General features: G+C 39.5%; 39 protein-coding genes and 2 pseudogenes. 16 read left to right on the top strand and 25 right to left on the bottom strand.

Annotated features, from left to right (window positions below):
- The coding region (lpxD, locus tag F6K40_RS14750) for a UDP-3-O-(3-hydroxymyristoyl)glucosamine N-acyltransferase (RefSeq protein WP_293137058.1) at window positions 1-831 on the top strand (831 nt) is incomplete at its 5' end.
- A gap of 360 nt (window positions 832-1,191) precedes the next feature.
- On the opposite strand, the gene F6K40_RS14745 is transcribed toward lpxD, so the two are convergent.
- The 5 genes from F6K40_RS14745 to F6K40_RS14725 all read right to left on the bottom strand — a co-directional run bounded on the left by F6K40_RS14745 (window position 1,192) and on the right by F6K40_RS14725 (window position 3,171).
- On the bottom strand, window positions 1,192-1,527 hold the full coding sequence (locus F6K40_RS14745) for a XisI protein (protein WP_293137056.1): 336 nt from the start codon (window positions 1,525-1,527) through the stop codon (window positions 1,192-1,194).
- Window positions 1,515-1,931 carry a XisH family protein gene (locus F6K40_RS14740; protein WP_293137054.1) on the bottom strand — a complete coding sequence of 139 codons (417 nt, stop codon included), beginning with the start codon at window positions 1,929-1,931 and terminating at the stop codon, window positions 1,515-1,517. The genes F6K40_RS14745 and F6K40_RS14740 overlap by 13 nt, the downstream gene beginning before the upstream one ends.
- A gap of 29 nt (window positions 1,932-1,960) precedes the next feature.
- Window positions 1,961-2,092: a hypothetical protein gene (locus F6K40_RS14735; RefSeq protein ID WP_293137052.1), complete on the bottom strand. Its 132-nt coding sequence runs from the start codon at window positions 2,090-2,092 to the stop codon at window positions 1,961-1,963.
- A 219-nt stretch (window positions 2,093-2,311) separates the two neighbouring features.
- Window positions 2,312-2,440 carry a type II toxin-antitoxin system HicB family antitoxin gene (locus F6K40_RS14730; protein ID WP_293137050.1) on the bottom strand — a complete coding sequence of 43 codons (129 nt, stop codon included), beginning with the start codon at window positions 2,438-2,440 and terminating at the stop codon, window positions 2,312-2,314.
- Between the two features lie 227 nt (window positions 2,441-2,667).
- On the bottom strand, window positions 2,668-3,171 hold the full coding sequence (locus F6K40_RS14725; protein WP_293137048.1) for a helix-turn-helix transcriptional regulator: 504 nt from the start codon (window positions 3,169-3,171) through the stop codon (window positions 2,668-2,670).
- A gap of 127 nt (window positions 3,172-3,298) precedes the next feature.
- Between F6K40_RS14725 and F6K40_RS14720 the strand changes: the two genes are divergently transcribed.
- The 3 genes from F6K40_RS14720 to F6K40_RS14710 all read left to right on the top strand — a co-directional run bounded on the left by F6K40_RS14720 (window position 3,299) and on the right by F6K40_RS14710 (window position 9,955).
- Window positions 3,299-5,947 carry a VWA domain-containing protein gene (locus F6K40_RS14720; protein ID WP_293137046.1) on the top strand — a complete coding sequence of 883 codons (2,649 nt, stop codon included), beginning with the start codon at window positions 3,299-3,301 and terminating at the stop codon, window positions 5,945-5,947.
- Window positions 5,948-6,800: 853 nt separating this feature from the next.
- Window positions 6,801-8,900, top strand: a complete 2,100-nt coding sequence (locus F6K40_RS14715; RefSeq protein ID WP_293137044.1) for a LodA/GoxA family CTQ-dependent oxidase — start codon at window positions 6,801-6,803, stop codon at window positions 8,898-8,900.
- Entirely contained in the window at window positions 8,900-9,955 is a 1,056-nt protein-coding gene (locus tag F6K40_RS14710) for an NAD(P)/FAD-dependent oxidoreductase (protein ID WP_293137060.1), read from the top strand. The genes F6K40_RS14715 and F6K40_RS14710 overlap by 1 nt, the downstream gene beginning before the upstream one ends.
- A gap of 222 nt (window positions 9,956-10,177) precedes the next feature.
- Here F6K40_RS14710 and F6K40_RS14705 read toward each other — a convergent pair whose 3' ends face one another.
- The 6 genes from F6K40_RS14705 to F6K40_RS14680 form a co-directional block, all read right to left on the bottom strand.
- Window positions 10,178-10,774 (bottom strand): hypothetical protein, encoded by a 597-nt coding sequence (locus tag F6K40_RS14705; RefSeq protein WP_293137042.1) that lies wholly within the window; start codon window positions 10,772-10,774, stop codon window positions 10,178-10,180.
- Window positions 10,775-11,745: 971 nt separating this feature from the next.
- Complete coding sequence (locus tag F6K40_RS14700) at window positions 11,746-14,646, bottom strand: ATP-binding protein (protein ID WP_293137040.1); 2,901 nt, start codon at window positions 14,644-14,646, stop codon at window positions 11,746-11,748.
- An 81-nt stretch (window positions 14,647-14,727) separates the two neighbouring features.
- The gene (locus tag F6K40_RS14695) at window positions 14,728-14,919 is read right to left on the bottom strand and encodes a hypothetical protein (RefSeq protein WP_293137038.1); all 192 of its coding nucleotides are present in this window, start codon (window positions 14,917-14,919) and stop codon (window positions 14,728-14,730) included.
- 410 nt (window positions 14,920-15,329) lie between these two features.
- The gene (locus tag F6K40_RS14690; protein ID WP_293137036.1) at window positions 15,330-15,548 is read right to left on the bottom strand and encodes a hypothetical protein; all 219 of its coding nucleotides are present in this window, start codon (window positions 15,546-15,548) and stop codon (window positions 15,330-15,332) included.
- 292 nt (window positions 15,549-15,840) lie between these two features.
- Window positions 15,841-15,963 (bottom strand): hypothetical protein, encoded by a 123-nt coding sequence (locus tag F6K40_RS14685; protein ID WP_293137034.1) that lies wholly within the window; start codon window positions 15,961-15,963, stop codon window positions 15,841-15,843.
- A gap of 847 nt (window positions 15,964-16,810) precedes the next feature.
- Entirely contained in the window at window positions 16,811-17,095 is a 285-nt protein-coding gene (locus F6K40_RS14680; RefSeq protein ID WP_293137032.1) for a hypothetical protein, read from the bottom strand.
- Between the two features lie 315 nt (window positions 17,096-17,410).
- On the opposite strand from F6K40_RS14680, the gene F6K40_RS14675 reads away from it, so the two are divergent.
- The 5 genes from F6K40_RS14675 (at window position 17,411) to F6K40_RS14655 (ending at window position 23,188) form a co-directional block, all read left to right on the top strand.
- Entirely contained in the window at window positions 17,411-19,150 is a 1,740-nt protein-coding gene (locus F6K40_RS14675) for a helicase HerA domain-containing protein (RefSeq protein ID WP_293137030.1), read from the top strand.
- A 221-nt stretch (window positions 19,151-19,371) separates the two neighbouring features.
- Entirely contained in the window at window positions 19,372-20,058 is a 687-nt protein-coding gene (locus F6K40_RS14670; RefSeq protein WP_293137028.1) for a hypothetical protein, read from the top strand.
- The gene (locus tag F6K40_RS14665) at window positions 20,034-20,816 is read left to right on the top strand and encodes a hypothetical protein (protein ID WP_293137026.1); all 783 of its coding nucleotides are present in this window, start codon (window positions 20,034-20,036) and stop codon (window positions 20,814-20,816) included. The genes F6K40_RS14670 and F6K40_RS14665 overlap by 25 nt, the downstream gene beginning before the upstream one ends.
- A gap of 180 nt (window positions 20,817-20,996) precedes the next feature.
- On the top strand, window positions 20,997-22,448 hold the full coding sequence (locus tag F6K40_RS14660; RefSeq protein ID WP_293137024.1) for a hypothetical protein: 1,452 nt from the start codon (window positions 20,997-20,999) through the stop codon (window positions 22,446-22,448).
- Window positions 22,433-23,188 carry a hypothetical protein gene (locus F6K40_RS14655; RefSeq protein WP_293137022.1) on the top strand — a complete coding sequence of 252 codons (756 nt, stop codon included), beginning with the start codon at window positions 22,433-22,435 and terminating at the stop codon, window positions 23,186-23,188. The genes F6K40_RS14660 and F6K40_RS14655 overlap by 16 nt, the downstream gene beginning before the upstream one ends.
- A 245-nt stretch (window positions 23,189-23,433) precedes the next feature.
- Here the strand turns inward: F6K40_RS14655 and F6K40_RS14650 are convergent, their stop codons facing one another.
- Complete coding sequence (locus F6K40_RS14650; protein WP_293137021.1) at window positions 23,434-24,660, bottom strand: hypothetical protein; 1,227 nt, start codon at window positions 24,658-24,660, stop codon at window positions 23,434-23,436.
- A gap of 170 nt (window positions 24,661-24,830) precedes the next feature.
- Between F6K40_RS14650 and F6K40_RS14645 the strand changes: the two genes are divergently transcribed.
- Window positions 24,831-24,992, top strand: coding sequence for a helix-turn-helix domain-containing protein (locus tag F6K40_RS14645; protein ID WP_293137020.1), 162 nt, complete (start codon window positions 24,831-24,833; stop codon window positions 24,990-24,992).
- Window positions 24,993-25,398: 406 nt separating this feature from the next.
- Window positions 25,399-26,397 (top strand): globin family protein, encoded by a 999-nt coding sequence (locus F6K40_RS14640; protein ID WP_293137019.1) that lies wholly within the window; start codon window positions 25,399-25,401, stop codon window positions 26,395-26,397.
- A 337-nt stretch (window positions 26,398-26,734) separates the two neighbouring features.
- Here F6K40_RS14640 and F6K40_RS14635 read toward each other — a convergent pair whose 3' ends face one another.
- The 5 genes from F6K40_RS14635 to F6K40_RS14615 form a co-directional block, all read right to left on the bottom strand.
- Window positions 26,735-27,040 (bottom strand): type II toxin-antitoxin system RelE/ParE family toxin, encoded by a 306-nt coding sequence (locus tag F6K40_RS14635; RefSeq protein WP_293137018.1) that lies wholly within the window; start codon window positions 27,038-27,040, stop codon window positions 26,735-26,737.
- Window positions 27,024-27,299: a type II toxin-antitoxin system Phd/YefM family antitoxin gene (locus F6K40_RS14630; protein WP_293137017.1), complete on the bottom strand. Its 276-nt coding sequence runs from the start codon at window positions 27,297-27,299 to the stop codon at window positions 27,024-27,026. The genes F6K40_RS14635 and F6K40_RS14630 overlap by 17 nt, the downstream gene beginning before the upstream one ends.
- 575 nt (window positions 27,300-27,874) lie before the next feature.
- Window positions 27,875-28,363, bottom strand: a complete 489-nt coding sequence (locus F6K40_RS14625; protein ID WP_293137016.1) for a hypothetical protein — start codon at window positions 28,361-28,363, stop codon at window positions 27,875-27,877.
- Window positions 28,364-28,477: 114 nt separating this feature from the next.
- Window positions 28,478-28,738 (bottom strand): photosystem I reaction center subunit PsaK, encoded by a 261-nt coding sequence (gene psaK, locus F6K40_RS14620; RefSeq protein ID WP_293137015.1) that lies wholly within the window; start codon window positions 28,736-28,738, stop codon window positions 28,478-28,480.
- Window positions 28,739-29,784: 1,046 nt separating this feature from the next.
- On the bottom strand, window positions 29,785-31,296 hold the full coding sequence (locus F6K40_RS14615) for a hydroxysqualene dehydroxylase (protein WP_293137013.1): 1,512 nt from the start codon (window positions 31,294-31,296) through the stop codon (window positions 29,785-29,787).
- A 563-nt stretch (window positions 31,297-31,859) separates the two neighbouring features.
- Here F6K40_RS14615 and F6K40_RS14610 point away from each other — a divergent pair.
- Window positions 31,860-34,583, top strand: a complete 2,724-nt coding sequence (locus F6K40_RS14610; protein WP_293137011.1) for a DEAD/DEAH box helicase — start codon at window positions 31,860-31,862, stop codon at window positions 34,581-34,583.
- Between the two features lie 713 nt (window positions 34,584-35,296).
- Window positions 35,297-36,342: pseudogene (locus F6K40_RS14605) on the top strand (IS701 family transposase).
- A gap of 603 nt (window positions 36,343-36,945) precedes the next feature.
- Here the strand turns inward: F6K40_RS14605 and nadB are convergent.
- Window positions 36,946-38,649, bottom strand: a complete 1,704-nt coding sequence (gene nadB / locus F6K40_RS14600; protein WP_293137009.1) for an L-aspartate oxidase — start codon at window positions 38,647-38,649, stop codon at window positions 36,946-36,948.
- A 334-nt stretch (window positions 38,650-38,983) separates the two neighbouring features.
- Window positions 38,984-39,145: a hypothetical protein gene (locus F6K40_RS14595; RefSeq protein ID WP_293137007.1), complete on the bottom strand. Its 162-nt coding sequence runs from the start codon at window positions 39,143-39,145 to the stop codon at window positions 38,984-38,986.
- Between the two features lie 16 nt (window positions 39,146-39,161).
- Here F6K40_RS14595 and F6K40_RS14590 point away from each other — a divergent pair, with 16 nt between their 5' ends.
- Both F6K40_RS14590 and F6K40_RS14585 read left to right on the top strand, forming a co-directional pair.
- Window positions 39,162-39,389: a hypothetical protein gene (locus F6K40_RS14590; RefSeq protein ID WP_293137005.1), complete on the top strand. Its 228-nt coding sequence runs from the start codon at window positions 39,162-39,164 to the stop codon at window positions 39,387-39,389.
- A 598-nt stretch (window positions 39,390-39,987) separates the two neighbouring features.
- A pseudogene (locus F6K40_RS14585) lies at window positions 39,988-40,439 on the top strand (RNA-guided endonuclease InsQ/TnpB family protein); the annotation flags it as partial.
- 124 nt (window positions 40,440-40,563) lie between these two features.
- Here the strand turns inward: F6K40_RS14585 and F6K40_RS14580 are convergent.
- The 5 genes from F6K40_RS14580 to F6K40_RS14560 form a co-directional block, all read right to left on the bottom strand.
- Window positions 40,564-41,307, bottom strand: coding sequence for an isochorismatase family protein (locus F6K40_RS14580; protein WP_293137003.1), 744 nt, complete (start codon window positions 41,305-41,307; stop codon window positions 40,564-40,566).
- 43 nt (window positions 41,308-41,350) lie between these two features.
- Window positions 41,351-42,163: a competence/damage-inducible protein A gene (locus tag F6K40_RS14575; RefSeq protein ID WP_293137001.1), complete on the bottom strand. Its 813-nt coding sequence runs from the start codon at window positions 42,161-42,163 to the stop codon at window positions 41,351-41,353.
- Window positions 42,164-42,208: 45 nt separating this feature from the next.
- Window positions 42,209-42,808: a flavodoxin family protein gene (locus F6K40_RS14570; protein WP_293136999.1), complete on the bottom strand. Its 600-nt coding sequence runs from the start codon at window positions 42,806-42,808 to the stop codon at window positions 42,209-42,211.
- Window positions 42,809-42,833: 25 nt separating this feature from the next.
- Window positions 42,834-43,319 carry a riboflavin biosynthesis intermediates N-glycosidase gene (locus F6K40_RS14565; RefSeq protein WP_293136997.1) on the bottom strand — a complete coding sequence of 162 codons (486 nt, stop codon included), beginning with the start codon at window positions 43,317-43,319 and terminating at the stop codon, window positions 42,834-42,836.
- Between the two features lie 311 nt (window positions 43,320-43,630).
- Entirely contained in the window at window positions 43,631-43,804 is a 174-nt protein-coding gene (locus F6K40_RS14560) for a hypothetical protein (protein WP_293136995.1), read from the bottom strand.
- Between the two features lie 2 nt (window positions 43,805-43,806).
- On the opposite strand from F6K40_RS14560, the gene F6K40_RS14555 reads away from it, so the two are divergent.
- Window positions 43,807-43,935 carry a hypothetical protein gene (locus F6K40_RS14555; RefSeq protein WP_293136993.1) on the top strand — a complete coding sequence of 43 codons (129 nt, stop codon included), beginning with the start codon at window positions 43,807-43,809 and terminating at the stop codon, window positions 43,933-43,935.
- Window positions 43,936-44,492: 557 nt separating this feature from the next.
- Here the strand turns inward: F6K40_RS14555 and F6K40_RS14550 are convergent.
- Window positions 44,493-45,434, bottom strand: a complete 942-nt coding sequence (locus F6K40_RS14550) for a DMT family transporter (protein WP_293136991.1) — start codon at window positions 45,432-45,434, stop codon at window positions 44,493-44,495.
- Window positions 45,435-45,749 lie beyond the last annotated feature (315 nt).

Below are 45,749 nucleotides of genomic sequence, written 5' to 3'. Positions count from 1 at the left end.
TATTTGGCAAGTAACCGTGGTATTGGGTGGTTGTCTAGCAAAGAACCGAGATTATTATTTGCCAAAGCGATCGCTCTTTTTTATCAACCTTTTCAAGCTACTGCTGAAATTCATCCTACTTCTGTAGTTCACCCGACGGCAAAATTAGGTAAAAATGTTTATCTTGGCGCTCATGTTGTGGTTGAAGCAGGGGTAAAAATTGCCGATAATGTTTGTATTTATCCGAATGTCGTAATTTATCCAGATGTGGAAATTGGAGAAAATACTGTTTTACACGCTAACTGTTCGATTCACGAGAGGAGTCAGATAGGTAAGGATTGTGTAATTCATAGTGGAGCAGTTATTGGAGGAGAGGGTTTTGGTTTTGTGCCGACTCCCCAAGGTTGGTTTAAGATGCAACAGTCTGGCAAAGTTGTTTTAGAAGATGGGGTAGAAGTTGGAAGTAATACTACTATCGATCGCCCAGCGGTAGGAGAAACGAGAATTGGTAAGAATACAAAGTTAGATAATTTAGTGCATATCGCTCATGGTTGTCAAATTGGTAAAAATTGCGCTTTAGCTGCTCAAGTTGGTTTAGCAGGTGGAGTCAAGCTTGGAGATAATGTGATTTTAGCAGGTCAAGTAGGAGTTGCTAACCAGGCAAAAATCGGAAATGGAGCGATCGCTACTGCTCAAGCCGGTGTTCATAATGATGTTGCTCCGGGAGAGATTGTTTCTAGTAGTCCAGCGGTTCCTAATAAAATTTATTTGAAAGCTTCTGCGATTTATAAGCGTTTGCCAGAAATTTATCAATCTATCAAGCAGATGAAAAGAAAATTTAATCTGGAATAGTAGGGAAGTTAAAGAAACCGGGTTTCTGGAAACAATCGTTATTTTTATAATAGATAATAAAGATAGTACAAAAAATTCATAAATTCGCAGACAAATGATTGTAGGGGTTTGGTTTCCAAACCCTTACCATAAATTTGAAATTACAGCATTTTTTAGGATGGTGAGGTACAGTTAAAAACTAATCTCTGTTTCATATTTACTAAAGTGATAAAACTCTGTACCTCACTAACTCCGAAACTGCTGTAATAACAGGAGATAAAGACTTGCTAGTTTTGGAAAATTATCATTACACAGAAATTATTAATCCGGCAGACTTTATCAGTAAAACTTTTTAGTTGATTAGGAAAAAACTTTGAAAAATTAATTGACTGCAAACCCTGTATGAGGACGAATTTCTGGTGGATGAAAACCCAATACAATTTTACTTTTAGGAATACCTGCATTGAGTAAATCTAAAGCTATTCCATCTTCTAATCCATCTTCGTAAATCCAAATTTTATCGTTAATAATTTCTAAGTGAACTACACAACCATGTACTCTTTTTCCCTTTAAATATCCCACAGTTAATAATAAATAATTTTTGTGGTCTTCACTAATGATAAATTTTCGTTCTAAGTTGCCGTGAGCATAGGGTAATTTAGCATATTCCCCTAGAATTTCAGTTATAATTTGATGATAATTATTCATGGTATCCATTGACAAATAATCTCCTGTTTAGCATCAAAAATAATTAAACTAAACCGTTTATTTTTCAATAAAACTTGACCAATCGGTTCTGCAAAAATTTCTTCAAAAACACTTTCTATAATTGCTAAATATAATAAACGATCCGGTTCTACTTCCTGGATAATATCATAATATAGGATATATTGACCTAACGCTTTTTCCAGATCATTAACTCGCGATAAACTGGTAAAACTTTTAACTTCCACAGCAATTTTTTGGTTTCCCTTTTCAGCAGAAATTAATTTCTCAGCTCCTAAATCAACAAACAAATCTCTTTTCCCAATTGCCAAAATATAGGGATCGTCGGTAATATTCCAACCATCCTTAATTAAGGCATTTTTTACTGTGTTGTGATACAAGTCTTTAGCTGGCATTTGAGTATTTTTGGCTTAATTTTTCACGGTTATATTGATACTTTTGTTGATAAATTATGGGGAGCGATCGCTACTAAATTTAGAGGATATAAAATCCGGTATATCGTTATAAAAAAAGCACCAGAAACCGGGTTTGTTTTAAATGCTTCGCTATATAACATCTACCTCCCACAAACCCGGTTTCTTATAACACCAAGCGGGTTTGATATTAATTGTAGTTTCTGAAGCTTGGTTCTTTAATTGATAATTAGATAATGAACAATGGATAATTACCTCTAGTTAAAACCGTAAGGGAATTGAATATAATGAAATCTCCTAGCACTTTTTTTATCCTTAAAAGGAGAGGCTTTAAACCTAATGGATTAATTATCAATTATCAATTATCCATTATCCATTGGTAATGGTTTTCCCATTTCCTCATAAGCAGATACTAAATCTTCTAAAATTTCTTTGGCATTCTCCAGTGCTTTTTCATAAGTTTTACTATCAGTTTGAGAATATTTTCCCACTCAGGCAAACTAGCAATATATATTTTCTTTTCTTCAGAACATTGAATTAAAATACTATATTTCATTAGAGACTTTGACTCCAAATAATAGTCCTACAAGTCAAACAGATTAAGTATATTTTAGATACCTCTTAAAAAGAGGTGGGAGTTTTCAAAGTCCCCCTTTTTAAGGGGGATTTAGGGGGATCGTAAATGTAGCTCATAACTGTAGGAATTGCTATAACTTGATTAATTATTATGATTATTTTGATTTTCATCCAGATGCTCGTCAACCTTCAAATCTTGTTGTGATAATTCAGGCACTTCTGATGTGGGAATTGTGAGATTAAATTGAAAGACAATTTTATCTTGTTCCAGATTAATATTAGTGATATTTACAATACTTTGTTCCGGTAATAAACTCTTAACTGGCACTTGTTCTAATTTAGATTTATAACCCGATTCATCCAGCCATTCATAAATCTTTCGCCAATTTTCTACTTTTTCAACCTTCTCTAAAAGACATTTAACGTATTTGTAAACCGTTGCACATAAATCCGATTCTACACCTCTAGGAATTTTACCTAAATGTTCGGCAATTTCCGAAGGACTAAAGCCACATAATAAACCTCTTAAATGAGCCTTTTCAATAGGGGTGAGATGTTTTCCTTTTGCAGAAGCTAAATCGGCATAAAGACTTTCTAAGTCCCATTCTTGGCCAGCTTGGCTGAAGATTTTGTCAATTTGAGCCATTTTTTTGGATGTTAGAGTTTACTAACATAACTCTAACATTATTTCTAACGCCACTCAGTAGATGATTAGAAGTTAGTTAACTTATTATTGTCTTAACTAATCAAACAAAAAAGAATATTTTATAGTCATGGATACAGAAAATGCTAATCTCTTCTCATTACAGACAACTGGAGGGGCAACTGCTTTTGACCCTGTTGAAATTACTAGGCTCTTTGTATTTGGAACAAATACACCATCACCAGACAACTATAACGAACACATTAGACCCTTTAATGCCACTCAACCTTCCATAACCTATGATATGGCCACATACATGAATAGCGGTGGTGGACGTTTCGCCTATCCATCGAGGTTTGGTGCTGTGGAAAAATTTTTTAGTGCGACACTTGAAGATAGGGAGTACACCTACAGCGAGATAGCTGATCGTCTGGAATTTTCCGAGGACGACCTTGAAACAAATATCTCTCAGTACGAAACAGACGTAGGTAGTTCTGATTATCCTCTGCGTACATATATATTTGGCACGGGTCGTTTTCTACTCGACACTACTGACATAATTTTCCGTGTTAATAATGGTGTCAAAACGATCGGGGGTTTAAAGGTATTTGCTGATAGCGACAATTTCGACTTCCAAGCCGCACCAGGTACTCCTCAGCAAAGGGCTAACGAAGAAATACTTCAACCACTTTTGGATCCTTACAATTTAGGTCGTCAGCCAGTAACCATAAATTTCCAGGGTTCAGGAAAGACTTATGAGACTTACAGTCAGACCGACTTTGATCGGGATCAGAGAGAAGAGGAGAGGGTAAATTTAAATATAAATTTTGATACTATCAGGAATACATTTACTACGGGTCTTGGTCTTACACCGGCGATTCCTGGTGTTGTGGTAACAGGCTTTAATCTCACCACCGCTCCATTCCTATCCTATCGACGAGGTAACTTACAAGTAATCTATGGTACTCCCGGAAATGACAATCTTAGTATATCTTCTGCAAATATATCTTCTGTTTCAATATTGGATGCTTTTCTCATAGTAGGTGGTAGTGGTAACGATACCTTGAGAGGAAGCTTAAATGACGATGAGCTTGACGGAGGTGAGGGGTTTGATACAGCAGTTTATGAGGGCAAGGAGGAGGATTATAACATAGAGAATTTGCCCGATGGCTCTCGACGAATTACTAGGCGAGCTACTGAGGAGAACCCATTTCCTCCTGGTGGTTCTGATATCCTCAAAAATATAGAGGAAATAGTCTTTGAGGGGTCATCACCATTCCTAGCACAAGATGTAGCCTTTGTCATTGATACTACCTCAAGTATGTCTGACGACATCGATCAAGTCAAAGCCCGTGCTAGTGATATTATCAACGCAGTATTAGGTAATGAAGATGAATCTATTGAGGCAGTAGAAGGTGATGAAAGTGATTCTCGTGGTTCTCGAATTGCTGTAGTTGGGTACAACGATCCAGGAACAGATGTCTTTCTTCCCTTTACCGATCAACCTGACATTGAACAGAGAAAAACTGCAGCTATTAATGCAATAAATAGTATTTCAGTCAGTGGTGGTGGTGATTTTCCCGAAGTAGTAAACGCTGGTTTAATCACTGCTCTGTCTGGTGGTGCTGGAGAGTGGCGTCCAGAAGCGGATTCGAGACGTATTATCCTCTTTGGTGATGCTCCACCTAAAGATACTGAACTTCGCGGACAGGTACTCGAACTAGCATCTAACCTAAACGCTCCTACCTCTGGTAGCAGTCTCTCCTCATTATCAATAGCGGGGGACATTGAAACAACTAACATAGCAGATAATTTAGCTGTCACCCGCTTTGCTCTCCAAACCGATCCTGCCACTACAACTCCAACCGATGCTCCTACTACAACTCCAGTAGAAATTTTTACGATTCTAATTGGCAATGACTCAGAAACTGCCGCTGATTTTCAAAGCCTTGCGACTGCAACTGGGGGTCAATCTTTCAATGCTTTAGATGCTTCTGAAATCGTTGACGTAATAATTTCAGCTATTCAAGCATCACCAGATGACAACAACACACCATTCGACGGTATTTCCATCACCACACCCATACCTAACAACCTTGGCAGACCCCAAAATACCTTTAACAATGGGTTCTATCATTTGACAGAACTCGATGATACTGGCATACCTGCCGAGTTTGCCGAAACTCCTATTCTTGCTTTAGCTGGCAACGACAACCTCACAGGTACAGAAGGAAGAAATTATATTAGTGGCGACGAGGGAAGCGATACTCTCAGTGGACTAGGTGGTAACGACTCTTTATTTGGCGGACAAGCGTCCGATCTAATAGACGGTGGAACTGGCGACGACCTAATATGGGGCAGTTCAGATAATGATCGCCTCAATGGTGGAGATGGTAACGACTCCATGCGAGGTGGTAGGGATAACGACGTTCTAACAGGCGACCTTGGTAACGACACTCTCTGGGGTGACTCTGGCCAAGATGCTCTAATTGGTGGTCCAGGCAACGATATATTTGTCATTGCCACTGAGCCTAATGTGACAACCCCCATCCAACAAGCGGATGTTATCACCGACTTTGAAGTGGGGGTAGATATAATTGGTTTGGCCAACAATCTATTATTGGAGCAGCTTACCTTTGAACCTGTTAATCTACAACTGGATGCAGGATTGGCCACACCTTCTACTGCTATTAGACTAGATAGTGATTATTTAGCGATCGTTCAAGGAGTAGTAGATGTAAATGTATTAGCCACTAATTCTAATTTTGCAACGGTTTAGGAAGCTATCAGCTTTTTTCGTAGAGTAATCTACAAACTAGGTATTAAATAAAATGTGGGGGTTTAACCTCCCCCATGCTTTTTAACAGATTTCTGGAATGTCAAATACTCGTAATATCAAATCCGTTTAATTGAACATAAAAAAAATTTCCTATCTTCATAACTACGCTCATCTTTATAATTCTTTCTCCTCCTGACTCCTGACTCCTGTCTCCTCCTGAGTTAAGCAATCTATAACTGTTTAACCGGATTTGATATAACACTTGACTTCATTGCTCAAAACCAAAAATATCTTCCAGAGCTTTCGTTTCACTCGCGACTATTTCTTGACGCACCATTTCAGCCAAAATATTCCACTGTTCATCCTTAGTCGCTCCAAATTTATCTTGTCATAACCTCTCATCTTCTAATTCAGTTAAAAGACGAGAGGTGATATAAACTCCAAAACTGCTGTAAGCACATCAATTTCCTATGGAATGTCTGTAGTTTTTTTGATAAAGAATGCACATCCATATTGACTATCCACGACTAGAATAGCTCGCTCCTCTAGACCAGAAAAAAACTTTTCTTAAACCATTGACTTAACTTAACTAATGGCAGTACCATTATTCTAGATTGTTTAGTTAAAAAAGAGTAATACCAATTTGATAAATGTTTGCTACAAATACCTAGTTTTTTAAGGAGTCAGAAGTCAGGAGTCAGGATGCATAATAAATAGCTTATTAGCCATTCTTAGTTCATAATTTATTGAATTCGTCAAAGAGACATCTCCTGTAAAGTCTTTTTATCACCCTTATTATTTGTAACATTATTTTTTTGAATTGGTATAATACCCAACTGCTGTTAATTTACATATGAATGAAAATCCTAAGTTTAGAATTTATCCCTCGATAGGGATTGCACGCCTTGGAAATGGTCCTGCTGAAAAGGACCAGGTCGTCTTCAGCCCGGAAATCCCATGGGCAAATCTGTTTGAAACAGAAAATGAATATTTGACCGATAAAGGGGAGATCAAGAAACAGGCCCAGCGGTTTTACATTTATCAATGTGATGACGCTGGCAACCCAATCAAAAAGATTGACCCAGCGGAATATGAGATTGAGTGGACTGCAGAAGTAGCCAATAAGAAACCTTTTTGGTACAATTTCAACAACAGTCTAGACCTTTCTGTTCAGTTGGAAAACCACCAAAACCTCAGTCCTAATTTTTACGATGAACGCATTGCTCCCGCCATCAGCACCACATACCGCAACCCCAATGTCCTGAATGAAGGTCTGCGCAAATCAGGAGGAGAAAATTTCCGGCAGGAGTTGGTCAACAGTCCTCCCTCGGTTACAGTTTCTTCATCTTCTACCCGGAAGGAAATTTGCGGAATGTTCCCTTATCCACAAGGCGATAAACTCAGTAGAATAGCTTCAAAAATGAAGAAGTCTTCTGTGAATGTGAAATTGGGTACAGTTGAATACGATGAAGGCACCCTGATTTTTTATGGAGCAGACGGCACTTCTGCTTCTTTGAATCCTTCCGATCTGAATACTGATTTTGCCGATAATTCCAATTGGTACGATGATATTTGTGATGGCATCATTACGGCGAAAATCACCCACAAAAAGACGGGAGAAAGTTATGATTTGACTGATGCAAAATCTGCTGCCTGGATTGCAACCACTCCGCCAGATTACGCTCCCCAAATCCAGCCCCTTTCTACCCTTTTCGACCTGATCGTAGGGGCAGCAGACGAGACATTTACTCCTGAACTGAGCCTGGTATTCCCTTTGCTATATCGGCTCTACCGCATGCAATGGGTCAATGCAAGTGATTTCCTTGCCCCTTCTTTCCGGGAAGTGATAGATAAACTCTATGCTGAGAACAAATTTCATTGCATTTATTCCAACAGCCCAGAATGTAAGGCGGTTCGCGAAAAAATTTTTAAGCTGTTTCGGAATCCTATCTACGATTACGACAATGAACCGGTGATTCCTAGCAACCAAAAGACAGACCTCACGCAGTTGGGTACTGGAACAGAAAAACTGCAATACCCAAGTTATCCTGGGGACGGAATTAATTATCCAGGCAGTCCAGCCCAGTGGTTTGCCATACCTCCTTTTCTCTACGAACAATTGAAACAATGGAAAGACGGCAACTTTACCACTCCACCTGATTTCAATTTTAAGGACATGGATGAAATGGGTCGTTTTTACCAACGTCAATTTCTGGAAGCAGCTCAAGATCCTGCTAAGAGTGCCTTACTGATGACCAGGGCTGTCCTGGAGACTCTGTATGGAGGAGGTTTCCACCCTGGGGTAGAGCTTACCTGGCCTATGCGCCATAATCAGATGTATACTGAAAACCGTCCCGTCTATGAATTTGTCAACCAGGACAAAGGCTACAACTATGGATTTTATGGTTTATGGGAAGTTCGCATCAATGCCGCCAGCCCAGAACGCAAAAAAGAGATTTTCTACAATGATTTTGGATATGAAATGGTTCCCGTAGACATCCAAGAATCTCTCGAACCATCCAATCCCAAGCATTGGCTCTGGGAAGCAACTCCTGGAGACTTGACTAAATGGATGGGAATTCCTTGGCAATCGGATGCAGGAAGTTGCCAGACTGTATTCATCGATATGCAGTATCCAGTACCCGCTTGGTGGGCAGCCAATTTGCCTGTCACCATATTGACTGCTGAAAGCCTCAAAAAAGTTCAGGATCAAAGTCTCATTCCGGAAACGCGCCGATATATTTACGCTAACCGCTTGCCCTGGCTTCATAGCGCCGATACTGGATTTGTAGGTTACCACGCTGAAGCTGGCTACCAGAATGGGTTGATTGCTATGGTATATAAATGGAAAAGCGTTGGTATGGTTACAGGCCGAAAGTCTGGCGTGGAGCCAGAGATGGAAATTCCTGATATTGTCTATGTAGCCTACGATGGAAAAGGTGGTATTCATTGATGGGTTCGATCCATAGTGATGTCGTTATCATTGGCAGAGGGATCGCCGGCTTGTGTCTTTCTGTGCTTTTGCAAAGAAAGGGAATTGAACATTTCCTTGTAGCAAGAGAAATGCAGCAGAAAGTCATAGCGCTGGCGGAAACTCTGCCACCTTCGGCACTGGCAATGATACAGCAACTTGGGCTGCGGGAGGTTTTTGAGGAAAATGCCCTGGAAAAAACTTTAGGATATCATTCCTTATGGGGAAGCTCTAAGGTTCAGGACGTCAACTTTTATTTTCACCACCCCTATAATTATGGTTTGAAACTAGACAAACAGTTATTGCTGGAAAAATTGGAGGGCTGCTTGGATAGCCACAGGTGTCTACAGTGCAAGGATTGGTTTTGGGAGGAAGAGGAACGATGTATTCGGGTAAATTCAGCAGAAAAGGTGTTTGATCTATACGGGCAGATTTTTGTGGATGCAACGGGAAGGAAAAAAGCCCTATTGAGGAAATTGGGAATTGGTAGCACGGTGCATGACAAACAGATCGCTTTCAGTTGTCATCTTCCTCGTATCCGACACCCTAAAATCAAGCACGGAGTATTTACTGAGGCATTTAAAGGTGGATGGGGAATTGTATCCAGTTTGGATCAAAAGACTAATGTGATGACACTTTATGCTGAAAAAGGTAGCCCTCAAGGTTTGAAAATGCGCGAGTACCATCATTGGCAAACCTTGCTTTCTGAAACACAGATATTGCAAGCATTCCTGGCTAATGAAGTTTTGTCTCCGGTTCTTGTATCGGCTGCCAATTCGATTTGCAGTAATGAAATTGCTGGTTCGGACTGGTTGGCTTTGGGCGATGCAGCGATCGCTTTTGACCCCTTGTCTTCACATGGGATAGCCAATGCGGTATATACTGCTTGGCAAGCAGCGGAGGCTATTGAAGAGCGATTGAGCAGCGATTCGGATTTTGCATTGGGAGTCTATTCTGAAAAGTTGCGGAAAATTTTTGGGGCTTACCTGGCGACACGACAGAAGTTTCAGAATGTGGTATGGAAATCAATGAACTGACTCAGGTTTTTTCCCGTAACCTGCAAGGAACTGCCATCCAGCGAGTATTGAGGAAATTTGCAATGAAAATTTCCTCAGTTGCTTGTAGTCTCACCCCCGGAAATATGCCTCCGGAGGGCGAGACTTGGGTGTTGATGTTAGCGTCAGTTCAATAAAAACCGAGCTTTTTAGTCTGCTAGCAGAAAAATCAGGGTTTTAGCATCTATCGAACTGACGTTGATGTTAGCTTCCTTGGGATATCAATTTACTCCAAGGAAAATCATTATCAGGAATACCACAACCTCCCTGAGATGGAGCGCTAGTATCTGCAGTTTCGTGAGAAACAGCTTCCTCTGCAGTATCTGCGTCGTAAACCTGTTGACAATACCAGAGAGCGTTATCAGAATACGTCCAGTTAAACTGGCTAAATTTTTCCGGGAAGTAAGGATTGTCAGCGCCGTTTTCTGCGATAATTATTTTCGAGCTATTGCCTACATATGTATAGGTAAAAATCGAGTCTGAATTTTCTCCCATTAGCCAATTTTTGCAATTAATTATATGTTGACCTCCATAATTATCAACATACATCCCAGCAATTGAAGGACAAACAATCCAAGGAATTCTGGGACTATCGGCTGTTATAGCCCATTTATAACAACCGCCACCGGATTCCCCTAGTCCGCCGTCACAACTATCAAGGGCATAGCACTGTTCCTTGTCAACATTGCCTTGAGGTGCATCAACCCAGGTGTATTTGCCTGTATAATTTTCCATCCAATAGCATCGGGGTGAGTCTGCTAAACTGATATCTGTCGATCCTAAGAAGGATATAACTACCATAAGACATGATAGCGCAAATACCAGAGCAGATTTTGTCATGTTCTTCATTAGAATCTCCTAAATTAAACTTTTTCTCTGTTTGCAAACTTGAGATTGGTACAAACGACTTAAGCTTGCAGCAAGCATAACGATGGAGTTGAGATATAGCGAAGCCAACTTCGAGGACTAACTTAACTTCAGTTGAAAAAAATGGTTTTTATCAAGCTGACGTTGTAATTACAGCAGTTTTCAGGTCAATGAACCATATTAAAAAAATAACAACCCCGTAGGGACGTTGCATAACAAAAATGCGAACGTCCCTACTTTCTGGTCTACTGAAATGAAAAGCGCTGTAAGGCATCATGTCAAAATAAGTTGTACAAATTTTATCTGAATATAGATTGTGAAATCTAGCTTCCCGAAAAAAACTGTTCAAGTTATTCTTACACGGCTCCTAAGACAATTTCAAAACATAATTCCTGGCAATTTGACATACTCCCGACGTTGCGCTTGCAAGGGCATCGCGGGATTCTTCAGCCAGAGAAACTCTGACCGCTGTTTTAAAATCACCTAATTAAGAATACTAAATTACTTTATCAGCTCATGTCAACCCCCCTGACAAAACAATTTAGCACAGCACATAAACATATTTACTTCAACAGTACCTAATGGTTTTTTCTAAGAAACACAAGCTAATTGCTTGACATACTCCCGACGTTGCGCTTACGCGACAACGCGGGATTATTCAGTCAGAGAAACTCTGACCGCTGTTTTAAATATTATGCGTATTAGACCCAAAAAGACTGACTTGGTTAAAGATGTCCATAGTATGACTGAAAAATACTTAAGTAAAAGTACATATATTTTGATAACCCAAGAGGCTCTAATATCTAATTATCTAGGGTTTAAAGTTGGGCTAAAAAATTACTCCCCTACTCCCCTACTCCCCTACTCCCCTACTCCTTGAAAAAGACTTTTTCACCAAACCCTACTTAACTCCTAACTGGAATTTCCATAACAAAAGCTGCACCTTGCTCAACATTCAAAAAATACAACTTTCCCCCATGATTTTCCACGACAATTTGATAACTAATTGAAAGCCCTAATCCCATTCCTTTACCAACATCTTTAGTAGTAAAAAAGGCATCAAATAATTTGGGTTGGATATGTTCGGGAATACCAGAACCATTATCTGCTATTTCAATTCGCACCCATTTAGAATCAAGCAAGCAAGTTTTGATAGTAATCTTAGGAGAATAATTTGTAGACTTGCAGTTTCTACAGAAATCATCCAAGGCATCGATCGCATTAATCAGCAAATTTAGAAACACTTGATTAATTTCTACTGCATAACACTCAACTAAGGGTAAATCGCCGTAAAGTTTCAATATCTCAATTTCTGACCGTTCTGAATTAGCTTTCAAACGGCTCCCTAAAATCACCAAAGTGCTATCCAAACCTTGATGCAAGTCTACTTCCTTGATATCCGATTCATCTAAGCGGGAAAAAACTCGCAACGACAAAACAATCTGAGTAATTCTATCTGTTCCTACCCGCATCGACTCTAGCAATTTAGGATAATCAGCTCTAATAAAATCTACGTCAATTTCATCAAACAATTCAGCTACCATAGGCGGAGTTTCAGGAATTTCCTGTTGATAGGTGTCGATAAAAGTCAGTAAGTCCTCTATATAAGTTTTAGCGTATTGGAGATTACCATGAATAAAACTGACAGGATTGTTAATTTCATGGGCAATTCCAGCTACTAACTGACTTAAACTAGAAAGTTTTTCTTTAATCAGTTGGGTTTGAGCTTGGCGTAAGTTTTGCAATGCTTCTGATAATTCAGCGGTCCGTTGTTCTACCCGAATTTCTAATTCCTGGGCAAGTTCTTGGAGAGCAATTTCTGCACGTTTGCGTTCAGCAATTTCCTGTTGCAATTGTATATTTTGTTTATCTAGTTCTGCCTCAGCTCGTTCACGACTTTCTTCACTTAAGATAAACCACGAAATCCCTATAGCAATAGGTAAGAGTAGGGAAAAGAAAACTACTTCAATGACACTCGCTACAACTTGCTTGGTGTAACTTGAGATTTCTGATGACTGTTCTATCTGTAGATAATAAAGTAATCCCAAAAATGCAGCTAGAATGCCTGCAATAGACAGAAAGATTCCCAAAAATTTGATAATTCTTTGACCTAATAGAGGTGAAATTTTGCTCCTAATTAGTTTCTGGCTAAAGCTACTTTTCTCCTCAGCAATTTCAGGTGTTTCTTTCTTACATTGATCGTCACAGCGAGCATCCAAACTACAGCATAGTGAGCAAATATATCCGTCATAAACAGGACAAAATGCCATATCTTGGGCTTCATAGCTTTCAGTACAAATAGAGCAGGTGAGTAAAGAGTCGCTGAGGTTAAGAGTCCGGACGGTGTTTTGTCGGGCAATGTAATATTTGCCTTTGGTAACTAAGGCGATGATTGGAGATAGACAGAATGCAACAGTGAGAGCGATAAAAGGCGAATAAGCTTGTAGCAATGGGCCAAAGAACCCAACAAATGCCATAATGGCAACAACCGAAGCGATCGCCATTGCACCAAAGCCTACGGGATTAATGTTATAGAGGTAAGCTCTTTTAAATTCAATGTAGGAGGGACTGAGTTTGAGGGGTTTATTGACGACTAGATCGGCGACTATCGCTCCTATCCAGGCAATGGCAACATTAGAATAGAGACCCAAAATAGATTCTAAGGTTTCAAATATTCCCAGTTCCATTAATAGTAGAGCGATCGCTACATTGAAAATTAACCAAACTACTCTCCCAGGGTGAGAATGGGTGAGGCGAGAGAAAAAGTTAGACCAAGCGAGAGATCCTGCGTAAGCATTAGTGACGTTAATTTTGATTTGGGAAATTATGACAAATAGAGTGGCGACGAATAAGACAACTTCAGGTTGGGAAAACATATCTGCGAATCCTGCTAGATACATCTGGATGGGTTCTTTGGCTTGAGCGATCGTGTTGCCGTGGGCGATCGCTAATGTTGCTAAAAATGCTCCCCCTAACTGTTTGGCACCACCTAAAATAACCCACCCTGGTCCTGCTACTAGCATTGCTATCCACCATTTCCTGGAATTATTTTGGTTTTTTGGAGGTAAAAACCGCAAGTAATCAACCTGTTCCCCAAGTTGAGCAATTAAAGAAAAGGAAACTTTTGCTGCCATACCAAATAAAATCGGATCGAATTGAGTTCCTGTTGGAGAATTTCCAGTAAAGTTAAACCAATAATTTAGAGCTTCTGGTTCTTTATGAAGCACAAATAAATAGGGAGAAACCATCAAAAACAACCAAATAGGTTGAGTCCACAATTGCAATTTATTGATTAAGGTAACTCCATAAAAAACTATGGGAATAATAATGATTGAAGAAATCAGATAACCCCAGGCTAAGGGAATGTGAAAATATAGTTCTAGAGCTTGAGCCATTATTGCTGCTTCGATGGCAAAGAAAATAAATGTGAAAGAAGCATAAATTAAGGAAGTAATGGTTGAACCAATATATCCAAATCCTGCACCTCTAGTTAGTAAATCTATATCAATATTGTATTTAGAGGCGTAGTAAGCAATAGGAAAACCTGCTAAAAAAATAATTAGACTAACTACAATAATTGCCCAAAAAGAGTTAGTAAAGCCATAGTTGATGACTAAAGAGCCTCCTATTGCTTCTAATGCTAAGAAGGAAATGCCCCCTATTGCAGTATTTGCTACGAGAAATTCTGACCATTTCCGAAATGATTTTGGAGCGTAACGAAGAGAATAATCTTCTAGGGTTTCTGTGGCAACCCAACTGTTGTAATCTCGACGTTCTTTAACTATTTTCGGATCTGTGTTTGTCATTGACTTTAAAAGTTAAGGAGCATTTGGCTAAATTTTACTATTATACCAATGTTTTTTTCTTCTTCCGGCTTCAATTAACTTTTAATCTTTAGATTTAATGATTAATTCATCCTCACAATCAAAAGTAATTAAAGCTTTTTTTATCCTTTCAAATTTTCCTTTATTGTCTAGATTTGCTTCTATAAAATAAGTCTCATTGATAGCAACAGGTTGTCTACATTCGCTTATCCAAAATGCTAATTTTTTGAGCTGTTTAGACCGAAAAGCTGACACTTTTTCCGACCAAAAAATGCTGAAATTTTTATTGGTAAATAGTTTTAGATTTGATCGGTAGAGCAATAGCTATTGGACAATAAATATAGCGCTACGCGAAGCGTGAATAGGGAATAGGGAACAGGGAATAGAGAACAGGGAACAGGGAACAGGTAACAGGTAACAGGTAACAGGTAACAGTAGACTCTCAAAGAGTTTCAGGATGGAGAAATTTCCGGCCTTGGTAATTTGAGGTATGATACCTTGTCCGCATAAGAGCGCGATAGAACTAAGAGTCTGTTTACATGACCAAAAAACTTTCTCCTTCTATTCCTCTTTCTTCCCTCATTTCTCCTGACTCGGTCCTCCTGACTCCTAAGTAATTAAGATTAATATCATACACGCGCTTTACCAACGCCAAATTTCCTAACCTATTTGCGTAGTGCTATAAATAGAACATCAAAAGATAGCGATCGCTTTCTCAGCAGAGCAATAACTATTGGACAATAGATAAATAGAACATCAAAAGATAGCGATCGCTTTCTCAGCAGAGCAATAACTATTGGACAATAGATAAATAGAACATTACAGCGCTTTTCTTTCTTGATGAACCACACCAGCACAACCAAAACCTTGTAGGAACGTTCCATGGAACGTCCCTACTGTGGTCTACCGTGCAGGAAAACTGCTGTAATCTATAAAAAGATAGCGATCGCTTTCTCAACAGAGCAATCACTATTGGACAATAGATAAATAGAACATCAAAATATAGCGATCGCTTTCTCAACAGAGCAATAACTATTGGACAATAAATAGAACATCAAAATATAGCGATCGCTTTCTCAGCAGAGCAATAACTATTGGACAATAAATAGAACATCAAAATATAGCGATCGCTTTCTCAGCAGAGCAATAACTATTGGACAATAGATAAATAGAACATCAAAATATAGCGATCGCTTTCTCAGCAGAGCAATAACTATTGGACAATAAATAGAACATTACAGCGCTTTTCAGATTGATGAACCACACCAGCACAACCAAAACCTTGTAGGAACGTTCCATGGAACGTCCCTACTGTGGTCTACCGTGCAGGAAAACTGCTGTAATCTATAAAAAGATAGCGATCGCTTTCTCAACAGAGCAATAACTATTGGACAATAGATAAATAGAACATCAAAAGATAGCGATCGCTTTGTCAGCAGAGCAATAACTATTGGACAATAGATAAATAGAACATCAAAAGATAGCGATCGCTTTGTCAGCAGAGCAATAACTATTGGACAATAGATAAATTGTTACGAGGATCGGAGTTACGAGGATCGGAGTCAGTATCATTGTGGTTTATTCATATGAAAACCGCTGTAAAATATCTAATGTCAAATATCAAAAATTTAGAGAATCTGGCGTTGGTAATTTGAGGTATGATACCTTGTCCGGATAAGAGCGCGATAGAACTATCTGTTTACATGACCAAAAAACTTTCTCCTTCTATTCCTCTTTCTTCCCTCATTTCTCCTGACTCGGTCCTCCTGACTCCTCAGTAATTAAGATTAATATCATACACGCGCTTTACCAACGCCGAGAATATTTATTGCATGGCTAGTTCTTTCGGCGAAGCAACCTCAAAAGTTTTCTCCTTTCCTCCCAGTACCAACTCAATCCGTTTTCCTGCACGGTAGACCACAGTAGGGACGTTGCTTGAGCATTAATGCGTTTTCCGTTCCGGAATGCTCCTATTCCATGTCACTGAGCGTTAACGGTGTTGTGCTTTAGCTAAACGTCCCTACAATGTTTTGGTTATGGCGGTGTGGTTCATCAAGAAAGAAAAGCGCTGTAAAAGTTAGGGAGTATTTAGCTCAACTCTACTATTATAGCAATATTGTTTCCTTATTCCTGCTTCAATTAAGTTTTAATCTTTATATTTAATGATTAATTCATCCTCACAATCAAAAGTAGTTATTGATAGATATAGCAATCCTAAATTGCTTCTGACAAGTTTTATAATATAGGGTTTTAAAATGATTTCATTTCTCAAAACAAAAAAAAAATTCAGAGTTTCCGTTTCACCCGCAACTATTTCTTGGCGCACCATTTCAGCCAAAATATTCCACTGTTCATCCTTAGTAGCTTCAAATTTTTCCTGCCACAATTTTTCATCTTTTAATTCAGCTAAAAAACGAGAGGCGATCGCCAAAATGTTCTGCTTCTGGCAATTTCTCCAAAGCGGAAATTACACGTCGAAGTAATTCTGTCATATTTCAATATTTATTCACTATAAGGTAATTATAATGGATAATGAGATAGTTTTCATTAGATATCTGGTGAAAATCAAAAACAAAATCAATTCTTATCAGTAAATTATCAATTACTTCCCCTTGTCTCCTATTCCCTATTATCTCACGATCCATTATTAATTATTAATTATTCATTATCCATTAATAAACTTCTTCCTTATTGAATAAAAATGGTATAACCTAATATAAGATCTCAAAATAATTAAGAAATTTATATGGATTTTGAAAGACCATTAGGCTCAGTAATTCAAGGCTCTCTCAGTCAAGGATTAGAAGTACGACTCCACCCAGACATATTAGTAGAAGATATGCGAGTTGGCAAATTTTTAGTCGTACAAGGAGTACGCGCCCATTTTTTCTGTATGCTAACCGATGTTTTATTAGGAACATCTAGCGAACGAATAATGATTAACCCTCCCCTACCCACAGATGATTTTTTGCAATCTGTTTTAGCTGGAGGTAGCACCTACGGAACTATCGAACTTGCTCCAATGTTAATGTTAATTATTGCTCCAGAAGAATTACCAGAATCTTTCAATTTCAACAACAAAAATGATAATCAAAAAAAATTAAAATCGACCGAAAATTTAGCATCCTTTGAAGCTCAAACCAGTGCCGAAATTAAATTAATGCCTGTGAAAACTATTCCTAGTCATTTTTCCCAAGTATTTGAAGCAAGTGTGAGAGATTTTAGTCTAGTTTTTGGTAGGGAAGACGACCCGACTCGGCGGAATTTTGCTGTGGGTAAACCTATTGATATGGATGTACCTGTTTGTTTAGATTTAGATAGATTTGTAGAACGAAGTAATGGAATTTTTGGTAAGTCGGGAACTGGTAAATCTTTTCTGACTCGTCTGCTTTTATCTGGCATTATTCGGAAAGGTGCTGCGGTAAATTTAATTTTTGATATGCACTCGGAATATGGTTGGGAAGCAATGGCAGAAGGAAAACAAATTAATACTGTAAAAGGTTTACGACAATTATTTCCCGATCGAGTCGAACTTTGGACGCTCGATCCAGAATCTACTAAACGTAGAGGGGTGCATGATGCACGAGAATTGTATCTTAGCTATAACCAAATTGAGGTTGAAGATATTGGGTTGGTGCAGCGGGAGTTGAATTTGTCTGAGGCAAGTATTGATAGTGCAAATATTCTCAGAAGTGAATTTGGTAAGTCTTGGATTACTCAATTATTGGCAATGACTAATGAAGATATTCAAACATTTTGTGATGAAAAAAGAGGTCATAAAGGTTCAATTATGTCGTTGCAAAGAAAGTTGTTACGACTCGATAATCTGAAATATATGCAGACAAAAAATACGAATAATTATATAGAAGAAATATTAGAATCTTTAGATGCAGGAAAACACGTTATTATTGAATTTGGTTCCCAGTCAAATATGCTTTCCTATATGTTGGCAGCTAATATGATTACTCGCCGAATTCATAACAGTTATGTGCGGAAAGCAGATAAATTTTTAAGTTCTAAAAATCCGAGCGATCGCCCTCAACCATTAGTTATAACTATTGAGGAAGCTCACCGTTTTCTCGACCCTGCCATAGTACGTTCAACTATTTTTGGTACGATCGCTAGGGAGATGCGGAAGTATTTTGTGACTTTATTGGTGGTAGATCAACGACCTTCCGGAATAGATGCAGAAGTTATGTCTCAAATAGGTACGAGAATTACCGCTCTGTTGAATGATGATAAAGATATTGATTCTATTTTTACGGGAGTTTCTGGCGGTCATAGTTTGCGGTCTGTTTTGGCAAAATTGGATTCTAAACAGCAAGCGTTGGTATTAGGTCATGCAGTACCGATGCCTGTGGTAATTCAGACTCGTGCTTACGATCAGACTTTTTATCAGGAAATTGGAGATACAGATTGGCGGTATGTTTCTGATGATGAATTGTTTGAAGCAGCTCAGGTGGCTTTAGATGATATTGGGTTTTAGTTGAGGAGGGAGGTTATTTTTCGGTTGTTAGTAGTGGGGGAGTGTCGGGAGTCTTGGGAGTGTCAGAAGTTTCAGGAGTGTCGGGAGTGTCGGGAGTCTTGGGAGTGTCAGAAGTTTCAGGAGTGTCGGGAGTTTCAGGAGTGTCATAAATTTCGGGAGTGTCGGGAGTGTCATAAATTTCGGGAGTGTCGGGAGTGTCATAAATTTCGGGAGTCTTGGGAGTGTCGGGAGTGTTGGTAGTGTCAGAAGTTTCGGAACTCTCAGAAGTTTCGGAACTCTCAGAAATTTCGGAAGCGTCAGAAGTTTCGGGAGTGTTGGGAGTTTCGGGAGTGTCGAAAGCGTCAGAAGTGTTAGGAGTGTTGGGAGTTTCGGGAGTGTTGGGAGTTTCGGGAGTGTTGGGAGTTTCGGGAGTTTCGGGAGTTTCGGGAGTGTTGGGAGTTTCGGGAGTGTTGGGAGTGTTGGGAGTTTCGGGAGTGTTGGGAGTGTCGAAAGCGTCAGAAGTGTTAGGAGTGTTAGGAGTGTTGGGAGTTTCGGTAGTTTCGGTAGTTTCGGGAGTTTCGGGAGTTTCGGGAGTGTTGGGAGTTTCGGAATTCTCGGAACTCTCAGAAGTTTCGGAACTCTCAGAAGTTTCGGAACTCTCAGAAGTTTCGGAACTCTCAGAACTCTCGGAAGTGTCGGAACCGTCGGAAGTGTCGGAACCGTCGGAAGTCTCAGAACTCTCAGAAGTGTCGGAACCGTCGGGAGTGTCGGAACTCTCGGAAGTCTCAGAACTCTCCGAACCGTCGGGAGTGTCGGGAGTGTCGGAACTCTCCGAACTCTCACAAGTGTCGGAACTATCGGAAGTGTCGGAACTCTCACATCGGAACTCTCGGGAGTATCAGAAGTGTCGGGAGTGTCAGAACCGTTAGAAGTGTCGGGAGTATCAGAAGTGTCGGAAGTCTCAGAAGTGTCGGAAGTGTCGGGAGCATCGGGAGTGTCAGGAGTCTCAGAAGTGTCGGGAGTGTCGGGAGTGTCGGAAGTGTCGGGAGTGTCGGGAGTGTTGGAGGTGTCAGAACTGTCGGAAGTGTTGGAGGTGTCGGGAGTGTCGGAAGTGTCGGGAGTATCAGAAGTGTCGGAAGTCTCAGAAGTGTCGGAAGTCTCAGAAGTGTCAGAACCGTTAGAAGTGTCGGAAGTTTCAGAAGTGTCGGGAGTATCAGAAGTTTCGGGAGTGTCAGAACCGTTAGAAGTCTCAGAAGTGTCGGGAGTGTCAGGAGTCTCAGAAGTGTTGGAGGTGTCAGAACTGTCGGGAGTGTCGGAAGTTTCGGGAGTGTCGGGAGTGTTGGAGGTGTCAGAACTGTCGGAAGTGTTGGAGGTGTCGGGAGTGTCGGAAGTGTCGGGAGTGTTGGGAGTGTCGAAAGCTTCAGAAGTGTTAGGAGTGTTGGGAGTGTCAGAAGCGTCGGGAGTGTCAGAAGCGTCGGGAGTGTCAGAAGCGTCGGGAGTGTTGGGAGTGTCGAAAGCTTCAGAAGTGTTAGGAGTGTTGGGAGTGTCAGAAGCGTCGGGAGTGTTGGGAGTGTCGAAAGCGTCAGAAGTGTTAGGAGTGTTGGGAGTTTCGGGAGTTTCGGGAGTTTCGGGAGTTTCGGGAGTTTCGGGAGTTTCGGGAGTGTTGGGAGTTTCGGGAGTGTCATAAATTTCGGAACTCTCGGAACTCTCAGAAGTTTCGGAACTCTCGGAACTCTCAGAAGTTTCGGAACTCTCGGAACTCTCAGAACTCTCGGAAGTCTCAGAACTCTCGGAAGTCTCAGAACTCTCGGAAGTCTCAGAACTCTCGGAAGTCTCAGAACTCTCGGAAGTCTCAGAACTCTCGGAAGTGTTGGAACCGTCGGGAGTGTCGGAACTCTCGGAAGTGTCAGAACTCTCCGAACCGTCGGGAGTGTCGGGAGTGTCGGAACTCTCCGAACTCTCACAAGTGTCCGAACTCTCACAAGTGTCGGAACTCTCACAAGTGTCGGAGGTGTCGGAGGTGTCGGAACTCTCACAAGTGTCGGAGGTGTCGGAGGTGTCGGAAGTTCCGGAAGTCTCAGAAGTCTCAGAACCGTTAGAAGTGTCGGAAGTGTTGGAAGTGTCAGAATTCTCAGAACTCTCGGAAGTCTCAGAACCGTTAGAAGTGTCGGGAGTGTCGGAACTATCGGAACTCTCGGGAGTGTCGGAAGTGTCGGAACTATCGGAACTCTCGGAAGTGTCGGAACTATCGGAACTCTCGGGAGTATCAGAAGTGTCGGGAGTGTCAGAACCGTTAGAAGTGTCGGGAGTATCAGAAGTGTCGGGAGTGTCGGAAGTTTCAGAAGTGTCGGGAGCATCGGGAGTGTCAGGAGTCTCAGAAGTGTCGGAAGTTTCGGGAGTGTCGGGAGTGTCGGAAGTTTCGGGAGTGTCGGAGGTGTCAGAACTGTCGGAAGTGTTGGAGGTGTCGGGAGTGTCGGAAGTGTCGGGAGTATCAGAAGTGTCGGGAGTGTCAGAACCGTTAGAAGTGTCGGGAGTATCAGAAGTGTCGGGAGTGTCAGAACCGTTAGAAGTGTCGGGAGCATCGGGAGTGTCAGGAGTCTCAGAAGTTTCGGAAGTGTCGGGAGTGTCGGGAGTGTCGGAAGTTTCGGGAGTGTCGGGAGTGTTGGAGGTGTCAGAACTGTCGGAAGTGTTGGAGGTGTCGGGAGTGTCGGAAGTGTCGGGAGTATCAGAAGTTTCGGAAGCGTCAGAAGTTTCGGGAGTGTTGGGAGTGTCGAAAGCGTCAGAAGCGTCGGGAGTGTTGGGAGTGTCGAAAGCGTCAGAAGTGTTAGGAGTGTTGGGAGTGTCAGAAGCGTCGGGAGTGTTGGGAGTGTCGAAAGCGTCAGAAGTGTTAGGAGTGTTGGGAGTGTCAGAAGCGTCGGGAGTGTTGGGAGTTTCGGGAGTTTCGGGAGTGTTGGGAGTTTCGGGAGTTTCGGGAGTGTTGGGAGTTTCGGAACTCTCAGAAGTTTCGGAACTCTCGGAACTCTCAGAAGTTTCGGAACTCTCGGAACTCTCAGAAGTTTCGGAACTCTCAGAACTCTCAGAAGTGTCGGAACTCTCGGAACTCTCAGAAGTGTCGGAAGTCTCAGAAGTGTCGGAAGTCTCAGAAGTGTCGGAAGTCTCAGAACTCTCGGAAGTGTCGGGAGTGTCGGAAGTGTCAGAACTCTCCGAACCGTCGGGAGTGTCGGGAGTGTCGGAACTCTCCGAACTCTCACAAGTGTCGGAACTATCGGAAGTGTCGGAACTCTCAAATCGGAACTCTCGGGAGTGTCAGAACCGTTAGAAGTGTCGGGAGTCTCAGAAGTGTCGGAAGTCTCAGAAGTGTCGGGAGTGTCAGGAGTCTCAGAAGTGTCGGAACTGTCGGGAGTGTCGGGAGTGTCGGAAGTTTCGGGAGTGTCGGGAGTGTTGGAGGTGTCAGAACTGTCGGAAGTGTTGGAGGTGTCGGGAGTGTCGGAAGTGTCGGGAGTCTCAGAAGTGTCGGAAGTCTCAGAACCGTTAGAAGTGTCGGGAGTGTCGGGAGTGTCGGAACTATCGGAAGTGTCGGAAGTGTCGGAACTATCGGAAGTGTCGGAAGTGTCGGAACTATCGGAACTCTCGGGAGTCTCAGAAGTGTCGGGAGTGTCAGAACCGTTAGAAGTGTCGGGAGCATCGGGAGTGTCAGGAGTCTCAGAAGTGTCGGAACTGTCGGGAGTGTTGGAGGTGTCAGAACTGTCGGAAGTGTTGGAGGTGTCGGGAGTGTCGGAAGTGTCGGAAGTGTTGGAGGTGTCGGGAGTGTCGGAAGTGTCGGGAGTATCAGAAGTGTCGGGAGTATCAGAAGTGTCGGGAGTATCAGAAGTGTCGGGAGTGTCGGAAGTTTCAGAAGTGTCGGAAGTCTCAGAAGTGTCGGGAGTGTCGGAAGTTTCAGAAGTGTCGGAAGTCTCAGAAGTGTCGGAAGTTTCAGAAGTGTCGGAAGTCTCAGAAGTCTCAGAAGTTTCGATTGTAGGGGCGAATGGCTATTCGCCCCTACTGGCGCGTCAAGCGTGAAATAGTGTTTGAGAAAAATTCTCCAAACCTTGTCATAGCAAGAATTATACTCAAAATACATCTCCGAAAATTAAAAATCAAATCAATTCTCATCCATAAATTATCTATTCTTTCTTCCTGTTCCCTGTTCCCTGTTCCCTGTTCCCTGTTCCCTGTTCCCTCTTTTCCGGAGATGTCTAAAAATTTAATACACCATTTTCAGCTTGACGCGCCCCTACCCATTGTACGACGATCGCTATTACCGATTATTCCAAGACAAAATCAGACGCACTAATTCTAGGCGCACCTTCTAATGTGGCAATTTTTCCGCCACCTCCAAAACCAGCTAATGAACCATTGGCATTGTAATATAAATCTCCGGTAGAGCGATCGTATACGATATCTGCTCTGGAGTTGGCAACGGCATTTTTTCTGTTAACTGCTTGAAACTCTCGCCTAATACTGAACCCTTCTCCTAATTCACTTTTGAGAGTCGTAAATGTGTCAGTATCAAGAATTATATCGTCAATATTGCGTTGAAAGTCTTTAATGATGTCTATGCCTACATCTTTTTTCTTGTAAACTTTGCCACTACCTAAAATAAAGTCATCTGCACCGCCACCACCTGTTAAGACATCGTTGCCTGATCCGCCAGTTAAGGTGTCTCTACCGCCACCACCTGTTAATGTGTCATTCCCTCCTCTACCAGTTAAGACATCGTTGCCACCTTTACCATTAATGCGTTCGCCTTTATTTGTTCCTTGGAGTCGGTTGTTTCTATTATTACCGTTGATGTTTTTACCGAGTTTGCTTGTATTGCTGTCAGATGTAGAGAATTCCCATGTGAGGACGTCGTGGATGTTGTTGTCAACACCCATAAAGCTACCATCTGTTGCTGCACTGAATCCGACATGAACGGTTGTTTCACCTCCTATAATATTAGTAAATGTAGAAAAAGCAGGTTTTTTCGGTTTTTTTGAGGTTTCAGATACAAATACATTCAGCTGATCATTGTTGCCATTATAATCAATCCAGGCATTAATAATATTTCCACTATTTAAGTCTAAATCTGGGGTACTTGTCACTTTAGACTCAATAGATCCACCAGAATTTAAACCAATATGATTGTCATTAGGATCGAAAGAGTTGTCTTGGTCAGTATCAAACTCTATAGCAATGCTTGAAGAAATACCTCTGTAGCCTAACCCACTGCGATTGGAACCTAGAGATTGAGCCGCTTTACTGTCTTTATGCAGCATAAAAACAAAACCTTCACGTCCTGATTCGGAACCATTACTATTATGAAGTTGAAACTGAAAGTGGGTATTGAAAGAGGTCTTGTCTTTCATAGGAATAGGCTTAGAATAAAAAGCACTACCTGCTTCCCAACCACCACCGTTGGTAAGACGCAACACATCATTGGTGAGGCGAGCATCCCCATTCAAGCTTACCTTTAATGGATTACTGAAATTCTTAAAACTGAATTTAGTCATTATTCTCTATGTTTATGTTGTTAGTAAATTGCTGAGTAAGTCTTAATAACCTGTAAATCGAGCCAGTTCAAATGGGTCTGACAAATGTTGCCTGCTTGTCATTGCCAGGGGAATACTTAACAATTAGTAGATATAATAGCACTATATAAATATAATATGTCTACAGATTTATGAATATTCAAGAAATCTTAAAGTTAGCTGAAGAGCTAATTTATGACCATACTGGGGAAAATTTAGACTACCTGCAAAAAACGATATTGCAACGCACTTTAGAAAATCAGACTTACAAAAAAATTGCTGAGGAAACTTACGAAGCGCGAAACTCATGTTAAGTATATCGGTTCTAAATTATAGAAAACTTTATCGGAAATACTCGGTGAAAATATTACCAAAGCAAATTTTAGAACAATATTAGAAAATGCAAATATTTACAATTTTGCGCCAGTTTTTTGTAAGGATAAGGTCACAAGTAATATCAATATTTGTCCGTCAAACCCTGGCGTTTCCCCAACAAAAACCAACTCTCAACAAAAACCAACTCAAAATATTATCGACCTAGACAAAGCACGAGAAATTATCAACTTTTATGGTCGTACAAACGAACTTTCCACCTTATCAAAATGGATAGTAAGCGATCGCCTCCGTGTCATCTCCCTTTTAGGAATAAGTGGTATTGGCAAAACAAGTCTTTCTCTAAAATTAATTCAGGAAATAAATGGGTTGAGAGAAAATGGGTTTGTGGGAAACCAAGATAGGTTTGGAGACCAAACCCCTACGAATTTTACCGAGGAAATAAATGGGTTTGGAGACCAAACCCCTACGAATTTGACTGAGGAAATAAATGGGTTTGGAGACCAAACCCCTACGAATTTTACCGAGGAAATAAATGGATTTAGAGACCAAACCCCTACGTTTAATTACATCATTTATCGAACCCTTCGCTTTTCTCCCACTCTCACCCAAACTATTACTAACCTCTTGCAAATTTTTGCACCAGAAACAGAAACTTCCGACAATATCGAAACCCTATTATCAAAACTCCAAAAATATCTAGAAAAATATCGTTGCTGCATCATATTTGATGACGTACAAAAATTATTTGCTCCTGGAAAACTTGCAGGTCAATATAAATCTGGTTACGAAGATTATCAAGATTTTTTTCAACTACTTGTCACAGTCTCCCATCAGAGTTCTTTACTGTTAATAAGTAGAGAAAAAATCCCAGAAATTATCAAATTAGAAACAGAAAATTATCCAGTACGAACCTTAATTTTAGGAAGTTTAGGAATTGCTGCTCAAAAAATCTGCCAAAAACACCAATTAGCAGATCGAGAATTCTGGGAAAAATTGATTAATAATTATCAAGGAAATCCCCGATGGTTAGATATGACAGCAACAACAATTCAAGAATTATTTAGCGGTCAAGTAGCAGAATTTATAGAATATGAAACCCTAATTTTACCAGAAGCATTACAAGCAGAATTAGAACAACAATTGCAACGTTTATCTCCTGTGGAAATCAGAATTATGGAACAAGTTGCTAACCAAGATCAACCTATTTCAATAGGAGAAATAATTAGCAAATTACAACTATCCATTCAGGAATCTGTCAACTTAATTCAATCCCTGAAAAACCGATTATTATTAGATAGACAATTAGAGAATAATTTGACAGTATTTACTCTTAATTCTGTCTGGAAACAATACTTAATAAACTGTTTGCAAAATAAGTCTTAAGAGAGTTATTGAGTGACTAAAATCTAAAAGTAAAAGGTACTTCAAGAGATTAAAATTTGGTAGATTGATTAGGTGGAAAGGTATATCTATTCCCTTTATTTTAACTCTTTAATACTTGTCTTGATTTCTTTCTCCCTATTCCCTATTCCCTATTCCCTATTCCCTATTCCCTATTCCCTGTTCCCAGTTAAGTGTTCCCAGTTAAGTGTTCCCTGTTCCCTATCTCCTTTTTATATTTCCTGATACATTCAGTCTCTAAAAAATCAACTTGAAAAATTGGAAAGTATCAACAAATTGTAGGGGCTATTTGCCCCCCTACTGGTTTAGCAAATTGGTATTATAAGTCATCGATTGAAATAGAATCCTGTGCAGTATGTCTGACTCTTAAGACTTGTACAACCTGCTCTTTGACTACAAACAAAATCCGGTGTTTATTGTAAATCAATTGCCTAATTTCTCTACCAACATCAGCACTCTCAGGAGCAATCGTACATCTGTTCGGGAAAGTTTCTAGAGACAAAATTGCATCTACGAAACCATTATACCATTCCGAAGCTTTTTGAAGATTTTGTTGTTGAATCCACAAAAAGACATTTTCTGCATCAGATAAAGCAGATGGAGAAATTTCAACTTGAAATATCATGTTTTTTTCTTAATTCTGCTAATGCAAAACGGGCAGGTTTTCCCTTACCTTGTTCAAATTCTGTTATTCCTTGGCGAATTGCCGCTACTGATTCAGCATAATCTAATCTTTCCACTAATTTTTGATAGGCAATTGCATCTTGAATCACTAGCTCTGCTTTACCATTAACTGTCAAGACTATAGGTTTTTGTGTTTCTTTAATTTGTTCTACAAAATACTTCGGGTTATCCTGGAAATCTGTGAGTGAATGGTCGGTCATATCATTTTTTAAATTAAACATTAACGTAAGCATTCACCTATTAGCTAACGGCTGAATGCTTACTATCCATTATAAATCAATACAGTTCAGTTGAGGATTTTTTTGGCAGTTTTGTAGTCTGAAAAGCCTATCTAATGGTTCTATATCTTATGAGTTTTCGTCTTAACTGTTTGCTCCGCATGACCTAGAAAACCGTATTTCGCTATAATAGACATCTCCGAAAATTAAAAATAGAATCAATTCTTATCCAGAAATTATCAATTACTTCTTCCTGTTCCCAGTTAAGTGTTCCCTCTTTTCCGGAGAGGTCTAATATTGTTACCAGAAAATAAGGTCTTAAGCCTTCTCTTGACTTCGCCACGAGCTGTCGCTCTACAAGGAGATGAAAAAAATCAACTTTAATATTTCCAGCCTCCTACTGAAGTAAGAGGTACTGATAACTGATAACTGATAACTGATAACTGAAATGACGATTTCCCACAACCAAACAGCACAAATTAACTGAAGTTATCGTCAGTCAAGCTTAAGTGCGAATAAATATTCTTTTGTGATGATCTACTGCCTATAGAAACAAACTATACATATATAAAAAGTTGTTTGCTAGGTTGTCTTGCAGGATCTGATGAAAATTCATTATGTATAAATTCCACTGGCTCATAAGTATTAATCCACAAATGAGCGCCACATTTGGCGGGTTTGTAAGGTTCATAGACGATTTGGCAAGGACCTGGAATATATAACTCATAACCATAATCGTTTCGATCGCCGTCCTTAACAGAAAGCACAGGTTCCAATTCCTCTGGAGGCTTACCCTTATTACCTTTAATCTTGCTTTGATTAACATGAATCATTTTAGGTTCCTTGGGTTTTTCCTTGTGCCAGATACCTTGAGGACCGCGCCGAGCCGGAATGATTACAGGCATTCCATTCTCAGAAACTGGGATTTCCCAGAATCTACCATTTTTCTCAGCATCTTGGACTCTTCCTTGAGCCAATAAAACAAGCAGACGTTGACGAGAGATACCTAATAACATAGACGCTTCTCTAGTACCCATAGTACCCATGATTTTTCCCTCAACTGTTGGACAATAGTCAGTATATAATAAAAAGGTAACTTTGACAAAGTTACCTAAAAATAATTGTAAATGAAATTATTGATGAGTGTTAACCTAAATTATTTAGAGGCTGCCCAAATTTGCCAAACCAAGAATCACACCAGCACCTAAAATATGACCAAAGCTTGTAGTTGCCAAAACACCAGCTACTCCAAAACCACCAAAAAAGTTGGAACCAGGCATCGCTGGACCGACACTAGGATATTTAACTGTTAACTTGGCAAAAGCGATCGCTACGATATTGCAGATAATCATTATTAGGGCAATTTTTGGACTCCAGCTAAAAGTATTGGGGCCAAGTGTTAATAAGGTTGAGTAAAGCATTTTTTCTTGTCCTATGTTATGTGTACATTGAAAACCTCAGTTGCATCTTTATATCAGAAAATTGTTCTTTTTTTTCTCCTGGTGAGACTTAGCAATAATTCTTTACAAATTTAGAAGGAAGAGGGAAGAAGGAAGAAAATTGATTATTAATATTTTCTTACTTGAAGTATTCGCTGAATAAATATATTAATTATGACTGTTATAAAACACAATATTAGTCGAGTAAACAAACATAAATAAATTGGCAAACTTAAAAATTTGCCAATTTTTTCTTCCTAGAGATATCAGATTTTTTATTTTAAATTTACTAATTACTAGAATCTATAGGATATACGATCTAGCCAGGGAAAAAATTAAAACAATCCACAAAAATAAATGTATTCCCAGACAAAAGGAAAAATTCAATTGTCTTGATTGCGAGAAAATCTTTCGATTCAGAAATTCCCAATATTTTTGATCCCCAAACAGCAGAGAACAGAGGATTTAGCATTCTAAGCATTCAGCTATTAGCTATTAACTCTCAACAATAAAACTTTACTATTAAGGACAGTATTTAAATGAATATAGACTCAAGGTCAAGGGAGCTGACTTTAGTAGTAAGATTTAATTCTGCCACAATTAATAAAGCTTTTATCTCAGACTAAAAGTAATAGCTATTTTACTACCGTACAACTTCGTTTTGCTAGCGCAAAGCTCCGCTAACGGCTGTAGTCGACATGACAAACGCTACGCGACATGAAAAACGCAGTTACCGAAGAAATAAGGTTTAAAGCCTCTCGTTTCAAAGAGAAAAAATTCCTTTTAACTAATCCTCTTCTTTTTAAGAAGAGGTAATTATTAATTATTAATTATTAATTATTAATTATTAATTATTGAAGACCTAAGAGGCTAGCTGACGGCTGAATTTTTACTTAACATTTATGATCCAATAAATAAGGTTTTAAGTCTAATCTTTTAAGAGAATAAACAAATAAAATTCCGTATTTCAAGTCTCCTACTAATTTCAAGATGTACTGATAACTCTTAACTGATAACTAATAATTGAATTAAGGCAACCAAATATTAGGAAATATCGACTTCCCGACTTCTCGCATTGACTGGTTAATCGTCCTGAAAAATTTAATATGCTCCTCATCTTCTTCCACAGGAATAATATTAGCTTTCTCCCCTAACTTAAACTTATCCACTACTAAATTTGCAGCCTCCAAACCAGTCACATAAGCTTTTTCCTGAGACCAGGAACCATGACGATTAACAATCCAATCCCCACTCATAAATACATTGTCAAAACTTGTCTTTGCTGAAAGTAAATATTGATAGCTACCAGGGAAAAAATGAGTCACCCCTTCCCTCACTCTTACAACACTCTGGTCAATAATTTCTGCTGCTCTAAATTCAGGAATACAAGTTGCTAAATATCCCTGCACAATTTTAATTATCTCCTCATCACTCAAAGGTAAAAATTGATTAGCATGATAAAAATCTACTTCTAAAACCGTTCCTGCTTCATCTCGAAATTCGTCATGTAAAGCATTCAAATCAAAAAACGTCCAACCAGTAGTTTTATCAAATCCAAAACAAGCATTAGAAGCACGAGGAATCAGAATTTTTCTATCAAACCATAACCTAATTCCTAATACATCAACACCACCCAGATTATTAATATTCCTAAATTCTTGACGACTTTGTAAAGCTTCACTTCCCGCCAAAATCTTTTTCATTCCACTAATACCAACAGCAAAAATTACAGCATCCGCCTCAAATATTTGCTCTTCACAAACGACTCCTGTTGCTTTGCCATTATCATCAACAATTAAGTCAGTAACTCGCTGTTTTGTCAGAACTTTTCCACCTAAATTTTCAATATTTTCCACCCAAGGTTTAAATATCATTTCCCCCACAGTTCCCCGACACCAAACCACATCAAAATTAGGTTGATGACCCAGAATAAAATAATACAACATACCCAAAGCAGCAGCAGCCGAGCATTGTTCTCCCGGAGCAAATAAACCAACTAATAACATGGCATTAAAAGCATCATCATATAATCTTTTAGTCACACCATATTGTTTGAATAATTCTCTAGCCGTTACTGAATCATATCGTTGCCAAGCTTCATCCGAATTATCAAAATCTATCAGGGAATAAAGTAGTGGCAGAGCAGAAAGGCGATCGCTCAAAGGCAATCGTTTAAATTGAGTATAAATAAAAGTACCAAGAGGCGTTGGTAGAGGTGGTAAATCTTGAAAAATTGGTGATTCTACTTCTAATCCAGCAGGAGAATATTGAGCCGAACGAGTCCAAGGAGTAAAAGGATTAAGGTTTAATTCCTTGACTAGAGAGAATATGTTATGGTAGGGATACCAAAAACCATGTATGCCCACTTCCACTGAACGGCCACCAGAAGTTTTCCAACCAGCCACTAAACCACCAGGATAAGGGCCAGCTTCTAGAAGTGTAACATCATAGCCGTTTTTGGCCAAGTGATGAGTGGCTCCTAAACCAGCCCAACCAGCACCTACTACTACTATTTTTGGAGTTTGAGTTTCTGTTTTCATAATATTTTCAATTTCAAGTCAAAAATTACTGGATTTTTGTGGATTTTCTACAGCCTGTTTTCAGTTTGTTTCTCAATTTGATTAACTTTATGAATCTATGTTAAAGCTATACAGTTAAACTAAAGATGTAGAGGTAATTTCAAAATATTATTTCAGACATATAGGATTTATATTTGAGTTATGTAGGAAGTATTTGGAAATTGAGGGATTAGAAGTAATATTTTCCGATTTTTTATATATTTATGTTTTTTAACAAATTAAATTACTTAAGGATGCTATATCTTAATATTTTTTATCTAAAATAACAAAATATTTTGACTGCCTTGACTATTTTTGTAACTAAATCAAAAGTTTTTTCATGTTTTTAGATATCCAAATTTTTTCAAATAAAAAGTCAATTTTACTAACCCCTTGAAAACTTTAGATCTAATGCTTTCTAACTTCAAACCTATCAACTCTACTTTGAAAGAAGTAGTTAAAATCAAAATATAAAGTCTATATTTACTGGTAAAACAGAATAGACATTATCACAAAACCTTTATAAAGTCAAGAAAAAAATATTAGTGTCATACTCAACCCAGAACAGCCAAGAGCTGGATCTGAAGACCTTATTTCCATTTGAACTAGACAACTTCCAGAAACAGGCGATCGCTGCCCTGAACGCTGTAAAATCAGTAGTTGTTTGTGCCCCCACAGGCTCAGGCAAAACCTTAATCGGAGAATATGCCATCTACCGCGCCCTAAGTCGTGGACAACGAGTATTCTACACCACACCCCTAAAAGCCCTATCAAACCAAAAATTGCGGGACTTCCGTAACCTATTTGGACCCGAAATGGTAGGACTTGTCACAGGAGATACCTCTGTCAACCGGGAAGCACCAGTCCTAGTAATGACCACAGAAATCTTCCGCAATATGCTGTACGGTACTCCCATTGGAGAAATAGGCACATCCCTGGAAAAAGTAGAAGCAGTAGTTCTAGATGAATGCCACTACATGAACGATCGCCAACGAGGCACAGTCTGGGAAGAATCAATAATTTACTGTCCGCCAGAAATCCAACTATTGGCCCTCTCCGCCACAGTAGCCAACAGTGACCAACTCACAGACTGGATTCTCAAAGTCCATGGACCAACCGAACTGATCTACTCTGATTTCCGACCAGTCCCCCTAGAATTTAATTTCTCCAACAATAAAGGCTTATTTCCTCTACTCAACAACAATCAAAAAAGAATCAATCCCCAACTCAAGCCTAAAAGTAGACACACAGGAAGAGATAAAAGAGACAGACAACAAGAACCAACCTTATCAACAGTCTTATCTCAGCTCAAAGAGCGAGATATGTTACCAGCCATCTACTTCATATTCAGCCGTAGAGGATGCGCTCGTGCAGTAACAGAAATAGCAGTCAGCAATCTTACCTTGGTCAATGAAGCAGAAGCAACCAAACTAAAAAAGCTAATTCAGGAATTTCTCAATCGCAACCCAGAGCTAGCCAGGTCTCAACAGTTAGAACCTCTCACCAGAGGAATAGCAGCTCACCATGCCGGAATGTTACCAGTCTGGAAAGGATTAGTTGAAGAATTATTTCAGCAAGGCTTAATCAAAGTAGTATTTGCCACAGAAACCTTAGCGGCAGGAATTAATATGCCAGCCCGAACAACCGTTATTTCTAGTCTTTCCAAGCGTACAGATGATGGACACCGACTTCTAAAACCATCAGAATTTCTGCAAATGGCAGGTAGGGCAGGACGGCGAGGAATGGATCATCAAGGTTATGTTCTAACTGTGCAAACCAGGTTTGAGGGTGCTAAGGAGGCAGCTTATTTAGCAACTTCAGGAGCTGACCCCTTGGTTAGTCAGTTTACTCCTAGCTACGGTATGGTACTGAATTTACTACAAACTCATACGTTGGAGGAGGCAAAAGATTTAGTAGAACGTAGTTTTGGTCAGTATTTGTCTACCTTATCTCTGTTGCCAGAGCGAAAAGAGATTGAACAAAAGTTAGAGGAATTGACCTCTGTCGAGAATAAACTAGGAATTTATGAAGAGAATGATTGGGTTAATCTCGAACAACTACTGGCAAGTTATGAAAAGTTACGGGAAAAAGCCAAAGAGGAAAAACGACTGCTGAAGATTTTACAAAAGCAGGCAGAGGAAACTCGGATTAGAGAGATGTCTTTATCTTTGTCTTTTGCAGTATTGGGAACTGTGGTTAGTTTAAAAGGAAAGCACGTTCCTACTGCCAAGAAATCGACTTCCGAACCGATTCCAGCAGTATTAGTGGCAAAAGTTCGTGGTTCTGGTCAGTCTCCTTACTCCTTGTGTTTAGGTAGAGATAATCGGTGGTATGTAGTAGGAGCAATGGATGTAGTGGCTTTACACGCAGAGTTGCCTCGGTTGGTTGCTGTAGACTACATGGAATTGCCTGAAGAGATGGAATCTCGTTTGGGGCAATGTCGCAAAGGAGATGAAACAACTCTTGCTTTAGCTCAACAAATTCCAGTAGTACCAGTGCCAGTAGATGCTCCAGAGGTTTTAGCACAAATGCAAAAAGTAGCAATGGTGGAAGCACAAGCCGAGGAACATCCTGTGAAAGAATGGGGGAACCCTCGTACTTTGTTAAAGGGTTGGCGACGGATGGAAATGTTGAGGGAAGAAATAGAGGATCGCCAAAATGATTTGGAGGATCGGTTGGCACATCACTGGCAAGAGTTTCTTAATCTAATTGAAATTTTACAGTATTTTGGCTGTCTGCATGGAGTCAAGCCTACAGATATTGGTCAAGCTTGTGCAGCAATTCGGGGTGATAATGAATTGTGGCTTGGTTTAGTGCTGATGTCTGGAGCTTTTGACGGACTTGACCCCCATCATTTAGCTGCTGCTTGTGCTGCTCTGGTCACGGAGATTAGTAGACCTGATAGTTGGACTCGTTATGAGTTGTCTGCTGAAGTGAAGGAGGCTTTGGCTAGTTTGCGTAGTTTAAAACAGCAGTTAATTAAGGTTCAACATCGGTATGGGGTAGCTTTACCTGTTTGGTTGGATTGGTTGAAACTGGATTTAATTGGTTTGGTGGAACAGTGGGCTTTGAGAGTGGAATGGCAGGAGTTAGTGGAAAATACAAGTCTGGATGAGGGGGATGTTGTTCGGATTTTACGTCGGACTTTGGATTTTTTGTCTCAGATTCCTCATGTGCCTTATTTATCTGATGTTTTGAAACGGAATGCTTATCGGGCTATGCAGTTGATTGATCGTTTCCCTGTGAATGAGGAAATTGACTCTGTATGAATGCAAAGTCAATCTCTAAAATGATTACTGAATAAGGATCGTGGTTATTTTAAGGCAAAACATATATAGAGAGATAGAGTTTTGACTTAATCACAGAATAACGATATAATACGTTAAAAAGCATACCATTAGATAGGCTGTACTTATCAATATATGAAATCAATTCATACCAAGCTCAAACTCGCGGAACAAGTAGAAAACCATAATGGCTCAACACCCCGGTTATAGCAGATGGTGTTATAATTGGGGTAAAAGGTTTATGGAATGCTGCTTATAGAGATGGTTATAAGCCAAATATTCGTAAGCTCAGAGAGGTTTTTACCAATCACACAAAGACCTCTTTACCCTTGGATGAAAAACTTGTCGTAAGCGAGTCTATCAATATGCTTGTCCTAACTTGGGTGAAGCATTTCAGAGATTCTTTCAAGGACCTTTGAAAACACCCAAGGTTTAAGAAGAAAGGTAGGATAATAATGAATAATTAATAATGAATAATTAATAATTATTGTTCATTATTAATTGTTCAGGACTTACGCAAAGACACTATATATAGTGTTTGTCATTAAAGGTTGGTTTATTTAGCGATATAGCTGCCGCTAGGCTCCGCCAACGTTTGAACAACAAAATATAAAAACCTTAAAAATTTGCTTTACGCAAAATTACTTGGTAGACTAGATTAGTATGAAAATAATTATTTATCAATGCCAATATTTATGAACTTTAATTATATAAAATATTGTGAGTATTTAATAAGTAGTCATAAAAATTATACTCTAACAAATCTGGCCGAGCATCTGGAAAAAATTAGCCACGATCAAATTAATCGTCCTACAAAAAAATGTTGATTTAGGAACAGAAACTTTGTGGGAAAATGTAAGGGGAGAAATTGTCACTTCTGAAGATGGTTATTTAATTTTTGATGATACAGTATATTAATAAAAAATATTCCCATAAAATTGATAGCGAAGCTCCTCTGAAAGAGGCACTTTTCCGGCGTCAATGAGCGTGGTAATGAACATGGAGTAGTGAATGGAATAGGAATAGTTAATTGCTTATATTTTAATCCTGATATAGAGCAATGCAAGGATAATAGATTATCGTATCTATAATCCAGAAAGTGATGAAAAGAGTAAAATAGATCATGTTCAATAAATGATGGTTGATGTAGTAAAAAAGAAGAAAATACCAGTAAAAATAGTATTGATGGATAGTTGGTATGCAACGATTAAGACTAATGGCGCTAATAGATAATTTAGGTAAAATTTACTATTGCCAATTAAAAATTAATCGTTTAGTAGACAAGGGGTGGGGGTGTAAAAAAATATCAAAAACTGGAATAATTAAAATGGAATGAGTTAGAATTAGTATCAGGAAAGATTATTAAGATTAAAGGTTTTCCTAGAGATAAAAAAGTCAAATTATTCTGGGCTACTGTTTCTACAAACAGAACAGAATATATTGCAATATCATGACCTCAGTTCCCAAAGTACAGATGACGTTGAGTTTGAAATTCAAACTAGATGGAAAATTGAGGAATTCCACAGATAAATTAAACAACTAACAGGGCTTGAGTTTTGCCAATGTCGTCGGGCAAAAATTCAAAAAAACACAAAAGCTTGTGCTATGTTGGTGTGGAATCATTTGAAAAAAATGGCAAATTTTCGTTGGAATTACTATTGATCAACTGAAACATCAATTGTCATCTAAATATCTGGTCTCTGAACTAAAATATCCGACAATTAAAATGAGAGTTATTTAAGTTTTTATAGATTGTTTAGAATCAGCAAAGCTGGGGGATTGCTATAATTTTTTAGGCGTTGGTGGAGCCTAGCGGCAGCTATATCGCTCTATGCAAGCATACGCTATATATAGTGTCTTTGCGTAAGTCCTGTTGGTATTACGCAAATTCTTAGATAATACACTATCGGTAGGGGGCGAATGCCATTCGCCCCTACTAGATATGCCTGCTCTGCGTAAGTCCTATTATAGTAAGTCTGGGTTTAACTTTCCTGGCGGGAAGTCCCGCGCTCTCCATCCCCCCTAACCCCCCTTTCCAAGGGGGGAGGGGGAGCGTCGTATGGGAAAGCCTGGGCCCGGATTCGGATACCTTCATAAGCTAAACGTTCATATGCCCAAGACACAAGCTACGAGCATTTTGTTATTATCAATGTCAACACAGGGGGAGGACATCACCTCTGTCATGCGCAGCGGTCAGGGTTTCCCAGACTGAAGAATCCCGCGTTGTCCATCCCCCCTAACCCCCCTTTGAAAGGGGGGAATAGAAGGGCAACGTCGGGAGTATGTCAAATCCCAGACTTTTTAGTTATTCGACAGATTCGGTTGAGCAGGGGTATAATTCAATTCAACTACCTATACTTTTAATTTTCGAGGGTTCAGATTTAATCTTGGTTGGTGACTTCCAGAAGCGATCGCCCTGCACTAAAGTATGTACATTCCAATGATTAGAAGTTTGGGGATAATCATTACGATAATGTCCGCCTCTGCTTTCAGTTCGCCATGCAGCGCTTTTGAGAATTAAGTAACCCAAGTCTAAAAGATTTAGTGTTTCTGCAACCTTCCGCAATTGCTGTTCAGCATTAGTAGAATTTAATTCGATCGTCTGATTAGGCAAGAGATTAGCTAAAAATTTAACGATCTCAAAATTTGCCAAACTATCTCGCCAGCGATTAACTTGATATAGTGCCTGATTTAATAACTCTCCTTGACGAGAAATTCCTGCACTTTCCCACATTAAACTTGGTAACATTTGCCGAATCGCCTCTATCTGTTCCATATCCGTATTCCAGTCAGAATTTACCTGAGAGATATCGGAATCAGGCGCAACCAAATTTGGCTGAATTTCAATCTGAGATAGTTGAGCAGCAAATACTAAACATTCTAACAAAGAATTACTAGCTAAACGATTTGCTCCGTGAACTCCTGTACTCGCTGTTTCTCCAATTGCATAGAGTCCGCGAATCGAAGTCTGACTCATTAGATCGCAAGCAATTCCACCCATCCAATAATGAGCAGCAGGAGCAACCGGAATAGGTTCTTGAAAAACATCAATACCCCATTGTTGACAGACATTGATAATATTGGGAAATCTGTAGCGAATGCGGTCTGGATCAATTGCTCCCAAGTCCAAATAAACGCGAGCATGGGTAGAGTTGGTAGCAGTTTTGTGCAAATGATGGAAAATAGCTCTACTGACAACATCTCTAGGAGCTAATTCTCCAGCAGAATGATACTCAAAGGCAAAGCGCTTTCCCTCCTCATCTATTAGGTGCGCTCCTTCTCCACGAACAGCTTCACTAATTAAAAAACGAGGCGCTCCTGTTTTAGTTAAGGCAGTAGGATGAAATTGGAAAAATTCCAAGTCTCGCAAAACTGCTCCTGCACGCCAAGCTATTGCGACTCCATCTCCGGTACTAACTTCGGGATTAGTAGTTTGGGCAAATATTTGACCGCCTCCACCTGTTGCCAGAACTACTACAGAGGATTTTAACCATTGGATTTTACTTTCGTGGAGAAGACTAATACCTTGAACCCGATCTTTTAGTGGAGTTAGCCATAAATTTAATGCTATTGCCTGGGAAATAACCTGAATGTTTGAACGTTCTTGAACTTTAGCGACAAGTGTATCGATAATAGCTCTACCTGTTGTATCTGCGGAATGAAGTACGCGGGGGCGAGAGTGTGCAGCTTCCAAGGTCATTGCCAGTTTTTCTTCTTTGCGATCGAAGGCAACTCCCATTTCTACTAGATGAGCGATCGCTGCTGGTGCATTTTCCACCATAAATTTTACCGATTCCTCGTCGCACAAACCGACACCTGCTTTGAGAGTATCTTCTAGGTGCAATACGGGGTTATCCGAAGGATCGATAGCAGCAGCAATACCTCCTTGAGCATAGTTACTGGAGCCCATGTTTATGGTATTTTTAGTAACTAAGGCAACTTGCAGATGAGTAGGTAAACAAAGGGTTGCATAAAGTCCTGCCGCACCGGAACCTACTACTATAATGTCAAAGTGGGATGGAATATCTTGAGGCGTTAATCTTGGCATTTGTATAAAGTTATGTTTTGATATAGAATAATTTGGTGTACAACATTTTTTGAACAAGTCTTTTTCTGGGTTGATTTAAGAGAATGTTTATAGCTAAAATGACAAGCAGATTCCTTGACCCCTCTTTAATAAAGAGAGGACAGAAAAGAAGATCGCTCATTGTGTACAGATTAGAGAGATTATAATTGCTTTCTTAAAATTCAGCTACTTTTTTTAGACTTTTTTTATAGAAAATTTAAAGGCGTTACATAATCTAGATATGAATTATAAAGATTTACTATCTACTCAATTTTGTTTTTTTCCTGGTATGGTTAAAATGTAGGTAAATGTTTGATTAATTTTGGCCAATAGGAAAATATTTCTGGCTGACAACAAAACTTACAAATTGAGAGAAAACTATCATTAAACAAATCAAATCTTTTGCAGCATCTTCTTTGTTAGCACTTTCTTCTAATGTAGCTATACCTTTGTTAATTGCAGTGCCAACTGTTACCATGTTTGCTCAATGAGCATTGGCTAACCAAACAGTGCCTTTTGTTTTCAGAAGAGGTTTAGGCGGCTCCAGTATATGTGAGGCTGTTGTAGTTTCACAGAAGACTGGTAAGGTATACAAGATCAAATATTACAGGAGGATTGGAGTTGGAGAAGGTACTGAAGTTATGATTGAAATGGATAATTCTGGCAGGTACTGGTACAAGATAATTAACCCAATTAATGGCAACTCATATCATGTCCGGTAGCATCGGTATTGTATAGCAAAGGTAGGGAACAGGGAACAGGGAGGAAGAATACTTAAGAGGAAGAAAAAAACTTAAATTTCCGGTAAAATTCACCCTTTGGTTTACACAAACGATACCAGCGGACATGATATCATCCGGTATTTCCTCAAAGGAGAATTACTAATTACTTTAGAGTGTGGAATTTTTTACAGCAGTTTTCATTTCAGTAAACCACAGTAGGGACGTTCCATGGAACATCCCTACGAGGTTTTGGTTATGACGATGTGGTTCATCAATCTGAAAAGCGCTGTAAAAAGATTAGCAGTGAAAATAAGAAAAACTACATTATGTCAAATCCGTTTAAACAACCTCACGATCAGTAGGCTAAAATCCCATTCGTAAGGTAATTGGAAGTATATACAATTAGACGGATTTGATATTACCAAGTTAAGCATAAATTGTTGTTGGAGTGTCTGAAATCATAATTAGACATCTCCAACAATAAAAAATCAAATCAATTATCGTAAAAACGCATACTATTGATAGACTGCACTCACCCATAGATGAAATCAATTCGTACCAAACTCAAACTTAATATCTAAACCGGAATCAAGATATTGGTTCAGCTAATTGGCGAAAAGCACAACTTAAAATTGCCAAGCTACACACAAAAGTAGCTTTTCATGTCGCGCAGCGAAACATCCGTAAAGACGCACTTCATAAATTGACAACATACTAGCCAAAAACCACGGCACAGTTGTCATAGAAGACTTAAACGTTAATTGAATGTTAGCTAACCGTAAACTAGGTAAATCTATAGCAAATCAAGTATTTTATGAGTTCAGGCGTCAACTAGAATATAAAACTCAGTGGTACGGCTCTGAATTAGTAGTCGTTGATAGATTTTTTCCATCATCAAAGACTTGTTCTAACTGCGGTCACGTCCAAGATATGCCATTAAATGCGAGAACTTATGATTGCCCAGAGTGTGGCCGATCAATAGATAGAGATTTAAACGCCAGTATAAATTTGAGAGATGCGGTCGGCTCGATCGTGAATGCCTGTGGATGAGTAACCGCCGGCGGCCTCAGTGGAAGCAGGAAATAAACATCAAATTGTCGCATCAATGTGACGCTTTGTATCAGTTTTATAGAGCAGAAAAGTACCTAATATAACCTCTTTTCTTGAAAATCTCTTAAAACGTAATAGTAGAAGCAATCAATGCACCGCGCTCTGTCATTGTGTATAACCCAACATGATGGGCTATTTTCTGGGGATGAATCGCCGTTTTCGGTAGTCCTTGCTGAACTGCCATTTCTGCCGTGAGGTTGTGGGTAGCACAACCTTTGGCATAGACGACAACATCTTTTAAAGTTGGGGACAAACCGTGATTCCGGGCTGATAACATAGTGATAACAAAATCCATCACGCAGATATCAGTGCAAATTCCAACCACCAGTAATGCTTCTAGTTTCCAATCGCTTATCCAGTCCAAAAGTATATTATGCCCCGTATCCCCATTAATTGAACCGATAAAACCATTTATGCAATCTTTGGTAACTAAGGTGGCCAGGGGGTGATTTTCCAACCATTCCAGTTCTGGAACGAGCTTTTCTTCCCCGCTACCTTTCTCGCAGTGGGTTGGATAAGGGGGTTCAGGTTTTCCCGGTTCATGGGTATCTAAGAAGGTTAGTACAGGCAAACCTTTTTCAACAAAGCAGCGTGCTAGGCGATCGCTTTCTGATACCATTGTTGAAATTTGTTCGTCAGGTTCTTGGGGTGCTATTGGGCCATAACCAACAGTGCAAAAACCGTTGAGAACATCCACCACTACTAAACCTGTAGGGCGATCGCCTACAGTATAAGGTTTTGGATCGATAGGTAAAGCCACTTCAATGGCTGCTAAAGTTGAATCTAGTCTCGTTAAAGTTGTGGACATAAATATTGTTTATCTGCTTACAACTGAGAAAGCCATCAGTTCACTATTCAGTATAATCTAGAGAAATTCCTGCATTACCTAACTCTTGCTTGAGGTCTTGTATTGCTTGATTAATTGCTTGAACTACTTCTTCTTTGAAACTACTACAGTAAGAAAGAGTCACCTTAAATTTTGTATCTATGTCAAACTTTTTAGCTCTTGACTTAATATATATTTGAGGATTTTTTTGAGAAACAGCATTTAAGATAGGAGCAATAACAGATTCATCTTTACTATCAACAATGGCAACTTTCTCTAAAAAGAAACTTTCCCCAAATTTTTCTTTCAGAATAGGTTGCAAAGAATTATCAAATATTTCTTTAAGTTCTCTAGGTACTCCAGGCAAACTAATTATTATGCTTTCTTTTACCTTTGAAATTACTGCTGGTGCGGCTCCCACAGGGTTGTCTATCGGAATTGCCCCCATAGGCAAAATTCCCATTTTCGCTCGTGCTGGCGTCATTTTTGCATCATCTACATATCCTTTGTTAGCAAATTCTTGATATTTTTGATTCACAAAAGCGAGGGCTTCTTTATTTTCTGCCAAAGGCCGATCTATTCCTTGAGCTATAGCTTCAAGAGTCAGATCGTCAACAGTTGGCCCCATTCCTCCTATTGTAAAAATCACCTCAGTTTTCCTTTCCAATGCCGATTGTATTTCTGTTGCAATTGCATCTAAATTATCTCGGAGGATTACAGAGCGATTTACTTGCCCTCCCATACCAGTAATTTTTTTGATAATCCAGTTAGTATTAGTATCTAGTACATCTCCAATTAAAAGTTCGTTTCCTATTGCTAATATTTCAACTGTCACCATATTTTTGGTTTTATACAATAATGGTATTGGTATAAGTTTATAAGTTTAGTGAACATGATTCCAACGTTGGGCTGCCTGTGCAATACGTTTTCCAAATTGGAAAGCTGTTAAGCGATCGCCAGGATCAAGATCAATTTTATCTTCTCCTGTACTCAGATCCGTACCTTGGCCTGTCACTCCTAAAAATGACCCCAGACGATTTACACCATCATTCTTTTCCAGAAATTGACTGGGTAAATCGCCAACATTGACCCAAATCATACCATGTTGGGCTGCATTGATTGCCAAATAAAGCAATGTACTTTGTTGATCGCCACTAGGGCAACTCCCATGGGTAAAACCAGCAGCTATTTTATCTTTCCATCCTTGCCTAAACCAGACTTCACTAGCAGCATCTATAAATAGCTTAAACTGACCAGCTACACCTCCCATATAAGTTGGCGAGCCAAAAACAATAGCATCAGCCTGGTTAAGCTTTTCCAGGATTTCTGGATCTTGCCAAACTCCTTTCACAATCTGATCTTCGACAATCCGCAATAACTCAACTTTTACTTTGATCACCTGAGTAGCACCTTCAGCTATAGCTTGAGCCATCAGGTGTGTCTTACCTGAACCTGAAAAATAGACAATCGCCAAGTTAGACATAAATTATTACCTCAGTCAAACTACCTCAGCCCATCTTTATGAGCTTCTCTGATTTTGTTGAAACCATCCGATCTAAACTTATGCAACGCAAAGTGGATCTAACTTCCATTAAAACTTGTCCCAGGTAATTCTTACCACTCCCATCTTTACCAGTACCCCAATAATAATCTCCAAGATCTTCTTGAATAATCATTTCGTCTCCTGTTGCCAGCAGAGTTTTCTGAATATCCCCATGAGTCTGAAACTTTTGGAGTACCGCTCGTTGCATCACATCATATTTAATTTTTTTCCAATCACTGCGGTGAGGAAGAGCATGACCCAGTTTAGCAGAATCTGCCGGAGTTTTTGCCAATCGGATTGTTTCAGCATGGGCAGTGCCAGCAAATTTCTGGGCTTGATAATAATGCTCTGATGTATGCCACCAGAGCCCGTCTAATTCAAAACCGTGGAGTGAAAAATTACAGAAACAACCGTAAGGTTTTTCGTCAGCAGTAAAAAAGTAAATAGTCATAAGTTATTAGAAATTAAGGCATCAAATTTTACGGATCAGCTCATAGATAAAATTACCCTAAAACTGGCAGTAAATCAACCAAATAAAATAATAAATCTTAATAGTTATTTTGGCAATCCTCTTTATGAGAGACTATTTGTAAAGTTTTATAAAATAAAGTATTGGCGGAGCCTAGCGGTAGCTATAGCAGGGAACAGGGAACAGGGAACAGGGAACAGTCGGAAAAATATTTCCTAGTCTAAGGTTCATCATCAGTCTATGTCCTAACCAACTCTTTCTTAGCTATATATCGCCCTTTAAACTGTAAAAACTTAGTTATTTATCCTAGATTTGTAGTCTGCAATACCTAATTTGCGTGCGAGGATTAAAAACACTTCATAATTCTTTACCAAAATAATTGGGATTAGAGCAACGCCTTTTAAGGCGAAATGTTTTTGGAGCGTTGCTCTAATCCCCGTTACAAAAACGACTTCTCGGCGTTGCATATTTGCGGGATGAATTAGCGGGTGTGGGGAGTGTGGGGAGTGTGGGAAGTGTGGGAAGTGTGGGGAGTGTGGGAGGAATTATACTTTTAGAGTGCATAGGAAGTACAAAGATTCATATCATGTCCGGTTGAATAATTATAGATAAGGAGGGAGGAGTCAGGAGTCAGGAGTCAGGAGTCAGAAGGTTTTTTCCAAAAAAAACTTAATTCTATACACAAACGATGCTACCGGACATGATATCATCCCTTGGTTCAGCAACACCTCTCTAAGGGCGAATGGCCATTCGCCCCTACTGACTTCTGACTTCCTTAAAAACAGCCTCTTAGTTTTACTGAACGGTGGGAAAATGTCAAATCAATTCAAAATTAAAAATTATTAATTCAAAATTAGGCATTGCTGAAATAAGGTATGAAATTCCTATTGGAGTAAGATTAATAGTCAGGAAAAAAGCTGTGCATAACTACTGTAGGGGCGATTTCCGTTTGTCATGCTCCTAATTACGCGAATCGCCCCTACTAAAAATTATACAATCATTCAGCAACGTCCAAAAGTTTGAAATAAGGAAAATATTTTTGATTTTTTCGTTCTCAAGAACGAGAAAAAGAATCCTTAATTAAACAATTATTGAAATTCACTTAGAATCAAAATTTTTGAACTTTGAATTTTGAATTTTGAATTCAAAAAATGGTCAATCTTCTGATATTTTTAACTCTCCTTTGTCAGATATGGCCATGTATATACCCACCAGAATCACTGCAAACCCAAATAAGTTTAACAGACTTAGAGCTTCTGAGAACAAAACCCAACCCAATATTGCAGTCAAAATAGGACTGAGCAGAAGAATTGTTGCCATTAATCCTGAAGATATCCATTTGAGGCTATATGCGACCAAACTGTGACAAACAATTGTATTTAGGGCTAGAGCTATTAGGGTTAACCAAGCACCTCCAGAATGAGGAAATACTTCATTATCAACTATTAACATAACAGGCAAGCACAAAACAGAACAAGACCCTGATGCCCACATTACAATCATTGTTGGGCTTAAATAATTACGGAGTTTTTCCATAGACATTATATATGCTGCCCAAAAGACGGCTGAGAGGAATGCCAGGCCATCGCCTTGTAAGCTAATACTGTGAGACATATCGCTAAATCCAATACCGAGTGTTCCCCCTGTTGCTATTACCATTCCAATTAGGAATCTTCCACCAAACCTTTGGGCAAATAGCAGCCATCCGGCTATAGTTGTAAATACTGGGGCAAGACAATGCAAAACTTCTGAGTTAGCAACAGTGGTTTGAGCGATCGCCCAAGCCCACAGTAGTTGAGTGCTTACAAAAACTATTATTAGGATGAGCAATAGTATCAATGGTCTTTTGCTATTAGAATACTTTTTAATAGGAGGATTTGTTTGTCTATTTGGCAAGATAAGTCCGTTCCATAAACCTAGGATACCGGTGGCTATCCAGAAGCGATTAAATACTGTAGCATTAGGGCTGACAAAATTTTCGCTGATTCTGATTAATATAGGTATGAAAGCAAAGAATACTGAGGTAGCTAATGCGATCGCGATCGCCAGTTTTGTTTCCCATCCTGATAATTTTGGCTTTGATAGTTCTAATACCATTTCTCATGCCTGAATGCTATACTTATTGACACTCCCCGCGCTAAAGCGACGGGAATTCTTGGCTCAACAACTCACCATCACTTGACAGGATTTCTCCAACCAAGGCAGAGGGCGTGTCTCCCCAAGCGTAAATTCCGGATCAGAAAGTTTTGAAATTTACAAAGTAAACCTCGTTCCATCACATCCTCTTTAACTCCCCCGGCGGGAAGTCCCGCGCTCTCCCGTAAGGGGAGCGTCGGGATGAGAGCCGGGCTAGGGTGTGCGGTTTTCACAAGATCCTGTTTGCTATAGCTATTGACAATTATACACACAGCC

It is taken from the genome of Okeania sp. SIO3I5 (assembly GCF_010672085.1).
Taxonomy (GTDB): domain Bacteria; phylum Cyanobacteriota; class Cyanobacteriia; order Cyanobacteriales; family Microcoleaceae; genus Trichodesmium.
Note: the sequence above shows the minus strand (reverse complement) of the source record. Positions and strands in the feature narration are given on the sequence as shown.

Bases quoted from the DNA above. Each gene is read 5' to 3' on its own strand.
- F6K40_RS14745 (WP_293137056.1), bottom strand. From the start codon at position 1,527: ATGGATACCATGAATAATTATCATCAAATTATAACTGAAATTCTAGGG.
- F6K40_RS14740 (WP_293137054.1), bottom strand. From the start codon at position 1,931: ATGCCAGCTAAAGACTTGTATCACAACACAGTAAAAAATGCCTTAATT.
- F6K40_RS14735 (WP_293137052.1), bottom strand. From the start codon at position 2,092: ATGTTATATAGCGAAGCATTTAAAACAAACCCGGTTTCTGGTGCTTTT.
- F6K40_RS14725 (WP_293137048.1), bottom strand. From the start codon at position 3,171: ATGGCTCAAATTGACAAAATCTTCAGCCAAGCTGGCCAAGAATGGGAC.
- F6K40_RS14720 (WP_293137046.1), top strand. From the start codon at position 3,299: ATGGATACAGAAAATGCTAATCTCTTCTCATTACAGACAACTGGAGGG.
- F6K40_RS14715 (WP_293137044.1), top strand. From the start codon at position 6,801: ATGAATGAAAATCCTAAGTTTAGAATTTATCCCTCGATAGGGATTGCA.
- F6K40_RS14710 (WP_293137060.1), top strand. From the start codon at position 8,900: ATGGGTTCGATCCATAGTGATGTCGTTATCATTGGCAGAGGGATCGCC.
- F6K40_RS14705 (WP_293137042.1), bottom strand. From the start codon at position 10,774: ATGGTAGTTATATCCTTCTTAGGATCGACAGATATCAGTTTAGCAGAC.
- F6K40_RS14700 (WP_293137040.1), bottom strand. From the start codon at position 14,646: ATGACAAACACAGATCCGAAAATAGTTAAAGAACGTCGAGATTACAAC.
- F6K40_RS14690 (WP_293137036.1), bottom strand. From the start codon at position 15,548: ATGGAACGTTCCTACAAGGTTTTGGTTGTGCTGGTGTGGTTCATCAAG.
- F6K40_RS14685 (WP_293137034.1), bottom strand. From the start codon at position 15,963: ATGGAACGTTCCTACAAGGTTTTGGTTGTGCTGGTGTGGTTCATCAAT.
- F6K40_RS14675 (WP_293137030.1), top strand. From the start codon at position 17,411: ATGGATTTTGAAAGACCATTAGGCTCAGTAATTCAAGGCTCTCTCAGT.
- F6K40_RS14650 (WP_293137021.1), bottom strand. From the start codon at position 24,660: ATGACTAAATTCAGTTTTAAGAATTTCAGTAATCCATTAAAGGTAAGC.
- F6K40_RS14645 (WP_293137020.1), top strand. From the start codon at position 24,831: ATGAATATTCAAGAAATCTTAAAGTTAGCTGAAGAGCTAATTTATGAC.
- F6K40_RS14635 (WP_293137018.1), bottom strand. From the start codon at position 27,040: ATGATATTTCAAGTTGAAATTTCTCCATCTGCTTTATCTGATGCAGAA.
- F6K40_RS14630 (WP_293137017.1), bottom strand. From the start codon at position 27,299: ATGACCGACCATTCACTCACAGATTTCCAGGATAACCCGAAGTATTTT.
- F6K40_RS14625 (WP_293137016.1), bottom strand. From the start codon at position 28,363: ATGGGTACTATGGGTACTAGAGAAGCGTCTATGTTATTAGGTATCTCT.
- psaK (WP_293137015.1), bottom strand. From the start codon at position 28,738: ATGCTTTACTCAACCTTATTAACACTTGGCCCCAATACTTTTAGCTGG.
- F6K40_RS14615 (WP_293137013.1), bottom strand. From the start codon at position 31,296: ATGAAAACAGAAACTCAAACTCCAAAAATAGTAGTAGTAGGTGCTGGT.
- nadB (WP_293137009.1), bottom strand. From the start codon at position 38,649: ATGCCAAGATTAACGCCTCAAGATATTCCATCCCACTTTGACATTATA.
- F6K40_RS14595 (WP_293137007.1), bottom strand. From the start codon at position 39,145: ATGGTAACAGTTGGCACTGCAATTAACAAAGGTATAGCTACATTAGAA.
- F6K40_RS14580 (WP_293137003.1), bottom strand. From the start codon at position 41,307: ATGTCCACAACTTTAACGAGACTAGATTCAACTTTAGCAGCCATTGAA.
- F6K40_RS14575 (WP_293137001.1), bottom strand. From the start codon at position 42,163: ATGGTGACAGTTGAAATATTAGCAATAGGAAACGAACTTTTAATTGGA.
- F6K40_RS14570 (WP_293136999.1), bottom strand. From the start codon at position 42,808: ATGTCTAACTTGGCGATTGTCTATTTTTCAGGTTCAGGTAAGACACAC.
- F6K40_RS14565 (WP_293136997.1), bottom strand. From the start codon at position 43,319: ATGACTATTTACTTTTTTACTGCTGACGAAAAACCTTACGGTTGTTTC.
- F6K40_RS14560 (WP_293136995.1), bottom strand. From the start codon at position 43,804: ATGCAACGCCGAGAAGTCGTTTTTGTAACGGGGATTAGAGCAACGCTC.
- F6K40_RS14550 (WP_293136991.1), bottom strand. From the start codon at position 45,434: ATGGTATTAGAACTATCAAAGCCAAAATTATCAGGATGGGAAACAAAA.